The organism is Halomonas sp. LBP4 (assembly GCF_003202205.1).
GTDB classification, from domain to species: Bacteria; Pseudomonadota; Gammaproteobacteria; order Pseudomonadales; family Halomonadaceae; genus Halomonas; species Halomonas flagellata.
This window is the reverse complement of the sequence record NZ_PDOG01000002.1, coordinates 631,481-689,151: the sequence shown is the minus strand read 5'-3', so window position 1 is coordinate 689,151 and position 57,671 is coordinate 631,481. Positions and strand designations below refer to the sequence as shown.

Annotated in this window: 50 protein-coding genes (2 of these 50 running past the window's edge); 29 read left to right on the top strand and 21 right to left on the bottom strand. The window is 64.5% G+C overall.

Annotated features, from left to right (window positions below):
- Positions 1-178, top strand: partial view of a peptidoglycan DD-metalloendopeptidase family protein gene (locus CR157_RS10210; RefSeq protein WP_110283406.1) — the end only. Its footprint begins 1,550 nt before the window's first position; 178 of the gene's 1,728 nt are visible here — the last part of the coding sequence; the start codon falls outside the window, past its left edge; it ends in the stop codon at positions 176-178.
- A gap of 138 nt (positions 179-316) precedes the next feature.
- The gene (locus CR157_RS10205) at positions 317-2,161 is read left to right on the top strand and encodes an ABC transporter ATP-binding protein (RefSeq protein WP_110283405.1); all 1,845 of its coding nucleotides are present in this window, start codon (positions 317-319) and stop codon (positions 2,159-2,161) included.
- Between the two features lie 3 nt (positions 2,162-2,164).
- Here CR157_RS10205 and CR157_RS10200 read toward each other — a convergent pair whose 3' ends face one another.
- Complete coding sequence (locus CR157_RS10200; RefSeq protein WP_258364130.1) at positions 2,165-3,793, bottom strand: L,D-transpeptidase family protein; 1,629 nt, start codon at positions 3,791-3,793, stop codon at positions 2,165-2,167.
- 129 nt (positions 3,794-3,922) lie between these two features.
- Here CR157_RS10200 and CR157_RS10195 point away from each other — a divergent pair, with 129 nt between their 5' ends.
- The 6 genes from CR157_RS10195 to CR157_RS10170 all read left to right on the top strand — a co-directional run bounded on the left by CR157_RS10195 (position 3,923) and on the right by CR157_RS10170 (position 11,540).
- Complete coding sequence (locus tag CR157_RS10195) at positions 3,923-4,630, top strand: murein L,D-transpeptidase catalytic domain family protein (protein WP_110283404.1); 708 nt, start codon at positions 3,923-3,925, stop codon at positions 4,628-4,630.
- A 281-nt stretch (positions 4,631-4,911) separates the two neighbouring features.
- Positions 4,912-6,264, top strand: coding sequence for an MFS transporter (locus CR157_RS10190; protein ID WP_110283403.1), 1,353 nt, complete (start codon positions 4,912-4,914; stop codon positions 6,262-6,264).
- Positions 6,265-6,369: 105 nt separating this feature from the next.
- On the top strand, positions 6,370-7,653 hold the full coding sequence (locus CR157_RS10185; RefSeq protein ID WP_110283402.1) for a nitrate regulatory protein: 1,284 nt from the start codon (positions 6,370-6,372) through the stop codon (positions 7,651-7,653).
- Positions 7,654-7,937: 284 nt separating this feature from the next.
- Positions 7,938-8,369 carry a GFA family protein gene (locus CR157_RS10180; protein ID WP_110283401.1) on the top strand — a complete coding sequence of 144 codons (432 nt, stop codon included), beginning with the start codon at positions 7,938-7,940 and terminating at the stop codon, positions 8,367-8,369.
- Positions 8,370-8,970: 601 nt separating this feature from the next.
- Positions 8,971-10,395 carry a sigma-54 dependent transcriptional regulator gene (locus CR157_RS10175; RefSeq protein WP_306766776.1) on the top strand — a complete coding sequence of 475 codons (1,425 nt, stop codon included), beginning with the start codon at positions 8,971-8,973 and terminating at the stop codon, positions 10,393-10,395.
- A gap of 56 nt (positions 10,396-10,451) precedes the next feature.
- Positions 10,452-11,540 (top strand): transporter, encoded by a 1,089-nt coding sequence (locus CR157_RS10170; protein ID WP_110283400.1) that lies wholly within the window; start codon positions 10,452-10,454, stop codon positions 11,538-11,540.
- A 124-nt stretch (positions 11,541-11,664) separates the two neighbouring features.
- Here the strand turns inward: CR157_RS10170 and CR157_RS10165 are convergent, their stop codons facing one another.
- The 6 genes from CR157_RS10165 to CR157_RS10140 all read right to left on the bottom strand — a co-directional run bounded on the left by CR157_RS10165 (position 11,665) and on the right by CR157_RS10140 (position 18,919).
- Positions 11,665-12,357 (bottom strand): hypothetical protein, encoded by a 693-nt coding sequence (locus CR157_RS10165; protein WP_110283399.1) that lies wholly within the window; start codon positions 12,355-12,357, stop codon positions 11,665-11,667.
- A 22-nt stretch (positions 12,358-12,379) separates the two neighbouring features.
- Complete coding sequence (locus CR157_RS10160) at positions 12,380-13,093, bottom strand: C39 family peptidase (protein ID WP_110283398.1); 714 nt, start codon at positions 13,091-13,093, stop codon at positions 12,380-12,382.
- Between the two features lie 46 nt (positions 13,094-13,139).
- Positions 13,140-13,577: a hypothetical protein gene (locus CR157_RS10155; RefSeq protein WP_110283397.1), complete on the bottom strand. Its 438-nt coding sequence runs from the start codon at positions 13,575-13,577 to the stop codon at positions 13,140-13,142.
- Between the two features lie 119 nt (positions 13,578-13,696).
- Positions 13,697-14,854, bottom strand: coding sequence for a hypothetical protein (locus CR157_RS10150; RefSeq protein ID WP_110283396.1), 1,158 nt, complete (start codon positions 14,852-14,854; stop codon positions 13,697-13,699).
- Positions 14,855-15,288: 434 nt separating this feature from the next.
- Entirely contained in the window at positions 15,289-16,212 is a 924-nt protein-coding gene (gene cobA / locus CR157_RS10145; RefSeq protein WP_110283488.1) for a uroporphyrinogen-III C-methyltransferase, read from the bottom strand.
- On the bottom strand, positions 16,169-18,919 hold the full coding sequence (locus CR157_RS10140) for a nitrate reductase (protein ID WP_110283395.1): 2,751 nt from the start codon (positions 18,917-18,919) through the stop codon (positions 16,169-16,171). Before CR157_RS10140 ends, cobA begins: the two co-directional genes overlap by 44 nt.
- Before the next feature lie 412 nt (positions 18,920-19,331).
- Between CR157_RS10140 and CR157_RS10135 the strand changes: the two genes are divergently transcribed.
- The 7 genes from CR157_RS10135 (at position 19,332) to CR157_RS10105 (ending at position 28,415) form a co-directional block, all read left to right on the top strand.
- On the top strand, positions 19,332-19,931 hold the full coding sequence (locus CR157_RS10135; protein ID WP_110283394.1) for an ANTAR domain-containing response regulator: 600 nt from the start codon (positions 19,332-19,334) through the stop codon (positions 19,929-19,931).
- Positions 19,932-19,956: 25 nt separating this feature from the next.
- Complete coding sequence (locus CR157_RS10130; protein ID WP_110283393.1) at positions 19,957-21,033, top strand: CmpA/NrtA family ABC transporter substrate-binding protein; 1,077 nt, start codon at positions 19,957-19,959, stop codon at positions 21,031-21,033.
- 205 nt (positions 21,034-21,238) lie between these two features.
- Entirely contained in the window at positions 21,239-22,543 is a 1,305-nt protein-coding gene (locus CR157_RS10125) for an NAD(P)/FAD-dependent oxidoreductase (protein WP_110283392.1), read from the top strand.
- On the top strand, positions 22,540-25,059 hold the full coding sequence (gene nirB / locus CR157_RS10120) for a nitrite reductase large subunit NirB (RefSeq protein WP_110283391.1): 2,520 nt from the start codon (positions 22,540-22,542) through the stop codon (positions 25,057-25,059). The genes CR157_RS10125 and nirB overlap by 4 nt, the downstream gene beginning before the upstream one ends.
- A 222-nt stretch (positions 25,060-25,281) precedes the next feature.
- Positions 25,282-25,683 (top strand): nitrite reductase small subunit NirD, encoded by a 402-nt coding sequence (nirD, locus tag CR157_RS10115; protein WP_110283390.1) that lies wholly within the window; start codon positions 25,282-25,284, stop codon positions 25,681-25,683.
- A 62-nt stretch (positions 25,684-25,745) separates the two neighbouring features.
- The gene (locus CR157_RS10110) at positions 25,746-26,765 is read left to right on the top strand and encodes a patatin-like phospholipase family protein (protein ID WP_110283389.1); all 1,020 of its coding nucleotides are present in this window, start codon (positions 25,746-25,748) and stop codon (positions 26,763-26,765) included.
- Between the two features lie 231 nt (positions 26,766-26,996).
- The gene (locus CR157_RS10105; protein WP_110283388.1) at positions 26,997-28,415 is read left to right on the top strand and encodes a PhoH family protein; all 1,419 of its coding nucleotides are present in this window, start codon (positions 26,997-26,999) and stop codon (positions 28,413-28,415) included.
- 112 nt (positions 28,416-28,527) lie between these two features.
- Here the strand turns inward: CR157_RS10105 and CR157_RS10100 are convergent, their stop codons facing one another.
- The 6 genes from CR157_RS10100 to CR157_RS10075 all read right to left on the bottom strand — a co-directional run bounded on the left by CR157_RS10100 (position 28,528) and on the right by CR157_RS10075 (position 34,403).
- Positions 28,528-28,752, bottom strand: a complete 225-nt coding sequence (locus CR157_RS10100) for a hypothetical protein (RefSeq protein WP_110283387.1) — start codon at positions 28,750-28,752, stop codon at positions 28,528-28,530.
- Between the two features lie 98 nt (positions 28,753-28,850).
- Positions 28,851-30,338 carry a sensor domain-containing diguanylate cyclase gene (locus CR157_RS10095; RefSeq protein ID WP_181422025.1) on the bottom strand — a complete coding sequence of 496 codons (1,488 nt, stop codon included), beginning with the start codon at positions 30,336-30,338 and terminating at the stop codon, positions 28,851-28,853.
- A gap of 163 nt (positions 30,339-30,501) precedes the next feature.
- Positions 30,502-31,416 carry a prenyltransferase gene (locus CR157_RS10090; RefSeq protein WP_110283385.1) on the bottom strand — a complete coding sequence of 305 codons (915 nt, stop codon included), beginning with the start codon at positions 31,414-31,416 and terminating at the stop codon, positions 30,502-30,504.
- 61 nt (positions 31,417-31,477) lie between these two features.
- On the bottom strand, positions 31,478-32,146 hold the full coding sequence (locus CR157_RS10085; protein WP_110283384.1) for an alpha/beta hydrolase: 669 nt from the start codon (positions 32,144-32,146) through the stop codon (positions 31,478-31,480).
- Between the two features lie 88 nt (positions 32,147-32,234).
- A complete protein-coding gene (locus CR157_RS10080; RefSeq protein ID WP_110283383.1) occupies positions 32,235-34,004 on the bottom strand; it encodes an SLC13 family permease in 1,770 nt (589 codons plus the stop codon).
- Positions 34,005-34,196: 192 nt separating this feature from the next.
- Positions 34,197-34,403 (bottom strand): cold-shock protein, encoded by a 207-nt coding sequence (locus tag CR157_RS10075; protein WP_040185674.1) that lies wholly within the window; start codon positions 34,401-34,403, stop codon positions 34,197-34,199.
- Between the two features lie 677 nt (positions 34,404-35,080).
- Here CR157_RS10075 and CR157_RS10070 point away from each other — a divergent pair.
- A complete protein-coding gene (locus CR157_RS10070) occupies positions 35,081-36,775 on the top strand; it encodes a sodium:solute symporter family protein (protein ID WP_110283382.1) in 1,695 nt (564 codons plus the stop codon).
- 65 nt (positions 36,776-36,840) lie between these two features.
- Positions 36,841-36,972, top strand: a complete 132-nt coding sequence (locus CR157_RS22825) for a putative transporter small subunit (protein ID WP_219999922.1) — start codon at positions 36,841-36,843, stop codon at positions 36,970-36,972.
- A gap of 242 nt (positions 36,973-37,214) precedes the next feature.
- On the opposite strand, the gene CR157_RS10065 is transcribed toward CR157_RS22825, so the two are convergent.
- Positions 37,215-38,876 carry a GMC family oxidoreductase gene (locus tag CR157_RS10065; protein ID WP_110283381.1) on the bottom strand — a complete coding sequence of 554 codons (1,662 nt, stop codon included), beginning with the start codon at positions 38,874-38,876 and terminating at the stop codon, positions 37,215-37,217.
- A gap of 462 nt (positions 38,877-39,338) precedes the next feature.
- Here CR157_RS10065 and CR157_RS10060 point away from each other — a divergent pair, with 462 nt between their 5' ends.
- On the top strand, positions 39,339-39,782 hold the full coding sequence (locus CR157_RS10060; RefSeq protein WP_110283380.1) for a YybH family protein: 444 nt from the start codon (positions 39,339-39,341) through the stop codon (positions 39,780-39,782).
- Between the two features lie 57 nt (positions 39,783-39,839).
- On the opposite strand, the gene CR157_RS10055 is transcribed toward CR157_RS10060, so the two are convergent.
- Both CR157_RS10055 and CR157_RS10050 read right to left on the bottom strand, forming a co-directional pair.
- Entirely contained in the window at positions 39,840-40,289 is a 450-nt protein-coding gene (locus tag CR157_RS10055; RefSeq protein WP_258364129.1) for a hypothetical protein, read from the bottom strand.
- Between the two features lie 146 nt (positions 40,290-40,435).
- Positions 40,436-41,002, bottom strand: a complete 567-nt coding sequence (locus CR157_RS10050) for an NnrU family protein (protein ID WP_110283379.1) — start codon at positions 41,000-41,002, stop codon at positions 40,436-40,438.
- 366 nt (positions 41,003-41,368) lie between these two features.
- Here CR157_RS10050 and CR157_RS10045 point away from each other — a divergent pair, with 366 nt between their 5' ends.
- The 10 genes from CR157_RS10045 (at position 41,369) to CR157_RS22220 (ending at position 52,578) form a co-directional block, all read left to right on the top strand.
- Positions 41,369-41,959, top strand: coding sequence for a gamma-glutamylcyclotransferase (locus CR157_RS10045; RefSeq protein WP_110283378.1), 591 nt, complete (start codon positions 41,369-41,371; stop codon positions 41,957-41,959).
- A 111-nt stretch (positions 41,960-42,070) separates the two neighbouring features.
- On the top strand, positions 42,071-42,853 hold the full coding sequence (locus CR157_RS10040) for a TSUP family transporter (RefSeq protein ID WP_110283377.1): 783 nt from the start codon (positions 42,071-42,073) through the stop codon (positions 42,851-42,853).
- 79 nt (positions 42,854-42,932) lie between these two features.
- Positions 42,933-43,181: a hypothetical protein gene (locus CR157_RS10035; RefSeq protein WP_146218667.1), complete on the top strand. Its 249-nt coding sequence runs from the start codon at positions 42,933-42,935 to the stop codon at positions 43,179-43,181.
- 116 nt (positions 43,182-43,297) lie between these two features.
- Positions 43,298-45,049: an isocitrate/isopropylmalate family dehydrogenase gene (locus tag CR157_RS10030; RefSeq protein ID WP_110283376.1), complete on the top strand. Its 1,752-nt coding sequence runs from the start codon at positions 43,298-43,300 to the stop codon at positions 45,047-45,049.
- Positions 45,050-45,512: 463 nt separating this feature from the next.
- Positions 45,513-46,736, top strand: coding sequence for a serine/threonine transporter SstT (gene sstT, locus CR157_RS10025; RefSeq protein WP_110283375.1), 1,224 nt, complete (start codon positions 45,513-45,515; stop codon positions 46,734-46,736).
- Between the two features lie 236 nt (positions 46,737-46,972).
- Positions 46,973-47,503: a helix-turn-helix domain-containing protein gene (locus CR157_RS10020; RefSeq protein WP_110283374.1), complete on the top strand. Its 531-nt coding sequence runs from the start codon at positions 46,973-46,975 to the stop codon at positions 47,501-47,503.
- Positions 47,500-48,231 (top strand): AzlC family ABC transporter permease, encoded by a 732-nt coding sequence (locus CR157_RS10015; protein ID WP_110283373.1) that lies wholly within the window; start codon positions 47,500-47,502, stop codon positions 48,229-48,231. Before CR157_RS10020 ends, CR157_RS10015 begins: the two co-directional genes overlap by 4 nt.
- Entirely contained in the window at positions 48,224-48,562 is a 339-nt protein-coding gene (locus CR157_RS10010) for an AzlD domain-containing protein (protein ID WP_110283372.1), read from the top strand. Before CR157_RS10015 ends, CR157_RS10010 begins: the two co-directional genes overlap by 8 nt.
- Positions 48,563-48,695: 133 nt before the next feature.
- The gene (locus CR157_RS10005) at positions 48,696-50,582 is read left to right on the top strand and encodes a methyl-accepting chemotaxis protein (protein WP_146218666.1); all 1,887 of its coding nucleotides are present in this window, start codon (positions 48,696-48,698) and stop codon (positions 50,580-50,582) included.
- Positions 50,583-51,450: 868 nt separating this feature from the next.
- On the top strand, positions 51,451-52,578 hold the full coding sequence (locus CR157_RS22220; protein WP_146218665.1) for a hypothetical protein: 1,128 nt from the start codon (positions 51,451-51,453) through the stop codon (positions 52,576-52,578).
- A gap of 55 nt (positions 52,579-52,633) precedes the next feature.
- On the opposite strand, the gene CR157_RS10000 is transcribed toward CR157_RS22220, so the two are convergent.
- The 3 genes from CR157_RS10000 to CR157_RS09990 all read right to left on the bottom strand — a co-directional run bounded on the left by CR157_RS10000 (position 52,634) and on the right by CR157_RS09990 (position 55,351).
- Entirely contained in the window at positions 52,634-53,542 is a 909-nt protein-coding gene (locus CR157_RS10000; protein WP_110283370.1) for a DUF4435 domain-containing protein, read from the bottom strand.
- Complete coding sequence (locus tag CR157_RS09995; RefSeq protein ID WP_110283369.1) at positions 53,535-54,890, bottom strand: AAA family ATPase; 1,356 nt, start codon at positions 54,888-54,890, stop codon at positions 53,535-53,537. Before CR157_RS09995 ends, CR157_RS10000 begins: the two co-directional genes overlap by 8 nt.
- A gap of 176 nt (positions 54,891-55,066) precedes the next feature.
- Positions 55,067-55,351, bottom strand: coding sequence for a transcriptional regulator (locus tag CR157_RS09990; RefSeq protein ID WP_110283368.1), 285 nt, complete (start codon positions 55,349-55,351; stop codon positions 55,067-55,069).
- 113 nt (positions 55,352-55,464) lie between these two features.
- Here CR157_RS09990 and CR157_RS09985 point away from each other — a divergent pair, with 113 nt between their 5' ends.
- Positions 55,465-55,671, top strand: coding sequence for a DNA-binding protein (locus tag CR157_RS09985; protein ID WP_258364128.1), 207 nt, complete (start codon positions 55,465-55,467; stop codon positions 55,669-55,671).
- 141 nt (positions 55,672-55,812) lie between these two features.
- Here CR157_RS09985 and CR157_RS09980 read toward each other — a convergent pair whose 3' ends face one another.
- Together CR157_RS09980 and CR157_RS09975 are read right to left on the bottom strand one after the other, a co-directional pair.
- Positions 55,813-56,178 carry a nucleotide pyrophosphohydrolase gene (locus CR157_RS09980; protein WP_110283367.1) on the bottom strand — a complete coding sequence of 122 codons (366 nt, stop codon included), beginning with the start codon at positions 56,176-56,178 and terminating at the stop codon, positions 55,813-55,815.
- Between the two features lie 111 nt (positions 56,179-56,289).
- Positions 56,290-57,671, bottom strand: the 3' portion of a protein-coding gene (locus tag CR157_RS09975; protein WP_110283366.1) for a DNA/RNA helicase domain-containing protein. It continues 1,009 nt past the right edge of the window; only the last 1,382 of its 2,391 coding nucleotides appear in the window; the start codon falls outside the window, past its right edge; its stop codon occupies positions 56,290-56,292.

Sequence of the window (57,671 nt, the reverse complement as noted above, 5' to 3'; positions counted from 1 at the left end):
CCAGGTCGATGCCATGAAGGTCGACCTGCCGGAGAACCAGAGCCTGTCCGGCGATGCCCTGCTGGCCTTCCAGCGCGATGCCGAGCCCCTGCTGGCCGCCCTGCAGAGCGGCGAGACCGGCACCGTGGTCGCCCGCGCGCAACAGCCCGAAGCGAGCGACGACGACGACGAGGGCTGAGCTCTCGCCATCCGAGCCCCACCCAGCGCCCCGCCCACGAGCGGGGTGCTGGCCTTCCGGGGGATGACACATCCCCTCGCCGGCCAGGTAGACTGAACGGGTTGCACGGACCGGAGTCCCCGCTTGTCCTCGCCCCATATGCGCCGCGCCGTCCCCGCCCCACCCACCAATGGCAACCGCCTGAGCGCCTTCTTCGGTGTCTTCCGCTACAGCCACCGGGCGCTCGCGCTGGTATGGCAGACCTCCCGCTCACTGACCCTGGGGCTCGCGCTCTGCACCCTGGTCGCCGGGGTGCTGCCGGCGGTGGCGGCCTGGCTCGGCCAGCTGATCGTCGATGCCGTGGTGGCCGCCATGGCCCAGCATGGTGAGACGGGCAGCGTCGCGTGGTGGCCAGTGCTGCGCTACGTGCTGGCCGAGGCAGGGGTGATTGCCGCCATCGCCCTGGCCCAGCGCGGGCTCTCGGCCCAGCAGTCGCTGCTGCGAGCCCTGCTCGGCCAGAAGGTCAACGTGATGATCCTGGAGAAGGCCGGCACCCTCACGCTCGCCCAGTTCGAGGACTCGGAGTTCTACGACAAGCTGACCCGGGCCCGCCGCGAGGCCTCGATCCGTCCGCTGGGGCTGGTCAACAAGACCTTCTCGCTCGCGCAGAACGCCATCTCCCTGGTCAGCTTCGGCGTGCTGCTGGTGCAGTTCTCGCCCTGGGCGATCCTGATCCTGGTGATCGGGGCCCTGCCGGTGTTCGTCTCCGAGGCCAAGTTCTCCGGCGATGCCTTCCGGCTGTTCCGCTGGCGCTCGCCCCAGACCCGCATGCAGATGTACCTGGAGACGGTGCTGGCCCGGGAAGACAGCATCAAGGAGGTCAAGCTGTTCGGCCTCGAGCCGCTGCTGCTCGACCGTTACCGCAGGATCTTCGACACCCTCTACGGCGAGGATCGCCGCCTGACGCTGCGCCGCGAGACCTGGGGCTTCCTGCTCGGCCTGCTGGGTACCCTGGCCTTCTACGGCGCCTACGCCTGGGTGGTGGTGGAGACCGTGACCGGCCAGCTGACACTCGGCGAGATGACCATGTACCTGATGGTCTTCAAGCAGGGCCAGGCAGCGCTCTCGGCGAGCCTCACCTCGATCAGCGGCATGTACGAGGACAACCTCTATCTCTCCAATCTCTACGAGTACCTGGAGCAACCGGTGGACGCCGAGACCGGCACCCGCACCGCCGGCGCCCGACCCGGAGACGGCATCCGCTTCGAGAACGTGAGCTTCACCTACCCCGGCGCCGAGACACCGGCGCTGTCGGGCATCTCGCTGCACCTCAGGCCCGGCGACAGCCTGGCCCTGGTCGGCGCCAACGGCTCCGGCAAGACCACCCTGATCAAGCTGCTCACCCGGCTCTACGCGCCGAGCGAGGGGCGCATCCTGCTCGACGGCAGCGACCTGCGCGACTGGGACGTGCAGGCACTGCGCCGGCGCACCGGGGTGATCTTCCAGGACTTCGTCCGCTACCAGCTCAAGGTCGGTGAGAACCTCGGCGCCGGCGACGTGACCGCCTTCGCCGACGAGGCGCGCTGGCAGGAGGCTGCCCGGCGCGGCCTGGCCGACGACTTCATTGCCGACATGCCCGGGGGCTACCACACCCAGCTCGGGCGCTGGTTCAAGGGCGGCCAGGAGCTCTCCGGTGGCCAGTGGCAGAAGATCGCCCTGTCGCGGGCCTACATGCGCGAGAGCGCCGACATCCTGGTACTCGACGAGCCCACCGCGGCCATGGACGCCGCCGCCGAGGCCGCGGTGTTCACCGACTTCCGCGAACACCGGCACGACAAGATGACCATCCTGATCTCCCATCGCTTCTCCACTGTGCGCGCCGCCGACCAGATCCTGGTGGTCGAGGGCGGCAGGATCCTCGAGCAGGGCGACCACGACAGCCTGATGGCGGCCGATGGTCGCTATGCACGGCTGTTCCGGCTGCAGGCCAAGGGCTATCGGTGACGCCTATAGCACCAGCGGCCGATCCAGCGCCTGCAGCAGGGCCTCGTCGCGCTGGTAGATATCGGGGCGGAAGGCCAGCTCGCCGTCCTCGTTGGCATGCACCGTCCAGTAGTGCAGGATCAGCGGGACAGGCTCCGCCAGTGGCACGTTGCGGGTCTGGCCGGCGTCGATCAGCGCCTCGATGTCACGGCCGCTGTCGGTGTCGTCGAACAGCAGCTGGGCGAACTCCAGCACCCCCTGCACCCGGATGCAGCCGGAGCTGAAGGCGCGCTGCTCGCGGGCGAACAGCCCCTGGGCGGGGGTGTCGTGGAGATAGACCAGGTGGTCGTTGGGGAAGCGGATCGCCACCCGCCCCAGGGCATTCTGCGGCCCTGCCGCCTGGCGCAGCATGATATTGCCGGGCCGCTCCCAGTCGACCTCCCAGGGGTCGAGGGGCTCACCCGAGGGGCTCAGCACCTGGATCCTTTCCCGCCACAGGTAGCCGAGGTCCTGGCGTATCGCCGGCAGCACGTCCTCGCGCAGGATGGTGGGCGGAATCGTCCAGGTCGGGTTGACGGTCAGGTGGGTGATCTCGGAGCGCAGCGAGGGAGTGCGCCGGTAGGGCCGTCCCACCACGATGCGCGAGCGCCAGATCTCGCCGTCGGGGCGGAAGTAGCTGATCTGGTAGCCGGCGATGTCCACCAGCACGAAGGCGTCGGGCAAGCCGTGCAGCAACCAGCGGGCCCGCTCGAGATTGAGGCGAATCTGGTCGATGCGCTCGTCCACCGGCACGTTGAGGGCCGCCCGGGTCCGCGCCCCGACGATGCCGTCCGCCTCCAGCAGGTGGCGCCGCTGGAAGCGCCGCACCGCCGCTGCCAGCCCCTCGTCATAGCGGCGCGGGTCCGGGGCAGCCCGCTCGGCACCGGGGAAAGCGGCCGTGTCCGCGGCCATCACCTCCAGTTCGCCGATCACCGCCAGACGCTCGCGCAGCATCACCACGTCGTCGTCGAGGTCACCCGGGCGCAGCGCCCGATCCCGGGCCGGCAACCTCGGCCAGCCACCGAGCCGCTCGATGTTGCGATAGCGGGCCAGGCCGGTTCGTAACCGCTCATAGGGCGCATAGGCGGGGCGCACCTCGGCGAAGGCCTGCTCGAAGCGCTGGGCATCCACCGCCCGGGAGAGCGCTGCCAGGTCCAGCGCCGGGGCGACGATCGGGATTTCCCAGTCGGGATCGATGTCACGAGGATCCAGCTTGCCGCGCTGCAGATGCCGCAGGGCGGTCAGCAGTACCCGGCTGGCATGCAGGTCGAAGCGCGCCTGCCGCTCCAGACCGCCCGCCTCCCCATGGGCCTGGCGATACCCCGCCACCAGGGCATCCGGCCGGTAATCCCCGGGTGTCAGTCCATCGCCGCCCAGGGTATGCAACGCTGCGGCGAAGGCGGCCACCGTCCGGGAGTCCTCCCAGGCCGGGCGCTGTCCGCGCACCGCATAGAAGGCCTGCAGCTCATCGCCCGCTTCGGCCAGCCGCGCGGTAATGGCAGCGGCGAGCGGTGACGTCGCCGCTTCCTCCCCCTGCCCCACGGCCGGGCCCGCCAGCATGAGCAGCGTCAGCAGCACGGAAACGAGGAAGGTCCTGCATGTACGAGCGTTCATCGTCCCTACCTCCTGCGTTGATGGAGGCGCCTGGTCATCCCGATCCTCATGATCATAATAGTGCCAGACCGGGGGGCTCAGGGAAGCAGCCCCCCTTCCTTGTGCCAGAACGACCGCCACGGGTATCCCATGACGCGACTCCTGCTTCCCCTGATGACCGGCTCGCTGCTGGTCAGCCTGCCCGCCGCCGCCGACTTCCTCGCCCAGGCGCTGCACCCCGACCAGTTCCGTGCCCCGCCCCTGGAGCACACCCTGGCCCGGCTGGCACCCAAGGCCGACCCCCGAGTATTGCAACTGGCCGCCAGCGCCCTGGACTGCGCCGCCCCGGACGCCGGTCGCCTGGCGGTGATCGACTACTCCCTGCCCTCCACCGAGCCGCGTCTCTGGGTATTCGACCTCGACCGGGGCGAACTGATGTTCGAGGAACGGGTCGCCCATGGCCAGGGCTCCGGCGATGCCGAGGCCACGCTGTTCTCCAACACCCCGGAGAGCCACCAGTCGAGCCTGGGACTGTTCCGCACCATGAACAGCTACTACGGTCGCAACGGCTACTCGTTGCGGCTGGAAGGCTTGGAACCGGGCATCAATGACCTGGCCTACCAGCGCGCCATCGTGATTCACGGTGCCGACTACGTCAGCGAGGCCTTCATCCAGCAGACGGGCCGGCTGGGGCGTAGCCACGGCTGCCCGGCGGTGCGCCAGGACGTGACCTACCCGCTGATCGACAGCCTCAAGGAGGATCACTACCTGTTCGCCTACTACCCCGACCCGGAGTGGCTGGCGAGCTCCGCCTTCTTCAGTTGCGAGACTGACGAAAGCCGACTGACCATGCGCTGAACCACCTGGCCGGCAGGCACCAAGGCGGGGCATCACGGCGCCGCATGCTCCCTATTGCAGCGCAACAGAGCTTGCCCGCCTCCCCAGATCGATCGCCGCTTCTAGCATAACCAACTGAAAAACCAGCAATACGAGGAAACTGGCAAATACCTTGCTTTGGACATGCCAGATAATGGTTGGCGTGGACCAGGCTCCCTCGGGAGTACGAGTGCGTCGGACCCGACCTTCAACGGCGAAGGCCCAGGATCGTGTGTTCGAATTTCACTCGACGAGGTATTCCAATGGAAATCCGCAACAAGGCCAACAGGATACGCCTGTTCAACCTTAAAACTCCGCAGATGCGCGCCTTCCACTTCTCATGGTTCGCCTTCCACATCTGCTTCTTCGGCTGGTTCGGCATCGCCCCGCTCATGGCGGTGGTCCGCGAGGACCTCGGCCTGACCAAGACCCAGATCGGCAACACCATCATCGCCTCGGTGGCCATCACCGTAATCGTGCGCCTGGCCATCGGCGTGCTATGTGACAAGATCGGCCCGCGCAAGGCCTATACCTGGCTACTCTGCCTGGGCTCGCTGCCGGTGATGTGCATCGGCTTCGCCGACAGCTTCGAGTCCTTCTTCCTGGCCCGCCTGGCCATCGGCGCCATCGGCGCCTCCTTCGTGATCACCCAGTATCACACCTCGGTGATGTTCGGCCCCAACGTGGTCGGCACCGCCAACGCGACCTCGGCCGGCTGGGGCAACCTGGGCGGTGGCACCACCCAGATCCTGATGCCGCTGGTGTTCTCCGGCCTGCTGATGCTCGGCGTCAACGAGGCCTTCGGCTGGCGCCTGGCCATGGTAGTACCCGGCGTGGTGCTGTTCCTCACCGGTATCGCCTACTACCGGTTCACCCAGGACGCCCCGGACGGCAACTTCGACGAGCTGCGCGCCCGCGGTGAACTGCCGCCGGCCAGCGGCGAGCACGGCATGGGCCAGAGCTTCGCCACCGCCGCCAAGGACATCCGCGTCTGGGCCCTGTTCGTAGTCTATGCCGCCTGCTTCGGCGTCGAGCTGACCATCAACAACATCGCCGCCATCTACTTCTTCGACAACTTCGACCTGACCCTGGCCACCGCCGGGATGATCGCCGGCCTGTTCGGCCTGATGAACCTCTTCGCCCGTACCCTTGGCGGCATCTTCTCCGACCTGTTCGCCAAGAACAGCGGTCTCAAGGGCCGGGTACGCTGGCTGTTCATCGCCATGCTCTGTGAAGGCGTCGCGCTGATGTTCTTCTCGCAGATGCATGTGCTGGCCCTGGCGATCGGCATCATGCTGGTATTCAGCCTCTTCGTGCAGATGGCCGAGGGTGCCACCTTCGGCGTCGTTCCCTTCATCAACAAGAAGGCGCTGGGCGCGGTGGCCGGCATCGTCGGTGCCGGCGGCAACGCCGGGGCAGTCGCCGCCGGTTTCCTGTTCCGCTCGGAGTCGCTCAGCTACCAGGAAGGGCTCTTCTATCTCGGCATCGCCGTCGTGATTGCCTCCCTGTGTGCCCTGGTGGTGCGCTTCTCGCCGGAGGTCGAGGCCGAGGAAGCCAAGGCCTACAGCGATGCCGTGGGCGAGGATACCGGCGCCGGTGCCCTGACGCTGCGCTGAACTGCCCTGCCCCTTCGGTCCACTGCCTATGCCGCCGCCCTCCGGGGCGGCGGCAGTCGTCGGCCAAGAACTAGGACGGATCTTGCTTATACAGGTCAACAACCCATGAAACCAGCCGAACGCCTGCTACTCGCCGCCAAGCGCTGCGAGATGGACAACCTGGAACACCTCGCCACCACCTGCGAGATCGTCGGAGACATCAGTCGTTTCATTCACGCGCTGCAGAAAGAGCGCGGTGCCTCCAACGTCTACCTGGCTTCCCGGGGTGAACGCTTCGCCGACCATCGCCAGGAGCGCATCGAGGAGTGCCTGCAAACCGAACGGATCATGCGCCAGCGCCTGGATGCCCTGGCCAGCGACGGCAGCAGGCCAGCGGCCGGTTCACGGCTACTCGAGCGCATCGCCCGGGTCTGGCATGCCCTGGACAGCCTCGGCGCTCTGCGCCGCCACATCGAGACCCAGGCAATCACCGCCGACGAGGCGACCCTGACCTTCAACCGGCTGATCAGCGGCCTGCTCTCGGTGGTCTTCGACGCCGCAGACACCGCCGGCGACCCGGAGATCACCCATGCCCTGGTGGCCATCTTCCACTTCATGCAGGGCAAGGAGCTGGCCGGCCAGGAACGCGCCTGCGGCGCCATCGGCTTCACCGCCGGTGGCTTCGACACGCCCCACCGCCGACTGCTGCTCCATCTCGTCGACGCCCAGCAGCGCTGCTTCGACACCTTCACCGAGTTCGCCACACCGGAGGCGCGTCGCCACTGGCATGAGGGCCTGCCACCCCGCACCCAGGCCGGCATCCAGCAGTTGCGGGAAATGGCCTGCCACGAGATCCCCCTTGCCACGACCAGCCGCAGTCTCGGCGAGACCTGGTACGAGCTGACCACGCGACGCATCGACGCCATGAAACGGGTGGAGGATGCCCTGGCCGCCGAGCTCTCGGAGATGTGCCGCGGCAAGATCGCCGCTTCACGCCAGCAGATGGCCGATCTCGAGGCCCTGCGTGCCACCCTGGCGTCGAACGATTCACCGCCCCCCGTGTGCCAGCAACTGGTCGACCTGTTCGGCGACGAACCCTGCCGCGAGTTGGGCACCCTGACCGCCAATGCCGTCGACTCCCGGCTCAATCGCTCGCTGATCGACCTGATGCAGGCCCAGGCCTCGCGGCTTCAGGCCCTCGGCGATGAGCTGGAGAACACCCGCAAGGCACTGCGTGAGCGCAAGCTCGTCGAGCGTGCCAAGGGACTGATCATGGCCCACCAGGAGATGACCGAAGAGGAGGCCTACCGCTTCCTGCGCAAGGCCTCCATGGACCAGTGCAAGAGCATGGCCACCATGGCGCGATCCATTGTCGACCTCTCCGATATCCTGCAGAAACGCCGCGATTGACGCACAGCCCTTGGGCGATCGATGCGGAGAATCCCGCCGGCAACGCCAGGCAGCCTGTCGGTCTTAACGCTGATCTACTGCGAAACCCGGTCTTTCGGCCAACTTCATTCGATCTGATTCGTTAAATAACCCGTAATTCGCCTCATCAGATCGATAAGCTTGACTCGAAATCCGTGTCTCTCGCGACGATCGGTCAAATCCGACCGGCTGCTAGACTGCAGAGGATCACCGGTGGCGGAGCATCCGCCACCATTTCCTTCCCATGGACCGAGCAGGAGGAGAACATGAAGGATGGAATGACGGCCCGTGGCAGCTGCCTGTGCGGCGCGGTGCAACTGGCCGTGCAGGCCGGCCGACAGAACATCGGGGCCTGTCACTGCCAGATGTGCCGCACCTGGGGCGGTGGCCCCCTGCTGGCCCTGGAGACGGTCACGCGGGTCGAGATGGAGGGCGAGGAGAATATCACCGTCTACGCCTCGTCGGATTGGGCCGAGCGCGGCTTCTGCCGCCACTGCGGCACGCACCTGTTCTACCGGCTGAAGAGCGGTGACCACTACGCGATCCCCGTGGGCCTGGTCGATGGCGGTGAAGCCTGGACCTTCGATACCCAGATCTTCATCGACGAGAAACCGGCCTTCTACACCTTCGCCAACACGACGAAGAACCTGACCGGCCAGGAGGTGTTCGAGGCCTTCCAGGGCGGCAAGGGCGACTGAGCGGGGCGATGCGGGGACCTGGCGGGCGCCATCCTCCCGACTCGGACACCTCGATGTCCGCCGGGTCCGGCCAGGCGATGTCGGTCCCACCGTCCGCCAGGCCGGGCTTCGCCCTACGCTCGCGTCCTCGATATCGACGACCCGGGCATGATGCTCTTACCTCCTCTCACCGACCTTCCTCCATACTATCGCACTATTTTTCTCATCCAACTTCAGGAGAATATGGGCCGAACCCGCGGGCCATGTCTTTGTTAATTCCTGTTGATACAGAAAGATATCGTCCCCCTATTACCTGTCATCTCTGTTTCCAAAATAGTCGGGGATGTAACCAGACTTTACACCGGCAGGTGGAACGACAATACTTCCCATGGCTCCCGTTGCCGTAATGGCACTACGAAGCGGATACCAGGATGAATGTCCCTCGTAGACTGTCGCTTTTATCCGACGCAGCATCGTCAGCATTATGCGACACCACTTGCCCTTCCATGTTCGACCAGAGGATGTCGCATCAGACCAGGCTGCCCGGATATGAAGAACGTGAAACTATCCATATCACCCTTTTCGCGGTGGCCGACCTGGCGGTTTCAGGATACAGGAAGCAATGATGATTCCGGATACATCACGACGACTGTTGCTGGTGGGAAACAAGTGGCTGTCTCGCGACATCATGCAGGCGATGACGCCCTATGGCTGGTCCATCACCCATTCGGAAACGCCCGAAGAGGCGACGAGTTGCTTGTCCGAGAATGACCATCGTGTCGGCGTCATGCTGATAGAATCCAACAGCGCTCGTTACCAGAGATCGATGGAAGAGCTCATCTGTCGGGAAAGAGTGTGCTGGCTTGCCATCCTCGACAGCAGTCTCCTCTCCCATCCCGATACTCGCCTGTTCATCCACCAGGCCCTCTACGCCTATCAAACCCTCCCCTTCGACCCACAAAAGACCCATACCCTGCTCGAATCCGCCCTGGACATGGCCAATATCTCCCCGACGGTCACCATCGGGAGATCCTGGTCGTCCCATCGAGCCAACGAATACGGCATGGTCGGTAATTCCGCCATGACGACACGGCTCTACCAGGCAATCGACAAGATCGCCGCCGTCGAGGCCCCTGTCCTGATCACCGGGGAGTCAGGTACCGGAAAGGAACTGACGGCCCGTGCCATCCATGAGCACTCGACGCGTCGCAGCGGGCCCTTCAACACCATCAACTGCGGCGCCCTGCCGGCGGGCCTGATCCAGTCGGAACTCTTCGGTCATGAGAAGGGGGCCTTCACCGGCGCCAGCCAGAGCAAGGCCGGCATCATCGAATCGACGAGCGGTGGTACCCTCTTCTTCGATGAGATCGGCGATCTTCCGTTGGACATGCAGGTCAATCTGCTACGCTTCCTGGAAAACCATCGGGTGATGCGAGTGGGCGGCTTGAAGGAACACCCGGTCGACGTTCGCGTACTCGCCGCGACGCACGTCGACCTGGAAAAGGCTGTCAGGGAAGGCCATTTCCGGGAAGACCTCTACCACCGGCTCAATGTCCTGCAGGTCTGCACGCCGGCGCTGAGGGAGCGCCCGGAGGACATCGACCCCCTGGCGAGGTTCTTCTTCCGGAAGTTCTCCCGCGAAAGATCGGCCGGTGTCCGCGGTTTCAGCCGAGAAAGCATGATCGTGATGCGACAGTATGGTTGGCCCGGCAACATCCGCGAGCTCGTCAACCGAGTGCGGCGCGCCATGGTCATGTGTGACCAGCGCCTTATTACCCCCGCGGATCTGGGCCTCGAGCGACGGCAGTGTGCCTTCCGGCATGCCGTGATGCTCGAGCAGGCACGCGACATCGCCGAACGGGAAGCGATCAGGGCAGCACTGGCACGCAACAAGCACAAGATCCTGCATGCGGCGCGTGAGCTGGGCGTCTCCCGAGTCACTCTCTATCGTCTTATCGAGAAGCACGGCATTGATCGACACAGCGTATCTGTCGATGATGAGGAGGCAGACCAGCCGCCCAGGGTCACACCACTGCCGTCACTCTGACCCCAATGCCGTCTGTCCCAGGTCATGACAACACCAAGCAACAAGGGAACCACCGCATGGCATGCACAGCAAAGCAAGTCGTCTCCGCCACCGGTCTCGTATCGCTACTGGGATGTAGCCTGGCATGGGCCCAGCCAGCACCCCAGGATCAGGGTGGCACACCGGTACAGCCCGTCGGCCAGCGCCCGCCCCCCCAGGAAGCGGCCGCCCCCGAGGTCCAATCCATTCCGGACATCGGCGGCGTGCTGACGCCCCGGGGGCAACTGGTGCTGGAGCCGGAGTTCCAATACTCCCATTCCAGCGTCAATCGCCTGACGTTCCGCGGTGTGGAGATTCTCAGCACCCTGCAGATCGGTGTGCTGACCGCCGAGGATATCGACCGGGATACCCTCGGCGCCGCCCTGACCGGTCGCCTGGGGGTCACCGATCGCCTCGAGCTGGAGCTGCGTCTCCCCTACCTCTACCGCGAGGACAGGGCGAACATCAGCATCGAGGAACCCGAATCTTTCGAGCTCGACAACAAGCAGACCGGCAATGATCTGGGCGATATCGAGGTCGCGGCCCACTACCAGCTCAACCGCGGGCTGGACGGCGCGCCCTTCTTCGTGGGCAACCTGCGCTACAAGTCCACCACCGGGCAGGGGCCCTTCGATGTCGACCGCGACGCCAACGGCCTCGAGGAGGAGCTGGCCACGGGCTCCGGCTTCCATGCCATCGAGCCGAGCCTGACGGTGCTCTTCCCCTCGGCGCCGGCGGTCTACTTCGCCAACCTGGGCTATCAGTTCCACCTCGAGGACGACGTCAACGAGCCGGTCGGCGAGAACGAGATCCAGAAGGTCGACCCAGGCGACGCCGTGCGGCTGAGCTTCGGCATGGCCTACTCCATCAACCCCAAGACCTCCTTCACCCTGGGCTACAAGAACGACTTCATCGGTGAGACCGAGACGACCTTCGTCGATCCCAATACCGGTGCCTCCGTCGACCAGAATACCCGGACCCTGAACGTGGGCTCGCTGCTGCTGGGCTGGTCCTACCAGTTCAACCAGGACGCCGCGCTCAACTTGAACCTGGAGCTCGGCGTCACCGACGATGCGCCGGATGCCATGCTGACGTTGAGGGCGCCCTTCGGCATGAATGTCTTCTAAGGCAAGGCCCATTCGGGACTGCCCGCCTCGAAGACAGAGGCTGCCTGCCGGCAGCCTCTCCACCTTCCCGCTCGACGACGTTCCAACTTGCCCACTCGGCTCCGCTGGATCGATGCCCACGCCGTTAGCGAACGATTCCCTGCAGGGCATTGAGGATCCTGGCCTTCTGCTGCGCCGACCTCAGCTCACCGATATTGTTGAGCTGAACGCTGATATCGATGTCGTTGTGGATGGTCTGGCCGGAGGCGGTGGTGGCCAGGGTGCTGACGATGGCCTGCCGGGTGATGCGGTGCAGGGCCGCGGTGCTGCCGATGCCGCCCGGGCCCTCGACCACGATGCCGGAGAAGTCGGTGAGACCGGACAGATCCAGCCCGCCCCCTCCGTCGGTCCCGGCGATGGTAGCCGCACCGGTCGAGCCCGGCCCCACCAGGGTCACGGGGCTACCGCCAGCATTGCTCAGGGTCTGGGAGAGCACCTCGATCCCGCCGCTGTTGCGGAAGGCCACCTCGGTCTCGTAGCGGATGGTGTTGTTGATCAGGGTGGTCAACTTGGCTCCGAAGTTCAGTTCCATTCCCGCCAGGTTGAAGCCGCCGCGCAGGGTATCGAGCTCGGCAGCGGCTATCACCTCGCCCCGATGGTAGACCCCGGCATCATCCGGCCGGGGCTGGACGCCGGGCTCCACATAGGGGAAGGCCGTCGCCGCCGAGACGGGCGATGCCGCCGTCGGCACCAGGGACATGGCCGCGGCCAACAGCACGGCAGGCAGGAGCCTGTGCCCGAGAGGCCCGGTTCCCTGGTGCACCGCGTGTACGTTCATGGTCGGTAACTCCTGTGAGTGATTACCTACCCAGTTCGGTAATGCCCGGCAGCGACAGCAGATTGGCTCCGACGTTGTAACGCTGCACGCCCTCCGCGATGGGCGGGGAGGGACGGACGCGCCAGTCACGCTCGCTGTTGAAGTTGCGCTGGGCCACTTCCAGTTCCGCCCGGGCACCGAGCACCGTACCGGTCCAGAGCGTCTCGAACATCTCCTTCGGGACCACGACGGTCCCCGCCGCCGGGTCTCCCACCAGGACGTTCTCCCGGTCGACGCCCTTGACGACGACGAAATGCTTGTACCCCCCGGTATTGACCAGGGTGATGGCGGGCACACCGATGCGCATGAAGTCGTCCAGGGAGATCTTGAAGCCATCGGAGTCGAGACCCTGGGTGTCCAGGTAGCGCTTCATGTCCAGCATGGAGAAGCCATAGGTCTGGATCTGCTCCGCATCACCGTGGCGGATCATCGACTCGAAGACCTCGGCCTCGGTGGTCTCCCGGTCGTAATGGAAGGTCAGCAGGGTCGCCACCGCCGCCGAGCCGCAGCTGAAGTCGTACTGCTGCGGCACCACCCTCTCCCAACTGAACTCCGAGAGGCTCTTGGCCTGAACCTGGAAGGAGCCGAAGCGGTTCGAGATGTTGACCGGACCGGCCTCCACGCTCGCGGCGATGCCGCCTCCCAACAGTGCCAGCAGCGCCGCCAGCAGCAGGGAGCGTTTCGCTGAATCTCTCATGGGCCTGTGCCTCTAGCGTTCCTCGTTCAAGGACCGTGCCGCTGGATCAAGGATTCTGGATATAAACGCTGATGCCGATGGCGTTGTTGACGGCATTGGCATTGCCGGTGATGCCGTTGAAGATCCCGGTACCGCTGAAGTGGCCCATGCTCCCCTGTTCGAAGGTGATGGAGCCGGTCATCATGTTGCCGTTGATGACATTGAAATCGGAGCCGACGGAGATGGCATTCAGGTCCTGGATGCTCTGCACATTGACGCTGTCGAGGTGGACGTTGACACCCTCCCGCCCCCGCGCCTGCGCCATCGCCTCGAGATCCATGCTCGGCAGGGCCGCGAAGCCGGAACCGGAAGAGGGAATACTCCCACCGACTTCGCCCGCATCGGCGTAGCCCATTCCCGCCCCGCCCGCCGACAGCACGACCAGGGTTGCCAGGAGTCGCCGGCGGAATCGCTCTCGCCGCGGGACAGTCATTATCGCCTTCATCGCCTAGCCTCCTTCCGGACTTTCCCGGGTCTCCCCGAGCGGTGGAGGAACTGGCGGAGCGTGCTCCGCCAGTTCCCGGACGCGACAACTCATGCCCGTCCCTGGGCCAGGTGATTCGATTAGTTGCCGCCAATGCTTACATTGCTGTGAGCGGCAACGCTGGTGCCGGCCAGCTGCGAGTTGTAGAGGCCGGTGGAGACGTTCATGTTGCTGATGCCGCCGAACACACCCCCGCCGACGGACACGCTGGCCGCACCGGTCGAGAAGACCGCCGCTCCACCGTTGCCGCCATTGCCGCCGGCCCCGCCGTTGCCGGCCGTGGCCATGGCATCGCCGGTGGTACCGTTGCCATTGCCGCCGTTGCCGCCGTTGCCATTGCCGCCGTTGCCGGCCAGGGCATTGGCATTGCCACCATTGCCGCCGTTGCCGGCCGTGGCGGCACCCTCGCCGGTGCCGGTGCCGGTACCGGTGCCGGTGCCGGCACCGCCATCACCTGAGGAAGCACTGGCGGTGGCAGCGGAGTCGGCTGCAGCGCTCTGAGAGCCGCCAGCGGTATTATCATCGTCGACATCTTCACCGGCGCTGAGGCCTGCAAGGTTGGCGCCCAGGGAACCGGAGGCCGCACCGGCGCCGGCGCCGGTATCGCCACCGTCTCCGGCACCGAGTCCACCGCCGAGGCCCACCCCGACGCCAGTCGCCTCACCGCCTCCGGCACCGTCACCGGCCCCGGCGAGTGCTGTGCCACCGTCACCGCCATTGCCATCGCCACCATCGCCGCCGGCACCGATGCCCACGTTCACCGCGGCTGCCGCACCGCCGGCGCCGCCCTGAGCCCCTGCGGCGCCAGTGCCACCGATGATGGCAATACCGGCACCATTGACGGTGGAGTGCATCTCCTGCAGCGAGATCACGCTGGTGGAGGTGTTGTAGGACTCGCTCATGGCCCAGGCATCGCCGCCACGGCCGGTGGAGCCGCCGTTGCCACCCATCCCGGTACCTTCACCATAGCCGCCGGCACCACCAGTGCCGCCGTTGGCCCCGCCGGAGTCATCATCGTTTATGCCACCGTTGGCGTTGCCGCCGCCGCCGCCAACACCCACGCCGAAGCCGCCACCACCATCTGCATTGCCACTGCTACCGCCAATGGCAACTGCCGTGGAATCCACCTCCTGATCGACCTGATCTGCAAAGCCGGCACTCGGGTTCGCATGGGCCGTGGAGATCGCCATCACCAGCGCCAGCAAGGGAGTACCCGCGACTACCAGATACTTTTTCATGATCGTTGCTCCATTCAGTTCGACTGGGCCTTCGTTGCATTACTGCGTTTCACTGCGAACCGGTGTCATTGCATCGAAGGCCGTCAGCCCCTTGAACGTCGATACCCGCTCGCAGTCATGGACTCTAGAGCACGACCCATGCCAGCACGGCCCCAAGTCGCGAATAAAATACTTTAAAAACAATATGTTAAAAATAAACGGACAACACCGGAGCACGCGGCACCGGCCAGGGAGAGGAGGGATAGTGTTAAGGGCGTGAAGCAGTAAGGGCGGCGAAGGGTTCTTCAACCCTCCGCTGCAAGCAAAAGTTCAGGTAAATCAGCCCAGTCGTCGGAGTGCCAAAAAATGGAAAGGCGGCGTTACAGTACGCCGCCTGGAAGGCGGGGAAACCGCCCGGGGATGGCCGGGCGACCGGGGTTCGTGTCAGCGATCCCTCAAGGGTCCGTAGCCCCGCTCGATTCCGAACGGGACGGTGAAGCCGGACTGGCCTCGACCATGCGTACCACGCTGCCCACCACGATCAGGCAGGGCGAGGGCAGCGGCTCCGCCTCGAGCCTGGCGGGCATGTCGGCCAGGGTGCCGGTGAGCGATTGCTGTTCGGGCAGGCTGGCGTTGGCCACCAGCATGATCGGCCAGTCGTCGGGGAGCCCGGCGCGGCGCAGGCCGGCACAGATCGCCGCCACCTTGGAGAGTCCCATGTAGAACACCAGGGTCTCGTCCCGGCGAGCCAGCGATGCCCAGTCGGGCTCGCCATCCTCGCGGCAGAGCTGGGCGGTGACGAAACGCAACTGCTGGGCGTGGGCACGGTCGGTGAGCGGGATGCCCATGCCCGCACAGGCCGCGGACGCCGCGGTAATGCCGGGCACGATCTCGGCGGGAATGCCGGCCTCGGCCAGCGCGGCGAGCTCCTCGCCCATTCGCCCGAACACCCCCGGATCGCCCCCCTTGAGGCGCACCACCGACTTGCCCTGCCCCGCCAGTTCGACCATCAGGGCCCCGATCTCGGCCTGGGGCACGCTGTGATGGCCGCTGGCCTTGCCCACGTAGTAGCGCTCGCGCCCAGCGGGAATCAGCGCCAGCACCTCATCGCCGACCAGGCGGTCATAGACCACCGCGTCGGCCTGCATGAGCAACCGCGCGGCCTTGAGGGTCAGCAACTCCACATCACCGCTGCCGGCGCCCACCAGGTAGACGCGCCCGGGGCGGCACTCCCCCCGCAGCGGCAGCGTCACGCCGGCCTCGCCGGTCGTACCCTTCAGCCCCTCCAGGTACCGGCCGGCCGCGGCTCCGAGGCGTGCCAGGGCGCCGGGGACGTCAGGCGACGTCAACGATTTCAGGCTTCGGCTCAGTGCGCGCATGGGCCCTCTCCTCTTCGGCACTTTCTTCGATAAGGGACTTCAGTTCGGGGATGCAGCTGCCGCACTGGGTGCCGCAGGCCAGCCGTGCACCGAGCGCCTCGACGCTGGTGTCGCCCCCCTGGATGGCCGAGACGATGGAGGAGCGGCCCACCTGGTGGCAGCTGCACACCACCGGGCCGCTATCGGCGGCGCCGTCGTCGCAACCGGCCAGCAGTCGTCGGCGACGGGTCGCATCCAGCGATTCGCCGCGGGCGCTCTCCTGGAAGCGCTCGTCGAGCCAGGCCAGGCCGGGGAGCTCCCGGGGAGGCGCCACCATCAGCCACCAACGCAGGCGACCCGCCTCGATCCCCGCGGCCCGCAGGCGTCCACTGGCCGGGTCCTCACACCACAGCGCCGGGGCCACCGGCAGGTGCCGGGCCAGCCAGGCCAGCCAGTCGGGGCGCTCGCCCGGCCGACCGCCGGCCAGCTGCCAGCGCTGGCACCCGCCCAGGGGAATGCGCGCCCAGTAGTCGGCGGTGTCACACCAGTCGGCTTCGGCATCCAGGTCGTCGGCCACCAGCAGGGTCGCTTCCCAGCCGTCCGTCAGCGGTTCGAGCGCCACCGCACCGTGCTTGGACTCGGGCTGACCGGAGACCGGGTCGAGGTGCGCCTCGAGCAGCCCCCCCATGCTCGCGCAGCCGCTGAATTGACCGGTCCAGTGCATGGGCACGAAGACCTCGCCACGGCGCTGCCCCTTGGAGAGCCGCACCCGGCCGAGGTAGTCGCCGCCGGCGCCGGTCAAGCGCGCCAGCTGCTGATCCTCGATGCCCAGGGCCTGGGCATCTTCCGGGGTGAGCTCGATAAAGGGCTCGGCGCGGTGGTTCATCAGCCGCGGCGCCCGGCCGGTGCGGGTCATGGTGTGCCACTGGTCGCGCACCCGTCCGGTGTTGAGGCGCAGCGGGCGTGCCTCGCTCAGCGCCTGCTCGGGCTCGCGCGGTCGCACCGGGATCAGCCTGGCCAGGCCGTCCGGGGTGGCGAAACGGCCATCCTCGAACAGCCGCGCCGTCCCCTGCGGTGCCCGGGCCGTCACCGGCCACTGGATCGGGGCCAGGGCGTCATAGGCCGCCCGGTCGAGCCCGGCCAGGCCGGAGATATCGAACAGCCGGGCGGACTCGGAGCCGGCCAGGTTCTCGAACCCCGACAGCCGGGCATGCTCGTCGAAGATCTCGCTCGGATGCCCGAAGGCGAAGGCCTCGCCGAACCCGAGCCGGTGGGCCACCTGGGTGATGATCCACCAGTCGTGACGCGCCTCCCCCGGCGGCGGCAGGATGCCGCGCTGGCGGGAGATGCGTCGCTCGGAATTGGTCACGGTGCCGTCCTTCTCCGACCAGCCCGAGGCCGGCAGCACGATGTCGGCGTAGGGCAACAGGTCGGTGTCGGCCACGCACTCGGAGACGATCACCAGCGGACACTTCGCCAGGGCCCGGCGCACCCGGTGAACGTCGGGCAGACTGACCGCCGGGTTGGTGGCCATGATCCATACCGCCCGCACCTCGCCCCGCTCGATCGCCTCGAAGAGCTCCACCGCCTTATGGCCCGGCCCCTCGGGCAGGGTCGGGACAAGCGATTCCGTCGTCCAGAAGCGGGTGACGCGGTCGATGGCGCCGGGGCTGTGGTAGTCCATGTGGGCGGCCAACTGGTTGGCCAGGCCCCCCACCTCGCGCCCGCCCATGGCGTTGGGCTGGCCGGTGATCGAGAAGGGGCCGGCACCGGGCAGCCCGATCTTGCCGCCGGCCAGGTGGCAGTTGATGATGGCGTTGCACTTGTCGGTACCACTGGAGGACTGGTTGATGCCCTGGGAGTAGAGGGTCACCACGTGCAACTGGCTGGCGAACCAGTAGAAGAAGGTCTCCAGGCGCTCCGGGTCGACATCGCAGTCGGCGGCGATGGCCTCCACCGAGTCGTCCTCCTCCCGGGCCGCCGCCAGGGCGGCATCGAAACCGGTGGTGTGTTTCTCGAGATAGACGCGATCCAGCTTGCCCTTGTCGGCCATCCAGGTCAGCAGGCCGTTGAACAGCCGGGCGTCGCTGCCGGGCTTGAGGCCCAGGTAGAGGTCGGCGATCTCGCAGGTGTCGGTCACCCGGGGGTCGATCACCACCACCCGCAGCAGCGGATTGCGACTCTTGGCGGTGCGCAGGCGCTGGTAGAGCACCGGGTGGTTCCAGGCCAGGTTCGAGCCCACCAGCACCACCAGCTCGGCGTCTTCGATATCCTCGTAGTTGCAGGGCACCGCATCGGCCCCCAGGGCGCGCTTGTAGGCCGCCACCGCCGAGGCCATGCAGAGTCGCGAGTTGGTATCCAGGTGCGGGGTGCCGAGAAAGCCCTTGAACAGCTTGTTGGCGACGTAGTAGTCCTCGGTGAGCAACTGCCCCGAGAGGTAGGCCGCCACCGCGTCCTTGCCGTGGTCGCGGCGAGTCGCCTGCAGCCGGTCGGCCACGGCATCCAGCGCCGTGTCCCACTCCACCTCGACGCCGTCGACGCGGGGGCGGGTCAGCCGGCCGTGGTCCCCCAGGGTCTCGTGCAATGCCGAGCCCTTGACGCACAGCCGCCCGAAGTTGGCCGGGTGATCGGCATCGCCTTCCACCCCGGTGATCCGGTCGTTCTCCACGCAGGCCAGTACGCCACAGCCGACGCCGCAGTAGGGGCAGGTGGTTCGGGCCTGATGCATGACGATCTCCTGTCGCAGTCGGTCGGGAAACGACGACGCCCACCAGCGGCCTCCCTGTTAGTGGACCGCTGGCGGGCGTCGTTGCCTGGTCTCGGAGGGCCGGCATGGCTCTCCTCACCGTTTGACCTGACATAAGCAAGACACATGCCATGACAGGCTTTTCACCAAATATCCAGCGACCTGTAACGTCCCGGCCGAACTCATGGGGAACCCTCACCCCCGCTTGCCGCACCAACGACTATCACCGGCGCGCGTTACTTGCACCACCCTGGTGCCCACGGCTCCTCGACACGACGGCTAGGCTCCCCTCCCATCCGCCCGGGAGGGGCGTCCCGCCTCGCGGTAGCGGTACCTGGAATGCATCTTGCACAACAGAGTAGTAAACGCACGCAACACGACGAGCGACACTGCCATGCCACCACCCCTGAATATCCTGCTGGTCGACGACGAGGTCGTGCGCGCCGCCATGGTCGAGGAGGCCCTCACCCGCGAGGGCCATACGGTCATCTGCCGCCTGCAGAGCCCGGCGAGCCTCAACGCGATGGTCGCCCGCCACCAGCCCGACGTGGTGATCATCGACATGGAATCCCCCGACCGGGACACCCTGGAGAGCATGGCCCTGCTCAATCGCGAGAATCCGCGTCCGGTGGTGTTCTTCGCCGACCAGCACGACCCCGACACCATGCAGGCGGCGCTGCAGTCGGGTGTCAGCGCCTATGTGGTCGACGGCCTGGTGCCCGGCCGGGTCAAGGCCATCATCGAGGTCGCCATCGCCCGTTTCGACGCCTTCCAGTCCATGCGCCAGGAACTCGACAAGGCGCGTAACCAGCTGGCCGACCGCAAACGCATCGAGCGCGCCAAGGGCCTGCTGATGAAGCATCAGGACTGCGACGAGGAGCAGGCCTACCGCATGCTGCGCAAGCTGGCCATGGATCGCGGCCAGCGTCTGGCCGAGGTCGCCGACAGCGTCATCGACATTCTCGAACGCCTGAACTCTCGATCTTCCGAGTAGGGCCCCTGTCATGAAAGAGGCAACCATGAGCACGACGGCCACACCCCCCGAACTGGAACGCCTGTCGCTGGGCTTCATGCCCCTGCTGGACGCCGCCCTGCTGATCATCGCCCGGGAGCGGGGCTTCTTCGCCGAGCAGGGCCTGGACGTCTCGCTGTCGAGGGAGAACGCCTGGTCGACCCTGCGTGACAAGGTCGCCGCCGGCCTGCTCGACGGCGCCCAGATGCTGGCGCCCCTGCCACTGGCCATGAGCCTGGGGCTGGGCCGGGCGCCCTGCGATGTCCGGGCACCGATCATCCTGGGCCGCAACGGCAATACCCTCACGCTCTCCGAGACGCTATGCCGCGAGAGCGGCGCGACACTCGGCGAGGACCCCGCGGCGAGCGCCCGGGCGCTTGCCGACTGGCTGCGTCGGCAAGCGGGCGAATGCCGCCCCCGCCTGGCCATGGTCTACCCCTTCTCCTGCCAGCACTACCTGCTGCGCGAATGGCTCTCGCTGGCGGGCATCGATGCCGAACGCGACGTGGAGCTGATCGCCCTGCCGCCGCCCCGCATGGTGGAGGCGCTGCAGGAGGGGCGCATCGACGGCTTCTGCGCCGGCGAGCCCTGGGGGACCCTGGCCCGCCACCGCGGCGCGGGGCGGCCGATCGCCACCGGCGCCCAGCTGTGGCCCGATCACCCGGAGAAGGTGCTCGGCGTGACCGGCGCCTGGGCCCGGCGCTACCCGGCTACCCAGGCGGCACTGATCCGCGCCCTGGAGCGGGCCAGCAGCTGGCTCGCCGAGTCCCCCGAGCAGCGCCGCCAGGCCCATGACTGGCTCGCCCTGCCACCCTACCTCGACCACTCGATCTGCCACCTCGACGGCCTGGCGCTGGACGGCGCGCCGATCCACCAGCGCCTGTACGGCGAGGGGGTGCTACGGCCCACGGCCGCGGCAGCGGGCCGCTTCGCCGAGCACATCGGCCGGCACATGCGCGACCACGGCCGGACGCTGGATCTGCGCACCCTGGAAGAGTGCTACAGCCCTGTGCATTTCGATGCGGCCACGCACCACGGATGTGCACCACCCGCCGGACGGGATTCCCGGCCACCCCTTCCGTAACCTACCAAGCCTCTGATAAAGCGCAAGAAAACTGATAATTACGGCATCCTGGCCGGATTCTTGATGGGGTATGGCACACGGCGATCAATGGCGATCGCACGACATATCACGACGAAGACGTCTCTGTGCACTCCCCGAGAGGGGAGGCGGCGCCGAGGCGTCTTCTTTCGTTTCGTCATTTCCGCATCAAGAGAGGTGTCAGGACATGCGCCATCGACATCCCGATTCGCCGGCAACCGAACACCTGGTAATCGTCGGCAACGGCATGGCCGGCCACCGGCTGGTCGAGGCCCTGGTCAAGCAGCCGGGTCGCCCGCCGCGCATCACCGTGATCGGCGACGAGCGGGTACCGGCCTACAACCGCATCCTGCTCTCGCCACTGCTCGCCGGCGAAATGACCCGCGACGCCCTGACCCTGAACGGGGCGGACTGGTACGCCGAACACGACATCGCCCTGGTGCTCGGCGAGCGTGTCACCGACATCGACCGCCAGGCACGGCGCCTGACCACCGACGCCGGCCGCACCCTCGACTACGATCGCCTGGTGCTGGCCACCGGCTCGCGCCCGGCCATGCCGCCGATTCCCGGCCTCGACCTCGACGGCGTACACGCCTTCCGCGATCTCGACGATGCCGCCGAGCTGATCCGGTTCAGCCGAACCCGTGCCACCGGGCACGGCGGACGGGCGGTGGTGATCGGGGGCGGCCTGCTCGGCCTCGAGGCCGCCGAGGGGCTGCGCAAGCGTGGCCTCGCGGTGAGCCTGATCCAGCGTGACGATCGCCTGATGAACCGACAGCTCGATGTCACCGCCGCCACGCTGCTGCAGCGTGAACTCGAGTCCCGGGGTCTCGAGGTGATCACCGAGGGTCATATCGCCGGCTTCGAGGACGACGGCAGCGGCCACGTGGCGGCCGTGTGCCTGGAGGGGGGCCGCCGACTGGCCGCCGACTGCGTGGTGGTGGCGATCGGCATCGCGCCCAACGCCGAGCTGGGACGCACCGCCGGGCTCGAGGTCAATCGCGCGGTGATCGTCGACGAGACCCTCACCAGCTCCGATCCGGCGATCCACGCCCTCGGCGAGTGCTGCGAGTTCCAGGGCACCACCTACGGGCTGGTGGAGCCGATCTGGCGCCAGGTGGAGGTGCTCGCCGCCCACCTGGCCGGCGAGGCGGTCGACGGCTATGTGGAAAAGCCCTGCGCCACCAAGCTCAAGGTCAGCGGCGTCTCGCTCTACGCCTTCGGCCCCACCGAACCCGACGCCGACCATGAGGTGCTCACCTATCACGACCCCCAGCAGGGCGACTACCGCCGCCTGCTGCTACGCGACGGACGCATCGAGGGTGCCGTGCTCTATGGCGACACCGCCATGGGCCCCTGGTACTTCGAACGCTCCCTGGCCGGCACCGATCTCGGCCCCTGCCGTCAGGCCCTGCTGCTCGGCGCCGCCGATGCCCAGTTGCTTCTCGACTCCCCCGAACCCCAGGACAGCCCCCTGAAGGAGGCCGCATGAACACGCCCCATTCCGACAAACAGCAACTGATCATCATCGGTAACGGCATGGTCGGCCACCACCTGGTCGAACAACTGGTCGAACGCGGGGCCACCGAGCGCTACCACGTCATCGTCTTTGGCGAGGAGCGCCACCTTGCCTACGATCGGGTGCACCTCTCCGAGTACTTCAGCGGCCGCGACGCCGACTCGCTGGCCCTGTCCACCGCCGACTACTACGCCGAGCACGGCATCGAGCTGCGCCTGCACGAGGCGGTGACCGCCATCGACCGCGACGGCGGCGAAGTGGTCACCCCCCAGGGCCGCTACCGGTACGACCGACTGGTGCTGGCCACCGGCTCCTACCCCTTCGTGCCGCCGATTCCCGGCAACGATCGCGACGGCTGCCTGGTCTACCGCACCCTGGAGGACCTGGACGCCATCCGCGCAGCGGCCGAGACGGCCACCACCGGCGTGGTGGTGGGCGGCGGCCTGCTTGGCCTCGAGGCGGCCAATGCCCTGCGCGGGTTGAACCTCGACACCGCCGTGGTGGAGTTCGCCCCGCGGCTGATGCCGATGCAGGTCGACAGCGAGGGCGGCGAACTGCTGCGCGAGAAGATCGAGTCGCTGGGCGTCCAGGTACTCACCGAGCGCGCCACCCAGCGCATCGAGGATGGCGAGGCCGGCCGGCACCGCATGGTGTTCCAGGACGACAAGGTGCTGGAAACCGACCTGATCGTCTTTTCCGCCGGCATCCGTCCGCGCGACGAGCTGGCTCGCGACTGCAGCCTGGAGATGGGCGAGCGTGGCGGCGTGGTGATCGATGATCGCTGCCTGACCAGCGACCCGGCGATCCTGGCCATCGGCGAGGTGGCGCTGTGGAACAACAGCATCTTCGGCCTGGTGGCCCCCGGCTACCAGATGGCCAAGGCCGCCGCCGCCACCCTGCTCGCCTCTTCCGGAGAAAGCCACGACGAGACCTTCCGCGGTGCCGACATGAGCACCAAGCTCAAGCTGCTCGGCGTCGACGTGGGCTCCATCGGCGATGCCCATGGCGACCGCACCCCCGGCGCGCGGATGTTCCGCTACCTCGACCCGCTCAAGCAGCAGTACCGCAAGCTGGTGGTCTCCAGCGACGGCAAGCGCCTGGTCGGCGCCATGCTGGTGGGCGACAACAGCGTCTACGACACCCTGCTGCAGTACTACGCCAACCGCATGGAGCTACCCGAGGACCCGGCCTCGTTGATCCTGCCGAGCAGCGAAGGAGCGCCGGCGCTGGGCCCCGACGCCCTGCCCGACACCGCGACCCTCTGCTCGTGCCACAACGTCACCAAGGGCGACGTCTGCGCCACCATCGATGCCGGCGCCGTGGACCTCGCCGCGGTCAAGGGCGAAACGAAGGCCAGCACCGGCTGCGGCGGCTGTGCGGCACTGCTCAAGAGCGTGGTCGATCACGAGCTGGAGAGCCGCGGCGTGGAGGTCGACCGCTCGATCTGCGAGCACTTCGCCCATACTCGCCAGGAGCTCTACGACATCGTCCGCGTCGAGGGCATCAAGACCTTCGGCGAGCTGGTGGCAAAACATGGCACGGGCCTCGGCTGCGACATCTGCAAGCCGGCGGTGGCCTCGATCCTGGCGTCCTGCTTCAACGAGCCGATCACCGATGCGGCGCACATCCCGTTGCAGGACACCAACGACACCTTCATGGCCAACATGCAGAAGAACGGCACCTACTCGGTGGTGCCGCGCATTCCCGGCGGCGAGATCACCCCGGACAAGCTGGTGGTGCTCGGCCAGGTGGCCCAGAAGTACGGCCTCTACACCAAGATCACCGGCGGCCAGCGCGTCGACCTGTTCGGTGCCCGCCTCGAGGATCTGCCGGACATCTGGGGCGAGCTGATCGAGGCCGGCTTCGAGACCGGTCACGCCTACGGCAAGTCGCTGCGTACGGTGAAGTCCTGCGTCGGCAGCACCTGGTGTCGCTACGGCGTGCAGGACAGCGTGGGCATGGCGATCCACCTCGAGAACCGCTACAAGGGCCTGCGCTCGCCACACAAGATCAAGTTCGCCGTCTCCGGCTGCACCCGGGAGTGCGCCGAGGCCCAGAGCAAGGACGTGGGGGTGATCGCCACCGAGAACGGCTGGAACCTCTATGTCTGCGGCAACGGCGGCATGCGTCCGCGCCACGCCGAGCTGCTGGCCACCGACCTAGACGACGAGACCCTGATCAGGACCATCGACCGCTTCCTGATGTTCTACGTGCGCACCGCCGACCGCCTGCAACGCACCTCGGTATGGCGCGAGAGCCTGGAGGGCGGCCTGGACTACCTCAAGGAGGTGATCCTCGACGACAGCCTCGGCCTTGGCGAGGAACTGGAAAGCCAGATGCAAGCCGTCATCGACACCTACGAGTGCGAATGGGCCAACGCCATCAAGGACCCGGAGAAGCTCAAGCGCTTCCGCAGCTTCGTCAACGACACGCGCCCCGACCCGGACATCATCGTGACCGAAGAGCGCGGCCAGCTGCGCCCGGCGTGATGAGCCAGGCCCGACACGCGCCCATGGCCTCCGGGGCCTGACCAAGAATGGTGACGGCTCGCCGATGAAGGCGCCGAGACCGCCCCTGTGGGTCAGACCCCAACCAAGCGACCGAGGTCAGCGTCGTGCAGTTCACAGGCGGCATCTCCGCCGCCGGAGTCTGACCCCAGAGGGCCTCCCAGCTACGGCAACTCGCCTCGCCGACCGAACAAGGAGTTTTCCATGACCAACGCAACCGCAGCAGCCACCACCATGACCCAGACCTGGCAAACCCTCTGCACCCGAGCCGACCTGGTGCCCTTCTCCGGCGTCGCCGCCTGGGTGGAAACCGCCGACGGCCCCGCCCAGGTGGCCCTTTTCTACATTCCATGCGGCCCGAACACGCCGGCGCTCCCCGGCCACGAGCAGGAACTCTACGCCCTGGAACACCGCGACCCCTTCTCGGGCGCCAACGTCATTGCCCGCGGCATCGTCGGCGACGTGAAGGGCCAGCTCGTCGTCGCCTCGCCGATCTACAAGCAGCACTTCCGCCTCGCCGACGGCCAGTGCCTGGAAGATGACAGCGTGTGCCTGCGCACCTGGCCGGTGAGCTTCAAGAATGATCAGGTGATGATCAAGGCCTGAGGTTGGCCGCTCCCTGCCGCGAGGGATATGCTGGGTATCTGGCATGCGGGCAGGGAGCCACGATGAGCGAGCGAAAGCGTATCGATCTCGCGCTACAGGGCGGCGGCGCCCACGGCGCCTTCACCTGGGGCGTCCTCGACCACCTGCTCGAGGATCCGCGCATCGAGATCGAGGGCATCAGCGGCACCAGCGCCGGCGCCATGAACGGCGTGGTGATCGCCGATGCCCTGACCCATGGCGACGAGACCACGGCCCGCGAGGCCCTGCACGACTTCTGGTCCGCGGTGAGCCGGGCCGGCATGGCCAGCCCCGTCCGGCGCACGCCGCTGGACATGCTGACGGGCAACTGGAGCCTGGACCACTCCCCGGGCTACGTCGCCCTGGACCTGATGAGCCGGCTGGTCTCGCCCTACCAGTTCAACCCGCTGAACTTCAATCCGCTCCGCGACATCCTCGCCGAACGGGTCGACTTCGACCGTGTGCGCCGCTGCCCCGACCTCAAGCTGTTCGTCGCCGCCACCAACGTGCGCAGCGGCAAGCAGCGGATCTTCACCCGCGAGGAGATGAGCGCCGACGCCGTCATGGCCTCGGCCTGCCTGCCGTTCCTGTTCCAGGCCGTGGAGATCGACGGCGAGGCCTACTGGGACGGCGGCTACATGGGCAACCCGGCCCTCTTGCCGCTGATGGAGCGGTGCCAGTCGAACGATATCCTCATCGTCCAGATCAACCCCATCGAACGCCAGGAAGTGCCCACCACGGCCGCGGCGATCATGAACCGCCTCAACGAGATCACCTTCAACGCCTCGCTGATCAAGGAGGTGCGCATGGTGGCCATGTTGCAGGGCCTGCTGGCCGACGGCGACGTGGACATCGGCTGCTATCGCGACACCCTCTTCCACCGCCTCAGCGCCGACGAGGCCCTGGAGGGGCTATCGGTGTCCAGCAAGTTCAACGCCGAGTGGGCCTTCCTCTGCCGGCTGCGCGATCTCGGCCGGGAGGCCGCCGCGGGCTGGCTCGGCGCCCACTTCGACGATCTGGGCAACCGCTCCACCCTGGATGTGGAGAGCGTCTACCTGCACTGAGGCGGGCTCCCGTATCGGCGTAGCGTTGAAGGCCTCGACGGTAGGCCGGGAGCGGAGTCGGCATGCTAAGGTCAAAGATTCATAACATTGCCACAGAGGAGGCCCCAGCCCACGCAGGTGACACTGGCCACAGGGAAGCCATGCTGCCATAAGATGGCCAGTCTGCTGTCATATGACGGTCAGGTGTCAGTGCCAGTGTCGAAAGTGCCGTCTACTCAGGAGCGCTGCCCGATGGTACGACTCGACAAGAAAGCCAAGCGGCTCTACGTGCTGGACACCAATGTCCTGCTCCACGACCCCGCTGCCATCTACCAGTTCGAGGAGCACGAGGTGGTCATCCCCATGATCGTCCTCGAGGAACTCGACAAGCACAAGAACGGCCTGCGCGAGATCGCCCGCACCGCCCGCCAGGTCAGCCGCACCCTCTCCGACCTGACCAACCAGGTCTCCTTCGACGAGATTCAGCGTGGCATCCCCATTCCCCGCGCCGGCGGCGAGTCACTGGGGCGGCTGCGCTTCCTGTGCTATCCCGAGCCGGAAACCCTCACCCTCGACCACCTGGAGGACAGCCCCGACAACCGTCTGCTGGCCGAGACCTGCCGGCTGCGCGACGAGCGCCCCGACGCCTCGGTGATCCTGGTCACCAAGGACATCAACCTGCGCGTCAAGGCCGCAGCCCTGCGGGTGCCGGTGGAGGACTACCTGACCGACCGCGCCTTCAGCGACAGCGACACCATGATCGAGGGTGTGCAGATCTACCCCGATGCGGACAGCGGCGGCAACGGCCCCTGGGAGGCGCTCGAGGTGGATGTCGAGGTGGAACGTATCGATCATCACACCTTCTACCATCTGACCGGCCGGATGCCGAGCGACTGGCATGCGGGCATGCTGGTCTCCGACGACGACAACGGCGCCGCCTTCGAGGCCATCGTACGCGAGCTCGCCCCTCAACACGCACGGCTCCAGCTGCTTACCAACTACCGGCACAAGGCCAGCGTGTGGGGCGTGCACGCCCACGACAGCCGCCAGAACTTCACCCTCAACCTGCTGATGGACGATGACATCGACCTGGTGACCATCGCCGGCAGCGCCGGTACCGGCAAGACCTTCATGACCCTGGCCGCCGCCTTCCAGCAGACCCTGGACAGCAAGCGCTTCGAGCGCATCGTCTTTACCCGGGCACCGATCTCCATGAGCGAGGACATCGGTTACCTGCCCGGCACCGAGGAGGAGAAGATGTCGCCCTGGATGGGCGCCTTCCACGACAACATGGACAACCTGCTGCGCGACGAGGATGGCGGGAGCAGCTGGGAGAACGGCGCCACCCGTCAGCTGCTCGGCTCTCGGGTGCAGATCCGCGCCCCCGGGTTCATGCGCGGCCGCACCCTCAACGACACCTTCCTGATCATCGACGAGGCACAGAACTTCACGCCCAAGCAGCTCAAGTCGCTGGTTACCCGGGCCGGGCGGAACACCAAGATCGTCTGCCTGGGCAATGTCGGCCAGATCGACACCCCCTACCTGACCGCCAACACCTGCGGCATGGCGGCGGTGGTCCAGCGCTTCCGCGACTGGCCCCACGCCGGTCACGTCACCCTCAAGAGCGTCGAGCGCTCGCGGCTGGCGCTGGCCGGAGAGGAGATGCTGTAGTCGAGAGAGCCCCGGGGCCGGCCTGACATCGCGACGCCTGCGATCCGGTTGTCAGGCCAGCCCCCACAGGGCCACCGCCGCCAGGCGCGACACGAGCCGACATCCCGTCGGGTCAGCCGGAGGGGGTGTTGGCGGCCTTCTCGATCAACGCTTCACTATCGCTGCCCGGCCCCTGCTGCAGCACGGTCTCGGCCTCGTGATAGAGGCAGACGTAGCGCTTGCAGGAGGCACAGAACACCTTGTCGTCGGGATTCTTCACCTGGGAGACCCGCATGCGGTGGCTGCCACAGTTGGGACAGGCCACCGGCAATCGGAAATCGGTGGAAAGATCGGGCATGCTCGGCTCCTCCATGCAACGGCGGGAAACGAAGACCTCTTGTCCAGTCTCGGGGGTTATCCCGGGCCCTGCAAGGCATGCACACCGATCCGGCCGCGTCACCCTGCACCGTGGGACGCAATGGCAGGCCCCGGGCCGCAGATGCGGTTGCGACCCTCGCGCTTGGCATGGTAGAGCGCCTGATCGGCCCGGGAGAGTGCCCCGTCCAGGCTGCCGCCCGGCTCGAGGACGGTGATCCCGAGGCTCACGGTGAAGCGGAGCGTCACCCCATCCACCTCCAGTTCGATGGCCTCCACCGCCTGGCGCAACCGCTCGAGAATCTCCCGTGCCTGGTCGGGCTCGCTGTCGATCAGCATCACCGCAAACTCTTCGCCACCGATGCGGGCGAAGAGGTCGTAGGGTCGCAGGCTGTCGCGGCAACTCATGGCGAAGGACTGCAGCGCCAGATCGCCGGCCGCGTGGCCATGGGTGTCATTGAGCTCCTTGAAGTGATCCAGGTCGAGCATCGCCAGCGGCATCCGACGCCCATGACGCTCGGCAAGCGCGAGCACGGCTTCCCCCTGCTCGAAGAAGGCGCGCCGATTGAGCGCCCCGGTGAGCATGTCGGTACTAATCAGGCGCTGGACCTGCTGCTCGGCCTTCTTGCGTTCGCTGATGTCGATCAGCAGGCCATCCCAGAGGGTCTGGCCGTCCCGCTGCCGCCGAGGCAATGCCCTGCCCTCCAGCCAGCACACGCCGTCCGGCACGATCAGCCGGTATTCCATCCGCCAGGGTTCCAGGCTCACCGCCGACTGGGCAATCGACGCCGTGAGTTGATCGCGATCCTCGGGATGGACCCGCATGAGCAGCCGATCGGCATCGGCCATCACCGCTTCCGGGCTCAAGCCACAGAGCCGCTGCAGCCCCTCGCTGAGGTAGAGAAACTCGATGCGGCCGCTGACATCCTGGCGGGTCTGGAAGACCACCGCGGGCAGCCGCGACACCGTGCCCTGCAGCCGCTCGAGCAGCGCCTGGTCCTGCAGGTAGCGCTCGCGCGTCCGGGTGACGTCATGCAGGATGAGCAGTAGCCGTCGGCGGCCGTCGGGCTCCTCGAGCAGCGGCAACACGACGGTGTCCTGATAGCATCGCTCGCCATCGGCGCGGCGGCAGGCCAGCACCCCTTGCCATGGCTGGCCGCGGGTGGTGGCGAAGGACAACGCCTGCTGCAGGTCACCACGCAGCGGCTTGACGTCCAGGATGGTGACACGCCGCCCGAGCAGTTGGTCGGGCGGGTAGCCCGCATGGCGCTCGAAATCGGGGTTGAGCTGCTCCACCACTCCCGCCGCGTCGACCAGTATCACCGCCCCGGGGAAGCCGGCCAGCAGTCGGGCGGCGAGGCCCTCCTCGGCACTTCGCCGCCGATGGCGGGAGCGAGCCTCGAGGCGCAGCACCACCACCAGGGTGACGGCCAGCGCCAGCCCCGCGAGCCCCAGTGCCGCCCAGAAGCCGAACAAGGCACCGGAGGCGCCGACCATCAACGTCAGGGCGAGCACCGCCGTGGCGCCACGCGTCCACCGACGCCGCACCCGCTGACGATCCTTACCCATTTCCCTACGCCCTGCCCTGGCTCTATCCATGCGCCGTCTCTACCCCGGGGCTTTCCTGCAGACGAAAACGACCGGCCTCTGATGGGCCTTCTCGACCTACAGTACCCCAACTTCGGTGGCGAGGCATCCCGGTGCGACTGTCGACACGACCCTGGCCGCAGCGTCAGGCCGCGAGCCACAGCCCCAGGTTGAGCAGCCCCAGGCTGCCCAGCAGCAGCGCGACGTTCAGTCCCAGCAGCGGCACCAGCGACGAGAACTCGCCTGCCTCCACCTCGGCCGGCAGGCGCCACAGCCCCCTGACCAGCCACAGCATGGCGGGAGCCGCCAGCCACATCAGCCAGGCCTGCACAGGCAGCCAGCCCCCCAGCCAGCCCAGGGGGATCACCGCAAAGCCCGCGAGCAGCAGGGCCGCCACCAGGCGGGCCGCAGGGCGTGCGCCCAGCACGATGGCCAGGTGATGACGTCCGGCACGTCGATCGGGCTCGATGTCCGGCAACTGGTTGACCAGCAACAGGGCGCTGACCAGCAGCATCGGCACCAGCGAGGCGGCCAGCGCCGTGACCGAGAAGCCTCCGGTGAGCGCCTGGTGTCCCCCCACCACCATCAGGGTGCCGAACCCCACGCCGGGGGCCAGCAGGCAGAGCCAGGGGCGTCGGGTCAGCCAGCCGGTGTAGGCGACCACCAGCCCCAGGCCGATCAGGCCATGGAGGAGCATCACCGGCCCGGCACGCCACAGGAACCAGGCGCCGATCGCCACCACCCCGGCCAGGCAGGACAGCGCCGAGCGCCTCACCGCGCCGGCGGCCGCGGGATTTTCCGGCAGTGCGCCGCTGCCACCGGAGAAGGGGGTACGCGTCGTGGTGATGTCCAGGCCGCTGACGAAGTCGTGATGCTCGTTGAACAGGTTCACCGCGGCGTGGGCCAGCACGGCGGCGAGCATCACCAGCAGGATATCGAGCCCGGCGGGCGTCGCGCCGTCGAACCAGGCGCTGGTGACCGCCAGTCCGGCGCAGAGCGGTGCCAGCACCAGGAAGTTGGGACGGGTGCTGCGCCAGCAGGCGTGCAGGGTCGTGGCCATCGAGGGGGTCCCCGTCATGCTGGAGGCTCTGGCGTCGAGCGGGCGGGCCGAGTCCGAGGATTCAGTGGGCGAGCCGCTCGGAGAGCCACTGACCGATGTCCGCGACCTGCTGTGGGCAGACCGCATGGGCCATGGGATAGCAGCGGTAGTTCGCCGGGTAGCCCAGCGACTGGACCCGTTCGAAGCCGGCCTTGCCCAGTGCCTCGGGCACCACCGGGTCGAAACTGCCGTGGTGTACCTCGATGGGCAGGCCGCGGTTGGCCTCGGCCAGCTCGATGGAGTCAGCGGTGGCGAAGTAGGTCGACATGGCCAGCAGGCCGCCCAGCGGTTGCGCGAAGGAGAGCGCCGCCTGGTAGGCCACCGCTCCGCCCTGGGAGAAGCCAGCGAGGATGATCCGGCGGCTGTCGATACCTTGTGCGATCTGCTCGCCGATCAGCCCCTGGATGCGCTCCGCCGAGGCCATCAGCTGGGGCTCGTCGATCTGGCGGTCGAGGCTCATCTCCTTGATGTCGTACCAGGCCGGCATCACCATGCCGCCGTTGATGGTCACCGGCAGGCGCGGGGCATGGGGCAGGATGAAGCGCACGGCATCGTCGGTGGGCAAGGGGAGCGCCGGCACCAGCGGCTCGAAGTCGCTGCCGTCGGCACCCAAGCCGTGCAGGATGAAGACACAGGCGTCGGCGGGTCTGCCGCTGCGCGGCTCGATGATCAGTTCACCAGGGTTGCTCATGGCATCGATTCCAGGGCCAGTGAAAGGAGGCGGTTAAAAACCGATACCCTACCGCAATCGACGGACGGCGGCGAGGTGACGATCCGACTCAAAAGGGCCAGATCAGCGGGATCAGCATCAGCGCCACCGCCCCGGTGAGCAGGTTGAGCGGCCCGCCGAGGCGCAGGAAGTCGCTGAAATGGTAGCCTCCCGGGCCATGGACCATCAGGTTGGTCTGGTAGCCGATCGGCGTCAGGAAGCTAGCCGAGGCGGCGAACATCACCGCCACCACGAAGGGCATGGGATGGACCCCCAGGCTGTCGGCGCTGGCCATGACGATGGGGAAGGTGATCACGGCGGCCGCATTGTTGGTGACCAGGGCGGTGAGCAGGGCCACCAGCACATAGACCGCCACCAGCAGCGTCCAGGGGTTGCCATCGGCCAGGTCGAGGACGGCACCGGCCAGGACGGCCGCCGCCCCCGAGGCCTCGAGTGCGGCGCCTAGCCCGAAGGAAGCGGCGATTGTCAGCAGCACCTGGGCGTCGAGGCCGCGCTTGGCCGCCCCCACCGAGCAGCAGCCGGTCAGCAGCGCCAGGGCCGCCCCCAGCATGGCGGCATTCATCAGGCTCATCACCCCCAGGGTGGCCAGCAGCACCACGCTGCCGAGGATGCTCCAGGCCAGCCAGGCCTTCTCGTGCACCGGGCGCGCCGCCCCGTTGACCTGGCTGATCAGCAGGAAGTCCCGCGACTGGCGATGCCGTTCGATGAAGGGCGGCCGGGCCTCCAGCAGCAGCACGTCGGCGGGTTGCAGGCGCACCTGCCCCAGGTTGCCGACGACCCGCTCGCCACCGCGGCACACCGCCAGCACGGCGGCGCCGTAGAGGGTACGGAAATGGCCGTCGCGAATGCGCTGGCCGACGAACTGGCACTGGTTGGAGACCACCGCCTCGACCAGGCGGCGCTCCTTGAAGTCCTTCTCCAGGCTCGATTCGCCCTGGCGTGACGGCATCAGGCCGCGCACCTGCTGCAGTTCCACCGCGCCCTCGCTGGTCCCGGCGAAGACCAGCCGGTCGCCGCCCTTGAGTCGCTCTCCGGGGCCCACCACGCTGACCACGTTGCCATCGCGCTCGATCTCCACCAGGAACAGCTCCTGAAGGTGGCGCAGGCCGGCTTCCTCCACCGTGCGGTCGACCAGCGGACCGGAGGGATCGACTTCCATCTCGATGGTGAACTCGCGGGGGTTCTCGAAGACCGCCTCGGCCCCCCGCCGCGCCGGGAGCAGTCGTGGTCCCAGCAGCATCAGGTATAGCAGGCCGACCACGGCCACCGGCAGGCCCACCCAGGCGATGTCGAACAGCCCCATGGCAAGCTGAGGGTCACGGTCGATCAGCAGGCCATGCACCACCAGGTTGGTACTGGTGCCGAACAGGGTGATGGTGCCGCCGAGGATCGAGGCGAAACTGAGCGGCATCAGCAGGCGGTGGGCCGGCACGGCCACGCGCCGGCTCCAGCTCAGCACCGCCGGGATATAGGTGGCGACCACCGGGGTGTTGTTGAGAAAGCCGCTGAGAGAGGCCACCGGCAGCAGCAGGCGGGCCAGCGCCCGGCCCTCGCCACGGGGCCGCCCCAGTACATGGCGGATGATCAGGTCGATGCCGCCGGTCTCGCGAATGCTGGTCACCAGCACGTACATGAAGGCCACGGTGAACAGGCCGCTGCTGGAGAAGCCGGACAGCGCCTGATCGGCATCGATCACGCCCAGGGTCAGCAGCAGGATCACCGCCCCGAGCAGGATGATGTCGGGGCCGAGGCGGGAGAAGGCCATCAGCGGGAAGACAGCGATGACGACGACGAGGGAAATCCAGGCATCCAGCGGCATGGGGCATCCGATCACTCAGGAGGACAACCGGCCTATTGTGAACGCCATCGCATATTCTAAAAAGTTATTTTTAGAAATTCATCCATTCGATAATCGAATAACGCTGACTGTCCTCGCCACATACGAAAAAGGCCCGCTTTCGCGGGCCCTTCTCTACTGCCGGGAGGCAGTCACATCAAGATCGGATGGCGATTAGCCGATGACCTGGATGTTGGAAGCCTGGAGGCCTTTCTTGCCCTGGGTGACGTCGAAGGAGACCTTCTGACCGTCTTGCAGGGACTTGAAGCCTTCGGCCTTGATCTCGGAGAAGTGAGCGAACAGGTCGTCACCGTTGTCGTCCGGAGAGATGAAGCCGAAGCCCTTGGTGTCGTTGAACCACTTGACAGTACCGGTAGCCATTATCGAATTCCTCGAATAGCGTTTGATTTTGCCGGGAAATACCCGAGTTGCAGTGGGTAAAACAAGAAACTTTCACCGGGAGATCGACGCTATGAGCATTTCGATGACCGCTTGCGATGTTCCACTTGCTAACCAACTGCACGCAGCATGCCCCCTTGGCGGGCGCACGTCAAACACTATTTGCTCTGGATGACAGAATCGTTGCCGCCCTCGGACGGGGGCCTGGACATGCCGGAAGGGAAATCGTAAGGTGGCTAACAATCAAGACCGCCTTGTATACAAAAATTTCACCTAATCCCCCTGGCCACGCCCGATCAAGGTGGCCGGATCACCGATACGTTCGACTGCTCATGTCCATGACGCCATCGACAGCAAGGGAATCCTTGTCGGCAACACCTGCCCTCGAGGGCACTGCCTCCCGCCCGTTTCCCCGGCCCGACATAGAGGCTGCCCTGCGCGACAAGGGCGATCCCTGAGGCCACTCCCCGGCCGCCCTGCGGCCGGACTGCCAGCCCGTCACCCCGGCTGAGTGCCTGACAGCATCGGCACGGGGTCGGTGTGCGTTCCGCACCCCCGCCGGGCAGCGCTCCCCCTGCCGGCCATCGCCCGCGATGGTCAGACTCCACTCTGTGCCGACCGCATCACCGTCGGCGCACTGAATCACTGCGAGGACATCCGTGAACGATCCCGACTTCTATCAATTCTCCACCCTGACGGTATTGCTGCTGCTCGCCGCCTTCTACGGCGGGACCTACCTGCTGACCCTGACGATCCGCAAGCCTCAGGAAGATACCGACGCCTACATGGTCTCCAACCATCGCATCGGCTTCGGCATGGGTGCGGCCAGCATGACCGCCACCTGGATCTGGGCGGCCTCCTTTTACGCTGCCGCCACCTCCGGCTACACCTATGGCGTCTCCGGCCCGCTGCACTACGGCCTGTGGGGCGCCCTGATGATCCTGTTCATCTATCCCTTCGGCCGGCGGTTCCGCAAGCTGGCGCCCAACGCGCACACCCTGGGCGAGCTGATCCATGCGCGCCATGGCGCCTCGAGCCAGCTGATCCTGGCACTCTCCAACATACTGGGCAGCGTGATCAGCCTGATGGTCAACTTCACGGCCGCCGGCGCCCTGGTGGCCGTGCTCTCGCCGCTCTCCTTCCAGGCCGGGGTGATCATCGCCGGGGTCGGGGTGCTCGGTTACACCCTGTGGTCGGGCTTTCGTGCCTCGGTGCTCACCGACTTCGCCCAATTGGTGGCGCTGATGGCCATCGCCATCGTGATCATCCCGGCGGTACTGTTCGCCATGGGCGGGCCCGGCGCCATGGTGGCCGGTCTCGACAACCTCACGGCAGAACAATCCAACCTCTTCTCGATGACCGCCATCCTGGAACAGGGTGCCCCCTTCTTCGTGGCCGTACTGGCCTATGCCATCGGCAACCAGACCATCTCCCAGCGCCTGTTCGCGGTGAACGAGAATCACATCAAGCCCACCTTCATCACCGCCACCGTGGGCTACGGCGCCATCGTCATCGGCCTGGGCATGATCGGCCTGATGGCGCTGACACTCGGCATGGAGCCGATGAACGGTGACATGAACAACCTGATCCCGCAGATGGTATCGAGCTATCTGCCCCCGGTGTTCATCGGGCTCTTCTTCATCCTGGTGATCGGCTCGCTCTCCTCCACCGCCGACTCGGACCTCTCGGCGCTCTCCGCGATCATGATGGCCGACGTCTACGGCAAGAACATCGCCCGCGGCAAGGCGGACCCCAAACGCATGCTGCTGATCGGCCGGCTGACCATGGTGGTCGCCACCATGGTGGGAATCGTCTTCGCCAGCTTCTCCCTGGACATCCTGGTGATGCTGGTCTTCGTCGGCGCGCTGTGGGGCGCCATCGTCTTCCCGGTGATCGCCAGTTGCTTCTGGGATCGCGTGACCAATGCCGCCTTCACCACTTCGGTGCTGGTCGCCATGGGGCTGTTCTGTGTCGCACGCTTCGAGCTGGTACCGCTCGCTGGCACAGCGGGCCTGTTCTTCGAGGTGCTCGCCAGCATCGGTGGCGGGATCATCATCGCCCTGATGGTATTCGGCTTCTGCGGCAGGCGCCTGGGCGCCATCGCCGGCGTGCTGGCCGGCCTGGCCATGCTGGTCTTCGCCACCGGCTTCCTGCGCGACTACACCGTACTGCTGGCCTCCCTGACCGCCTACGGCGCCAGCACCCTGGTCTGCACCCTGATGAGCCTCGCCAGCCCGCAGCGCTTCGACTTCGACTCCATCCGCCAGCGGGTCGGTGACTACGACGACCACCAGGCCACGGACGAGCGCCCGGCCCCAGGTGGCGCCGCCCCGGCCTTCGCCGAGCAATACTAATTCCGTACCTGACCGGGCCGGCGGCTTTTGCCGGCCCCGACAACGACATTAAGGAGCATGCCTTCATGCAGACCCTGATCTACGGCAGTTACGTCCTCATCTGGCCCGCCCTGACCCTTGGGGTGCTGGCCCTGATCTGCCGGGCCGTGTGGCGCGACATGCGTGCCGCCGACGCGGATGAACGCGACCTGGTCTAGGAGCCTGTCGGACTTAACGCTGATCTACTACGAGAGCCGGTCTTGCGGCCAATTTCATTCGATCTGATTCGTTAAATGGCGGGCTATTCGCCTCATCAGATCGATAAACTTGGCTCGAAATCCGACTCTCTCGCGACGATCGGTCAAATCCGACAGGCTCCTAGGACCGGACAACCGCCCAGCGACACGACAACGGCAGGCCAAGGCCTGCCGTTGTAGTGTCTCGGCAGGAGAAGAGATCGCTACTCCCCGCCCAGGATCCAGCCCGCGGCCTTCTCGGCGATCATCAGCGTCGGCGAGTTGGTGTTGCCGCTGGTGATGGTGGGCATGACGCCCGCATCCACCACGCGCAGCCCTGCCACCCCGCGTACCCGCAGGCGAGCGTCCACCACCGCCATGGGGTCGTCGTCGCGCCCCATCCTGGTGGTGCCCACCGGGTGGAAGATGGTGGTGCCGATATCGCCCGCCAGGCGGGCCAGGTCCTCATCGCTCTGGTACTCCAGGCCCGGCTTGACCTCCTCGGGCGAATACTTCGCGAAGGCCGGCTGCTCGGCGATGCGCCGCGTGACCCGCAGCGAGTCCGCCGCCACCTTGCGATCCTCGGGGGTGCTCAGGTAGTGGGTGGCAATGGCCGGCGCCTGGCGCGGGTCGGCGCTCTTGATGCGCACCGTGCCGCGACTGGTCGGGTTGAGGTTGCACACGCTCGCCGTGATCGCCGGGAAGTCGTCCAGCGGCTGGCCGAAGGCTGGAAGACTGAGCGGCTGGACGTGGTACTCGATGTTGGGATGTTCGTACTCGTCGGAGCTGCGCGTGAAGGCACACAGCTGCGACGGCGCCATGCTCATGGGGCCGGAGCGCTTGAGCAGGTACTCGAGCCCGATGCCCGCCTTGCCGACCAGCGAGTTGGCCATGGTGTTGAGGGTCTTGGCGCCCGTCACCCGATACACCGAGCGGATCTGCAGGTGATCCTGCAGGTTCTCGCCGACCCCCGGCAGGTCATGGATCACCGGAATCTCGTGCTCACGCAGCAGGTCGGCCGGGCCGATTCCGGAGAGCTGCAGCAACTGCGGCGAGCCGATGGCGCCGGCGGAGAGGATCACCTCGCGGGCGGCCTGCACCGAGGTCGGCTTCCCGCCGCGTTCGACACGCACGCCGGTGCAGCGCGGCACACCGCCCTGGCCGGTCTCGCCCCCCTGTTCCAGCTCGAGCCCCAGCACCTGGGTGGAGTGCCACAGGGTGAGGTTGTCGCGCTTCTCGGCCCCGCGCAGGAAGGCCTTGGCGGTGCTCCAGCGCCAGCCCGACCGCTGGTTGACCTCGAAGTAGTCGACGCCCTCGTTGTCACCGCGGTTGAAATCGCGGGTACGCGGGATGCCGGCCTCCACGGCCGCGGTGGCGAAGTCGTCGAGCACCTGCCACTTGAGGCGCTGCTTCTCCACCCGCCACTCGCCGCCATGGCCATGGTAGTCGCGGTGGGCGGCATCGGCATCGCCGCCGGCATCCAGGCGATGATGATCCTCGTGCTTCATGAAGTCGGGCAGGCAGTTCTCCCAGCGCCAGGCGTCGTCGCCGGTGGCCTCGGCCCAACTGTCATAGTCGCGGGCCTGGCCGCGGATATAGAGCATGCCGTTGATGCTCGAGCAACCGCCCAGGGTCTTGCCACGCGGGTAGATCAGCGAGCGCCCGTTGAGGCCGGGGTCGGGCTCGGTGCGGAAACGCCAGTCCGTGCGCGGGTTGTCGATGCAGTAGAGGTAGCCCACCGGGATGTGGATCCAGTGGTAGTTGTCGCGACCGCCCGCCTCGATCAGCAGCACCCGGTTGGCCGGGTCGGCACTCAGTCGGTTGGCCAGCAGGCAGCCGGCGGTGCCGGCGCCCACGATGATGTAGTCGAATTCCTGCTCGGCCATGGCGTGCTCTCTCCCGATGGCCCGGGCTCGGCGAGCCGGGCCATTGCGTCGTTGCTGTGGCCGTGCCACGGAATCCAGACTACCGCGGCTCAGGCCAGGATCAACTGAGAAATTCCAACGCCAGATATAAGGTTAGCGAATAACAACCGTTCCCCGGCACTCACCTCACGCACGACCTTCGGCCCCTGTGCGCTGAGCTGCGTGGGGCGGCGCAACCGCGGCGAGGGGGCGGTGATCGCCACCGCCCTGGAGGTGCGGGAGACGGGTCTGGGGCAGCCGCTGACGACGGCTATACGCCCTTCACGCTGCTCAGCTTGCGGAAATGGCCACCTTCAGCACGCCGTCGCGCTGGGGCGAATTGCCGCCGTCTGACACCCAAAGGTCGAATTCATCGCCACCCGGCCGACAGGAAGGTGCCAGACTGACGACAGACCCCAGACGAATCGAACAAGGAGATACCCCATGACGACCCATACCGGCCTGCCAGCCGAGGCCGCGGTGCTGGAACAGCTGGAGAGCTGGACGGCCGCGGTACGCGACCGGGACATCGACGCCATCGTTGCCCACTATGCGCCGCACATCGTCGCCTTCGATGCAGTGGCACAGCTGCAGTTCAAGGGCGTGGAGGCCTACCGCCAGCACTGGCAGGCGTGCCTAGAGCTGTGCCCGGGGCTGATGGACTTCGAGCTCCACGAGGTCGTGCTCCACGCCGATGGCGAGGTGGCCTTCTGCCATGCCCTGCACCACTGTGGCGACACCAACGACAAGGGCGAGCCCCAGGTGGGCTGGCTGCGCATGACCAGTGGCTACCGGCGCATCGAGGGCCAGTGGAAGGTGGTGCATGAGCACTTCTCCGCTCCCTTCGAGATGGAGAGCGGCAAGGCGTTGTTCGATCTCGAACCCTGAGATTCGCTCCGGAACGGCTGAACGCGGCCCGGGGAACGGCTCCGGGCCGCGACGCACCTACTCCTCGAAGGTGGTGCACACCTCCGCCATGCGCGCGGGGGCGTGCTCCTCCGTATGGGTGACGGCTTCGCTCGCCTCGCCCAGTTCCACCCGCCACTGGTGGTCCTGGGACTTGGGATCACAGGCGCCGGCACTGCCGTCATTGAAGTTGGAGTCGATCCAGTAGTGCACCTCGTAACGCTGCCCGGCCTGCAAGGCACCGGGGAAATCGAAGGCGAAGGCCGGGTCTTCGTCGGCCGAGACGCTGCCGGCCTCCCGAGCCACCACCTCGCCGGAGTCGGCATCGACCAGGGCAACCTGGACGGCCTGGTCGGCATGGGGTCCCTGGAAGCTGGCATCGCCCTGGAAGCTCAAGTCGTGGCCATCACCGGCCAGGGCGGTGGCAACGGGCAACACGAGCAGCGCCAGGCCAAGGCGCCAGGCACAAGGAACGGATGGAGTCGTCATGGTATGTCTCCCGGAGAGGGTGCTGGTGAACAGGCAGGCCCTGTGGCCTCCTCCCAGCATAGTGTCCCCCACCACACCGTGCCTCCGTGTAGGGGCTTCATGTCGAAGCCGCTGCCCCGGCGACCTCGACCGTTCGGCAACCGGCCTCATATCACCGGCACACCGGTGACCCAGGCATGCAGATGGAAGGCGAAGAGATAGTAGGCCACCAGGCCGATCACCACCGTGATGGCGGTGCCGATCATGCCCGGTGCCGACGAGCTCGGCCGCGGACGACGGCGGGCGGCGCGGAAGTCGAACACCGCCCAGAGCAGGAAGGCGCCGAAGAAGACGATATCGCCCAACCGGCCGTTGGCCAGCAGGTGGGCGAAGGCCCAGAGCTTCACCGCCAGGATCATCGGATGACCGAGCTTCGCCTTGATGTGGTTGCCCGGCACATAGGTGGCCACCAGCAGGATGAAGGCGGGAATCATCAACAGCGCGACGGCGTGGCGTAGCCCGGTGGGTGGGAACCACACCCAGGTCGGGGCGAGGCGCATCTGCCCGTAGCCCCAGATCGCCAGGGCCAGGCCGACGACCGCGATCACCGAGTAGGCTCCCTTCCAGGGCACCTCTCCCCGACGCTGGATCTGGGTAGTACGCCAGTCGTCGGCGACGATGCGCACCGAGTGCACTCCCAGGAAGATCAACAGGCCGAGAATCATCACGGTCATGGGTGGGGCCTCCATCAGCAAAGGTTGAACGATACGCCAGCCTAGCCGCTCGCCCGGCGTCGCACCAGCGATGCCTCAGCCCGTCAGGGTCGTTCTCCCCGCCCGATGGTCGCGAGCCACGCCGTCACCTATCACTGGGGGAGCGCCCTCACGCTCACCCGGCCGCCTGCTTGCCGCCGGCCTGCTGCATCAGTTGCTCGAGAATCCTGCTGGCGTTCATCCTGCTCTCCTTGGCGTCATGATCGAGTAAAGGTCGAGGGAGCCTCGACAAGCATCACGTTGACCCGCCGCAGCCCGGCGAGTTTCGACATCCGTCGCCGTCCATCGCATCATGGCGGATAACGCCGACACCTGCCGATGCTATCCATGACCCTCGACACCACCCTGCTCAACCGACGCATGACCCATTTCGACGGCCACGAGAGCATCTGGCTGTTCGGCTACGGCTCGCTGATCTGGAAGGCGGACTTCCCCTTCCTGGAGCGCCGCCCGGCGCATATCCACGGCTGGGTGCGGCGCTTCTGGCAGGGCTCCCACGACCACCGCGGCACCCCGGAGGCACCGGGCCGGGTCGCCACCCTGGTCCGTGAGCCCGGTGCCATCTGCCACGGCATGGCCTATCGCATCGCCCCCGAGGTGCTGCGCCCCCTGGACGTGCGCGAGAAGAACGGCTACCTGCGCGAGGTCATCCGGCTCCATTTCGATGACGGCCAGGGCGAGGGGGAGAACGCCGAGGGGCTGGTCTATCTCGCCACCGAGGACAACGCCGCCTTTCTCGGCGAGGCACCGCTCGACGCCATCGCCGAGCAGATCGCCATGGCCCACGGCCCCAGTGGGCCGAATCGTGACTACCTGCTGAACCTGGCCCAGGCACTCCGCGACCTCGGCGTGGACGACCCTCACGTGTTCGCGCTGGCACGGCGGCTGCCCCACCCGGCACACGCCCCCGGCCCCTGAACCACGACCACGGAGAGGCCCCAGGCAAGCGCAGGGAACGCACATGGACAGGACACCAAAGCAGCACCCATCGACACGCCATCGTCAACGGCACACGGGGAGCGTGCGCTGATGGCGGGCCTGGAATGGTACCAGCTCGCCCTCATCGGCCTGATCTTCGTCTGGAGCGGCTTCGTCAGGACGAGCCTGGGCTTCGGCGGGGCGGTACTCTCCCTGCCGTTCCTGCTGCTGGTGCTGAACGAACCGCTGGTGTTCCTGCCGATCATCGCCGTGCACCTGATGATCTTCTCGAGCTGGATCGCCTGGCGCGGCCACCGGCAGCTGGTGGCCGAGAGCGAGGACGGCCGACCGGCCACCAGCAACATCGACTGGGCCTACCTGCTCAAGGCGATGAAGATCATGATCGTCCCCAAGCTGGTGGGGGTCGTGGGGCTGCTGACGCTGCCCGGCAACGTCATGACCAGCATCATCTTCGTGATCGTGCTGGTCTATGCGGTCGGCTATGTGCTGGACAGGCCGTTCCGCAGCAACCACCGCTACCTGGACTACGCCCTGCTGGCGATGGGCGGCTACGTCAGCGGCACCTCGCTGATCGGCGCCCCGCTGATCGTCGCGGTGTTCGCCTCGCATGTGGCCGCGCACCAACTGCGCGACACCCTGTTCGTGCTCTGGTTCATCCTGGTGGTGATCAAGATGGTGTCGTTCGTGATCGCCGGCGTGGACCTGCAGCTCGTCCACCATCTCTGGCTGCTGCCCTGCGCCCTGGTCGGGCATCTGCTCGGCGAGCACGCCCACCGGCACATGCTGGCCGGCAAGACGAACCGCTACTTCCGGGTACTGGGCGTGGTGCTGATCATCGTCAGCGTGATGGGGCTGCTCAGCCCCGCGGGGTGAGGCGCGCGGCCCGGCACTCGCCAAACCGCCGCCCTGCTGCTAATGATGAGGGTGTCATCCCCAGCGGAGGGTGAACCCAGTGCCCCAGCACGAAAAGACCATCATGGCCTTCGACGACCAGGGCCGCGAGTACATCATCGATGTCTTCGTCAGCGTCCGGGACATCAGCGACCTTCAACACACCGGCGCCACCCAGCGCGGGCTGCCCTCCTTCCGGACCCGGGAGGGCCACGAGGTCACCTACCTGGGCGGCGGCGAGTTCTCGGTCATGGTGCCGGGCGACGAGGTCGGCGTAACGGTCAGGACGGACGACCCAGAGTTCGTGTGAAGAGTTCGTGTGAACACCCGGCCGGCAGTGAGAGGGTCGTTTGCCGGGGGTACATCGAGGGCTTACGCTGAACGGCATGAGCGGCAGTCCCGATACCCCTTGTGAAGAGGCATGCCATGAGCAACAGGATCAAGGTGACCGCGCCACTGGTCATCCTGCACGGTGACGAGATGGCCCAGGTGGCCTTCGAGAAGATCCTCGAGAAGTTCGTGAGCTCACCCCTGGATATCAGGCTCGTGGAGATCGACCTCTCCGCGGAGCACCGGCTGCTCACCAACGGGCGGGCGGTGATCGACGCCATCGAGGCCCTCAAGCGGTACCGTGTGGGCGTGAAGAATGCCGGCATGACGGTCAATCGCGCGCAGTTGGGCGAGCTGCTCGCCAAGCACCCGGAGCTGGACGGCACCAAGTTGCATCCGCTCGCCACCAAGTCGCCCAACGGCGCTATCCGCAAGGGCATCGGCGGCAACATCACCCGCGAGGACATCCAGTTCCGCAACCTCCAGGTCAGGAGGCCCGACTGGGTCGGTCGCGACATCGAGGTCGACACCATGGAGCATGGCGGCATCAAGGAGAGCTTCAACGCGCTCTCCACTGCCACCGGCGTGATCAAGCTGATGTTCGTGGGCGCCAGTGGCGACCCGGTGGAGCTTCACCGCCGCGAGGTGAACAAGGGCGACCCCTGGCTGCTCGCCACCAACAACCTGGATGACGTCAAGGCCTGGGCCCACCACTTCTTCCAGCGCGCCATCGACGAGAAGCGCGATGCCTACCTGGGCCTGAAGGACACCGTGATCGCCGGCTACGACGGGGTGATGCGGGCCGCCATCGAGCGTATCTTCGAAGCCGACTACCGCCGGCAGTTCGAGACCCTGGGTCTCGAGTACCACTACGAACTGATCGACGCCCAGGCCGCGCGCCTCGTCGCCAACCCGCCGGAGCGGGTGCTGTGGGGCGTGCCGGACAACAACACCGGCCGCAAGCTCTACAAGCTCGTCAACCAGCTCAAGCAGCACGGCATCCCCAGCCGCAAGGCCCATGTCTCGCTGTCACGGATGAGTGCCGGCGGTGGCGACCAGTACGGCAGCTACAACATGCCCGCCGAAGAGGACGGCATCCTCAAGGTCGTCGTCGATGGCGACGAGAAGCACGCCCGGCGCGTCAAGAAGGGCGATCCCATCCTGCTGATGTCCAACGACCGCCAGGCGATCAAGGACTGGGTCGGCCAGGTGTTCCGCGACGCCTCGCGCAAGGAGAAGGAGGTCTACTTCGGCCTCAAGCGCGAGTACATGGAGTACGACGAGGTCTTCAGCACGGTGATCACCGAGGTGCGCCTCGAACTGGCCCAGGCCGATACCCCACCGCCCTCTTTCATGATCATGCGGCCCTCCAGCCAGCTCATCAAGATGATCACCGACCCGCCGCGCAATGCCCTCTACCCGGCGCAGAACCTCGACGGCGACATCTTCTCGGACATCTCCGCGGCGCTCGGCGGCAGCCTGGCCACCGCCAGTTCGATCATCGAAAGCCAGAGCGGCACCATGCTCTTCGAAGCCCCCCACGGCACCGCCCACGACCTCTACCTGAAGTACCTCGAGAGCGATGGCAAGGAGGCGCACTTCAACTCCTCGGCCCTGATCTACGCCGTGGCCAACGCCCTGGAGACGCTGGCCGAGCGCGAAGGCAACGACGCCCTGCTCGACTACGCCACCCGCCTCAAGGCGGCGCTGATCGACACCGTCGCCGCCGGCATCATCACCGGCGACCTCAAGGGCAAGACCACCGACCCGGACGCGGAGCAGGTCGTGGACATGCAGGGCTTCCTCGACGCCGTGGAAGCGCGCCTCATGGTTAGCCCGGGCAGCTAGGTGTACCAGACAGGCCTGGCAACTCGGCCGGAGCCTTACCCCGGCCGAGGCCTTATCCCCGCAGGAGAGGATTCGGCGCCTTTTTCGGCGACCGTGCTGCCATCGTCAGGATATTCGCGGGAATCCGCCAGGCACTGCCTCCACGACAACACCACCTACCCCGTCATTGGCGGGCAGCCGCCGGATCGCCTCCCCACCCATCTCGCCCAATCGATCACATCTTGAAAACGCGATCAATACAAAATGTTCCTCTATCTTTCGTCTAACAACTAGAACTATCACCCACTCGTCTCGAGAATCTTGCTAGAATCCCGCGCGTCTTGCAGGCGCCCCTGCCCTGGGCCACCCGCCTGGAGCGGCTCGGTCGGATCGTCCATGCACTTACCCGTGCCGGCTGCTCGACCGCCCGAGCTCCCGGCAGCGTGGCGCCTGCCCGCTCATTACAACTCCAGAGAGACGCTTCATGATCGCCACCGTCCAGAATCTCAGCCGCCCGTTGCTACGCCTGGGGCTGATCCCCCAGATCGCCATCGGCATCGTCTGCGGCATCCTGCTCGCCTCCGTCTCGCCCGAGGCGGCCCTGTCGGTATCGCTACTCGGCCAACTGTTCATCTCCGCGCTGAAGGCCGTCGCCCCGATCCTGGTGTTCGTCCTCGTGGCGGCGGCCATCGCCGGCCACCGGCAGGGCCAGCCCACCCATATCCGCTCGGTCCTGATCCTCTACCTGATCGGCACCCTGACCGCCGCCCTGGTGGCCGTCGTCGCAAGCTTCGTGTTTCCCACCACCCTGGCCCTGGACGTGCCCGAGGTCAGCGGCAACCCGCCGGGGGGCATCGTCGAGATCCTCAGGAACCTGCTGTTGAACGCCGTCACCAACCCGGTCAGCGCCCTGATGGAGGGCAACTTCATCGCGATCCTGGTGTGGGCCATTGGCCTTGGCATCATGCTGCGCCAGGCCAAGGAGAGCACCCGGGCGATGCTGAGCGACCTCTCCGACGCCGTGTCGAACATCGTCCGGATCGTGATCCGCTTCGCCCCGCTGGGCATCTTCGGCCTGGTCGCCGCCACCCTGGCGGAATCCGGCATGGGCGCCCTGCTCGACTATGGCCACCTGTTGATGGTGATCGTCGGCTGCATGCTGTTCGTGGCGCTGGTCACCAACCCGCTGATCGTCTACTGGCAGACCCGCCGCAACCCCTACCCGCTGGTCTTCACCTGCCTGCGCGGTAGTGCCATCACCGCCTTCTTCACGCGCAGCTCGGCGGCCAACATCCCGGTCAACCTGGAGCTGTGCAAGCGGCTGAAGCTGCACGCCGACACCTACGCGATCTCGATCCCGCTCGGCGCGACCATCAACATGTGCGGGGCCGCCATCACCATCAGCGTGATCACCCTCGCCGCCGCCCACACCCTGGGCATCGGCGTCGACTTCCCCACCGCCCTGCTGCTGTGCATCGTCTCCGCCCTGGCCGCCTGCGGCGTCTCCGGGGTGGCCGGCGGCTCGCTGCTGCTGATCCCCATGGCCGCCAGCCTCTTCGGCATCTCCACCGACGTGGCCATGCAGGTGGTGGCGATCGGCTTCGTGATCAGCGTGGTGCAGGACGCCACCGAAACGGCGCTGAACTCCTCCACCGACGTGCTGTTCACCGCGGCCGCCTGCCAGAACGATGAGCGCCGCCAGGCGTGAGCCGACGACGCCGGCCCCGCAGCCAACGGGGCCGGTGTACTTGCCCCCGTCAGCCGTACCGCTCCCCCCGGAGCGGCACGGCCGACGCGGAATCCCCCAAGCCCCGAGCCGGATCGTTCCCGGTGACTGGTCATGGCTCACCATGTCGAAACGCACCGCATTGACAGCAACACGGTTCGCCACTATGTTCCTTTTAAAGAACGTTCTCTAAAAGGAACACTCCGGGAGCCCCCGCCATGGACAAGCTTTCGCTCGGCACCCTCGGCCAGCACCTGCAGACCCTGCGACTCGCCCAGGGGTGGTCGCTGTCGCAGCTGGCCGCCGCCGCCGGCATCGCCAAGTCGAACCTGTCGCGGCTCGAACAGGGCAACGGCAACCCCACCTTGGACACCATCTGGCGACTGGCGGTGCAACTCAACGTGCCCTTCGGCACCCTGGTGGCGCCGATCCGCGTGCCGCTGGGCGAGGACGGCGTGGAGGTTCGGCTGCTCGACCAGGGCAAGGACACGCCCCAGGTCGACGCCTACTGGATGCGCTGCGCGCCCCACACCGTACGCCATGCCGAGGCGCATACGCCGGGGGCCCGCGAGTCGCTCACCCTCATCAGCGGGCGGCTGGAGGCCGGCCCGGAAGGCGCCGTCGAGACGCTCTCGGCCGGCGACACCCTCACCTTCGCCGCCGACCGGCCACACCTCTATCGCACCCAGGACGCCTGGGCCACGCTGCTGCTCACCATCGTCTACACCGGCCAAGGAGACACCCCATGAGCCAGCAAGCCACCCACGCCCTACCCCGCCCCTGGCTTGCGGGCCTGCGCGAGGCCATCCCGCTGCTCGGCGGCTATGTGCCGGTCGCCATCTCCTTCGGGCTGATCGCCATCCAGGCCGGCTTCAGCACCTGGGAGGCGGTGATCATCTCGACGCTCGTCTACGCCGGGGCCTCGCAGTTCCTGTTCGTCGGTATGGTCGCCGCCGGCGCACCGCTGTGGCTGGTGGTCGTCATGACGCTGCTGATCAACGCGCGCCACGTGGTCTATGCCCCCAACCTGGCGCCCTGGCTGACCACCAGCCGCTGGTGGCCCTGGCTGATGCACGGCCTGACCGACCAGGTCTTCGCCCTGGCCCACAGCCGCCTGCCGCAGCTGCCGGCCTCGCAACGCCTCGGCTGGTTCACCGGCGCCGCGCTGCTGGCCTGGGCCAGCTGGATCGGCGGCACCGCACTGGGTGCCGTGGCCGGCGAGGAGCTGATCACGCGCTGGCCGCTGCTCGGCGAGGTCATGCCCTTCGCCCTACCGGCCCTGTTCCTGGTGCTGGTGGCGCCGCGCTTCACCTCCCGGCGCTGGTCGCTGGCGCTGGGCAGTGCCATCGCCATCGCGGCGCTGCTCACCGTGAACGGGCTGACCAACGCCGCGATCCCCCTCGCCGCCGCCTGCGGGGCCCTGTGCTTCTACCTGGTGAAGTTCGACGTGACAACGCGAGGAGAACGAGATGAGTAGCGCACTCTGGCTGGCCGTGCTGGCCTCGGCGGCAGGCACCCTGCTGATGCGCCTGCTGCCGCTGCTGTGGATGCAGCGCCGTCTCCAGAAGTCCGCCAGTGAAGACGGCCTCGAGGCCATGCCCCAATGGCTCGGCATCCTCGGCCCCTTGATGATCGCCGCGGTACTCGGCGTCTCGCTGGTCCCGGCGACCACCGACGCCAGCTCCTGGCTCGCCACGGCGATCGGCGTGCTCGTGACCCTGCTCGTCTGGTGGCGACTGCGCTCGCTGGGCTGGCCGGTGGCGGCCGGCGTGGCGGCCTATGGGGTGGTGGTGACGCTACTCGGGTGAACCATCAACCGGCAATTGGACGGTACCAGGCAGCTCATCGCTACAGTTTCCCCCCACCCCGCCGATACCGCATTGACCAAATGGTCAACAAGAGCGCATCCGCCCTGTCGATGCGCGAGCCTGGGGGGAAACAGTGAAGCATCTAACCATTGCCCAAAAGCTGATGATCGGTATCAGCATGTGCATGATCTTGATCGTCGGCGGTGCGACGGCCATTCAGTATCGCCTGTTCAGCGACCTGATCACCGACCGGGTCACCCGCGCCGAGTTGCCGGCGACCCTCGAAAGCATTCGCAATGACATCGAAGCCACATTGACCGGGCCGATCACCACGGCCCAGAGCCTAGCGAATAACGGCTATCTGCACGAGTGGCTGGCAGAGGGTGAGTCGCGGGCGGATGGCGAGCGCGCCGTGAACCACTTCGAACGTCTGCAGCAACGCACCGGGGCCAACACCGTCTTCTACGTGTCGGCGCTCAGCGGCAACTACTACACGGCGGATGGGATCGAACGCACGCTGAACCGGGAACGAGACCCATGGTTCTACCACCTGGTCGACGATGCCGGCAGCCCCGACTACACGCTGGATGTCGATTCCGACGAGGGCGAACTGAAGGTCTTCATCAACCACGTGGTCGAGCTGGACGGCGAACGCGTGGGGGTCGCCGGGGTCGGCTATACCCTCGACGCCATGGCCGAGACGATCAGCAACTACCAGCTCGGCGAGACGGGATCGGTATTCCTGGCAAGCCAGGACGGCATCATCAGCGTTCACCCTGAGGGGGCCTCCATGGCCGGCCAGCCGGTAGCGAACCTGCCCGGGTGGGAGACCCAGGCCGACGAGCTGCTGTCCGGGGACGGCTATCGCTACGCCACGATCACCGACGAACACGGCGCCGAACAACTGGTCGCGGCGATCGAGGTGCCCGGCACCAACTGGATCGCCTTCGCCCGGATACTCCGCAGCGAACTGTTCGCCGACCTCAATCGCGCGGTGCTGCTGGTCATCCTGATAGTGGCGGTGATCGTGCTGGCGAGCCTGGTGGTCTTCGCGCTGCTGCTGCGCGCCCTGTTCCACCCCATTCGGCGCACCGCGGAAGCCATGCGCGAGATCGCCGAGGGGGATGGCGACCTGACCCTGCGACTGCCCATGCAGGGCAAGGATGAAGCGAGCGAACTCGCCATACAGTTCAACGCCTTCGCCGACAAGATGCATGACGTGCTCGCCCAGGTCAGGAGCAGTAGTGACGCCGTTCGGCATGCCGCCCAAGAGATCGCCAGCGGCGGGCAGGACATGTCGCGACGCACCGACCAGGCGGCGTCCAGCCTGCAGCAGACCTCGACCTCGATGGAGCAGATCACCGGCACGGTGGAAAACACCTCAGCCTCCTCACGCGAAGCGAGCCACCTCTCGCAATCCGCTGCCCAGCTCGCCCAGGGCACCGGCGACACGGTATCGCACGTGGTAACCACGATGGGCGATATCCAGCACGCCTCCGAGCGTATCGGCGGCATCATCAAGGTCATGGATGACATCGCCTTCCAGACCAACCTGCTGGCGCTCAACGCCTCGGTGGAAGCAGCCCGCGCCGGCGAGAGTGGCAAAGGTTTCGCCGTGGTGGCGGGCGAGGTTCGTCAACTGGCCACGCGCAGTGCCCAGGCCTCACGGGATATCCGCGGCCTGATCGAGGCCTCCGGCGAGAAAGTACAGGACGGCACACGGCTGGTGCGCGACGCCGGCAGTGCCATGCACGAACTCGTCGAGGTGGTGAACCGCATGGCGGGCATGCTGGGAGAGATCAGCCACGCCACCACCGAACAGAGTGATGGCATCGGCCAGGTCAACATCGCCGTGGCCGAACTCGACCGCATGACTCAGCAGAACGCCTCGCTGGCGGAGGAATCCACCTCCGCCGCCGAACAACTGCGCGAACAAGCCGACCGCCTCGCGGAACTGGTCGGCAGCTTCAAGCTCAACGGTACGGAGCAGGAAAGCCAGCGATACCTGGCATTGACGTAGATCCGCGAACCGGACGAAAGATCGTGGGCGACCGACATGGAGGTCGCTCGCCCTATCATCCCATCCGGAGCAGTCCGGTAGGCAGCATGCCGCAGCGACAGGTAAGTGAGTTCTGGTGGGCCCAGCTGGACTCGAACCAGCGACCAAGGGATTATGAGATTCAACCCAGCAGACCCAACACAGCTAGAAACCCAAGAAATCAGGGCCTTAGTGAGGCCTCGGCAGTCATCATGACTCGTTATAGCATGCCCCTGTAGTCAGGATGTAGACCTACCTCCCTACCAATTGCTAAGGATGTTTCGGCATCGAGGTGATGAGGTTGTGCTAATTTTAGTTACCTAATGTAATTTTATGGTGATCAAGGATGATCAAGCGCATTCTGCTTGTGACGTTGGCCCTCCTACCCTCCATCGCCCTTGGCCAGGTCTACAAATGCGAGGTCGGTGGCCAGATTCAGTATCAAGACTATCCCTGCCCTGGTACGCGAGCCCCCATTACCCGTGGTGCGATCACTACCTATCAGTCACCGGATCTCAGATATTTTCCATCTGTGCGCCGCCCTGAATCTCACAATATCCGTCGTCGCCCAGGAAGCACGGACTCTTACCTCTCAAGACTCAATGAACGAAATGAGCCAGTGCAAGCTCAAGCAAGAGGTGAACTTGCAGTAGGAATGACCAAGGGCCAAGTCTATGCGATGCTAAGGGAACCTAACTCCAAGAGTAATTACATCAATTCAAATGGAGAGCGATGTGAAAGGCTCACATGGTATAATCCACCCTTTGTAGACAAGAGCTTCTATAGAGCCAACATCTGCAACGGGAAGATTGTCAGATAGTCGTTTATACAACACCTCAGGACTTGCATAATGGATTTTCTTTTTTACTCAATTTGCGCAATACCAATTTCTTTGATAATCCACCTGACATCCATTAGAAAAACAATACCTAACTTTAAGCTTAATCCTGACAAACCATTTTACCAAAACTTTTGGTTTGTTTTCTTTTCCACTCTCCCTCTTATTGTGGGGATATGGTACGCAAGGCAACATATTAAACTCACAGGCGAACAAATAAACTCCGCATACTCTCTTTTTAACTTTATGCTTGAAGAAAACGTCAAGGGAGGTCTGGGATTTGCGTCTCTATCCTTGTTACTTGGTATAGTGATCGCTAGATTTCACACCAGCAAACAAAACGCAGAAAGAATTTTAATGTCTCTTCAAACCACGAGATACTCAAACGCATTTAGTCATAGGAAAGAGTTTTGTGAAAGCATTCCGGACACTATCAAAGACCCTTTTCATGACGAGAACACTCTTGAAATAGACTCTAGGAAGCTCCATAGCCATGTATTTTCGGGAGCTTTTGAAGGAGTTTTTAGAAATACACAGATAGCTGACGAAATTGAAACACTCGTCATGCAACACTCAAAACTCTGGGATGCCATTAACACCTCAAAAAAACCTCCCGAAGAGATAAAGCTAGAAATTGAACAATTTGTATCGAATTTAATTCTCGACAGAACGATCAACTCTAACCATATGGGCGTTCAACTTGGCAATACAGGCTTCTTTTATGGCGACGGAAAAATAAAATATTATATCAATGAATCGGAGACCATATTGTCGGAGGTGTGCTCCATGCTGGCCAACCTTCTCAAAATGCAAAGCAAATTGATAGCACAGTCAGCTAATTTCCTACCGCACCTAGACGAGACTTATTCCTCAATTCTTGTGGAATATTCGTCCTACCTATATCAACTATCAATCATCCTCGAGCGTTTATTTAGCATCACTTTAGTACCACCTGCTGCGACTAGAGACACACCACCTGAGTGTAGAGAAAAAAAAGAAGAGGAGATAATACTAGAGAACATCTCTTTGGCTTTTTGTACTGAAGAAGCTACTACATATTCTCAAGCCTACAGGGAGATTTCATCATCAATTAGAATAAAAGACTCGATAGAGAAAAAGCTAAGAGACCTCAAACAATGAAGTAAAGCATAAATAATGAGGCAGCATGCGAGCTGCCTCCCCCAATACATAAAAATTATGCAATCTTGCCTAAAAACTCTTTCAAACAATTTGGTGTTACAGCATATTGAGACAACTCTGAAAGAACATTGTATCTTGTAAGATTAAATTTTATCTTCCTTGTCCTTGGAAAAAACTGTGGCTCTTTCCTTACAAGGTCAGACTTCATCTCCATCATATACAATCGCAAGAACTCTAAAAGGAACTTCCCTCTTGACGAGTTCATCAAACCAAACCTCTCCAACTCCCTTTCTTTTTCCTTAACTTCTTCCAGAGAAACTTCTTTGGCTTCTGGAAAGGTAACAAGCAAAGATTCTAAACTATACTTTCTTTCCACACCATGCAAACCAACATCAACAAACTCTGTTAGCTTGACATTATTGACATTTAGCTTACTCCCTCTCTCTACTTGTAAAGCCAGCCAAGCGTTTAACTGCTTCACTTCACTGACCAGCTCTCGAACACACCGCGAATAGTTGTCAACCAAAATATCTGCTTCTTGATCTTCCTGGAACTCAGAAACACCAAACTCATCCACGATGATGTTTCTGAAGGCCTCTTCAGTAACATAAAAATTCTCTATAGAGTAACAGGGCGTTACATACAAATTTTCATTTTTATGTCTTTCAGAAACACCATCATAGTCATGATCCACAAAAAACGCAGTATATGCTTTGTTTAATGTCTCATCTTTGGCCACTCTTTCAAAAAGCCGCAGAACATCATCTTTGCCTTTGCATGGAACCTGAATGCGCTTTTCAAAACGGCAGTAAACATCTATCCTCACCCCATAATACTTTGCATCCTCTCCCTCATAGATGCAAAAAAGTGCCTCGGGATTGTTTCTATGCTTTATCAATAACTGCCTTAACTTTTCAGAGTATGCATCCCTGCTATCTCTTAAGACTCCGATCAGGTTACTCACTCTCCACCTCCCTGTACTCTACAGGAAGAGCCTCAGCATATTGATCTAACTCATTTTCAAAAATGAATGGCGAGTGTGTGGCTGCAATAAGAAACCCACACTGACCTGAGGCTATGATATCTGGAAGAAGAGTTTTTTGCCATTCAATTGACAAAGATAGCTCGGGCTCATCAAAAATAATGAAGTTCTGAGCGCTTGACTCCAAGTAAAGCTTAGAAAAAATCGAAATTAACTGCTTTTCGCCTGAGGAAAGCTTCTCAAGAAGAACATCTTTTCCTGTTCTTATGTTAACTACATCGATCGTCACATTGCTTTCATCATACTGTATCTCTTTCCCCACCAAATACTTATTAGCAACATCCACGAATGCTTGTATTTTGTTATCTTTCTCTCTTTGCTGGTCATAAACCTCCACCAAATTTGAGAGAAAATATGCAAGTGAGTTATATCTTTCACTATATATTTTCTCCGACTGGACAAGCTCAATTATATCAGCCTTTCTATCTTTTGAAATATTCTTTCCAAGTCTATCAAGTACAATCTCTAATGCATCAGGGTTTTTGATTTTATCGATCTTCTCTCGATCAATATTCACGCCCGTCATCAATTCATCCAGCATCCTGCCGCTCATCTTTGAATACCAAGTTACGGCTGACTCCTTGATTTCAGCTGTAATATTTTTCAATCTACGGGAGACATCTCTCATTCCAAACTGGATCAGCTGCTCTTGATTGCTTTCAAAGTCTCCGTCATACCCTAAACTTTGTAGGTCTTCTTCTACGCGCCGATAGGTTGGAAGATAAAAAACCTCTAAAGGTATCATCGACTTTATCTTCTCTTTCTTCTCAGCCAATTTTCCCGTAAACAGATCCCCCTTAGATATAAAATAGTTTGCCTTGGAGAGTGACCTCATGATATCAGAAGATGGACCAGGATACCTTGACATGGCCACCCTGAACTCTTTAGTAGTTCTTAATTCTCTTACAGGCAATCCGTTAGCGACTTTCTCGACAAGCTTTCCAACCAGCTCTTCGCCTAGATATTTTGTCAACCGCGAAATAGCTGGCATTTCAGACAAGCTTTCAGGAATATAAAAGCTAAGCTCTTCACGTTTAATCTTAACACTATCAGATTCAGTCACTAACTCAAGCTCTATGAAATCAACTTGAGAAAGCTTGTTAAACTGACCTGAAAGAGCAAAAAAGAGAGAATTCAGAGCAGTAGTTTTTCCCGTGCCGTTTTCTGAGACAATTATCTTATATGGACCATCAAAGCTAAAGCTTATATCTTTATCGCCATGAAGCCCTTTTATCGAGAACCTCTTCAAAGAATTTTGTGCGAAACCCATATAAACCTCAGCTCCCTTTTAATTTAATAAAACCCTGCTTGACTCTTCTTTCCACTTTGAACTCAGTGCTATTAAAAACGTTGGAACAACTTGTCTTTATTATTTTCTAAGCTCAAGGCCGACCTCCTATCCTTGGAGCCTGCCGCCCTGGTACCACCTTGCCGCTGCCTTCCTGGCTAGTCGGTATCCGTCCCTGTCTGCTTGAGCGTCTTCCGCGCCTTCTCGATCTCCGGGCTGATCTGCCCGGCTTCCTCGTTCACCTGGTCGGTCATGAGCCACATGGTGTATTTCGGCCACTGCCGACATACGGCTTCCAACAGCTCGCCCTTAGGCGCACGGCCTGTAAGCTCGATGTTTTCGAGTGTTTTCTTCGGTATTCCAATAAGTTGCGAGAACTCGCCTCGGCCGCTCGTTTCCACTTCACGGATCTGACGGATTTTCTCGGTCAGCCTGCTTGACATATCCCGACTTCTCGGTAATCCTGACTTTAGGTGATACCCGAAATGTCGGGATACCACGCAACTATTTAATTTCCTGAAAAGTAACACAACCAGCCACAGCGAGCAGGTGTGAAATGGAAACGAGCAACGCGCCCCAGGTCCCGGCCTCCGTGCCAGTCATGACCATCGAGCGGTTCGCCGAGCTGACCGGCCTGCCCCCCGACACCGTCCGTGGGCAGCTCCAGCAGGGCAACCTTCCCCTGATCAAGGTCGGGCGTCGTCGCCTCGTTAACGTCGCCATGCTGACCGCTGAGTGCATGAACGCGGAGGACTGGGCATGAGCTTCGACCTCCGCTTCGACCATGATCGCACTCTCGACGGCTGCACCTTCGTCGACTTCCACTTCGACGCCCCCAGCTACGTCGAGCCCGTCACCCTGCACGGCAAGACCTACAGCATGACCTGCAGCGGCAACGATTACCTCACACATCACCGTTTTCATAGTGCGTGTACTTTCTCGCACTGCCCTTTACCCGCTCTGCGGGGTATTTCTCCGCATTCTCCTCCATCTTCGCCCAGCACGCAGCTTCGATGTCAACGTTCAGCTTGCCTGCCAGGCGGATCAGGTAGAGCTGAACGTCAGCAATCTCGTCGCGCACGGCGGCTAATTGCTTCTCGTCCAGTTCCTTCGACTGCGCCTCGGTGAGCCACTGAAAGCACTCTTGCAGCTCTGCCGCCTCCACTGTCAACGCCATGGCCAGATTCTTGGGCGAATGGAACTGGTCCCAGTCTCGCTCGCTGGCGAACTGGTCCATGGTGTCGTGTAGCTGCTTGAACGGGTCGGACATGAGGGATTCACCTAGTTCTGCTGTCTTGGATTGCTGTGAGCATGCCTGCTCTGCTGACCGGTATCCAGCCTGAATCCAAATGGATCACGCAGTGGGGAGGCCCAGCGGGCCTCACAACACGGATAGAAACTCGCCGATGACTTTCAGGTGCTCAAGTTCATCTTCGAGCACGATGTCCTTGTAGCCAAAGGCGTTGGACTGTGGCTTCAGCACGATACGCTGGTTCACAAACTCGCCGTATTCCTCGACCTTCTCGCTCTGGTACAGCTTTACCGTGAAGCTGCCCCCATGGTCCGGGTCCTCAATGGCTCGATGCTGCACCACAACGACTTTTCCTTGCCGTGTGCCGCCTGGGTTCGCACGGAATAGACACCAGGCACCGTTGGGAATACGCCGGTTCATCGACTCACCGACCACCCGGCTGACGAACAGGTCGGGGCTCGCCCGCATGAAGCCCGGCAGCTCGACCCAGTGCTCAGCTTCAGCGATCTGCATCTCGCTGAACTCGCCGGCGGCAATGCTCAGGTCGTACACGGGCACATGGCGCTCGAACGGCTCTGCCTGCTCTCGTGACACGATTGGAAGGTGTAAGCCATCCAAAATCTCAACGTTCTCAGCCGCGTCTGGATGCTCCGCCAGTGATCGGGAGCGGACGAAAGCCGCAAAGTACTCACGGGTCTCGGGGTCGGTTGCATAGACATAACAGCCCTTCTGCCCCCGCGTCATCAGCGTGCGGTAGGTATTCTTGATGATCTGGTCTGCCAGGGCACGGGCATGCTCGGGCTGCTCCTTGAGCAATCTCTTGTAGCCATGCACGGAACGATCCTGCCCTGCCCGCTCACCCGCATCTGTCACTACGCGGCCGTCACGAATCACGAAGTCGTCCCCGATGATGACGCCGACGTAGTCGAACTCCAAACCCTGACAGGTGTGGATGCATCCTATCTGCTCGACTGACTCATCGGCGATGGCCCAGAGCATGCCGTCGTCATCGAGATTCCACTGAGCGGCAAAGCCATACTCGGGAAAGACAATGTCCATGGCCTGCTTGTCCTTCTTGCTCGCCCAAGGCCAGCAGTAACCTGCCGCCATACGTGCTTTATTGGCCTTGCGATTCTTTTCAAGAATGGCTCGACGCAGCGCGCTGGGGTCATCGAACACCTGGAAGTCGTAGTCGATGTCATCAAGGTTGGTGTTGGCCGTGGTGCGAACCTGGAGTGCGTGATCAAGCCATGCCAGATAGCCATCGGAGCCGTTGCAGCGAAACTGGGACGCCAGCTCAAGCTCCTGCACGTCAGCCCCACACTCCTCGGATCGACGCTTGATCTCTTCTACCGTACCCACATCCTTCAGCGTTACTCGCTGCGCTTCATCAATGAAGAATACCGATAGCCGGGAAGCCGTGATCACTTCCTTGATCTGGCTCTCTCCCATATTCTGATACATACCTGACTTTTCATTCAGGCGGTGGGCCTCATCCACGATAAGAGCAT

Coding starts and splice junctions, on each gene's coding strand:
- CR157_RS10045 (WP_110283378.1), top strand. CDS start 41,369: ATGACCCTCGACACCACCCTGCTCAACCGACGCATGACCCATTTCGAC.
- CR157_RS10075 (WP_040185674.1), bottom strand. CDS start 34,403: ATGGCTACCGGTACTGTCAAGTGGTTCAACGACACCAAGGGCTTCGGC.
- CR157_RS10135 (WP_110283394.1), top strand. CDS start 19,332: ATGCCACCACCCCTGAATATCCTGCTGGTCGACGACGAGGTCGTGCGC.
- CR157_RS09995 (WP_110283369.1), bottom strand. CDS start 54,890: ATGGGTTTCGCACAAAATTCTTTGAAGAGGTTCTCGATAAAAGGGCTT.
- CR157_RS10050 (WP_110283379.1), bottom strand. CDS start 41,002: ATGACCGTGATGATTCTCGGCCTGTTGATCTTCCTGGGAGTGCACTCG.
- CR157_RS10105 (WP_110283388.1), top strand. CDS start 26,997: ATGGTACGACTCGACAAGAAAGCCAAGCGGCTCTACGTGCTGGACACC.
- CR157_RS10175 (WP_306766776.1), top strand. CDS start 8,971: ATGATGATTCCGGATACATCACGACGACTGTTGCTGGTGGGAAACAAG.
- CR157_RS09980 (WP_110283367.1), bottom strand. CDS start 56,178: ATGTCCGACCCGTTCAAGCAGCTACACGACACCATGGACCAGTTCGCC.
- CR157_RS10100 (WP_110283387.1), bottom strand. CDS start 28,752: ATGCCCGATCTTTCCACCGATTTCCGATTGCCGGTGGCCTGTCCCAAC.
- CR157_RS10130 (WP_110283393.1), top strand. CDS start 19,957: ATGAGCACGACGGCCACACCCCCCGAACTGGAACGCCTGTCGCTGGGC.
- CR157_RS10020 (WP_110283374.1), top strand. CDS start 46,973: ATGGACAAGCTTTCGCTCGGCACCCTCGGCCAGCACCTGCAGACCCTG.
- CR157_RS10010 (WP_110283372.1), top strand. CDS start 48,224: ATGAGTAGCGCACTCTGGCTGGCCGTGCTGGCCTCGGCGGCAGGCACC.
- CR157_RS10160 (WP_110283398.1), bottom strand. CDS start 13,093: ATGAGAGATTCAGCGAAACGCTCCCTGCTGCTGGCGGCGCTGCTGGCA.
- CR157_RS10140 (WP_110283395.1), bottom strand. CDS start 18,919: ATGCATCAGGCCCGAACCACCTGCCCCTACTGCGGCGTCGGCTGTGGC.
- CR157_RS10180 (WP_110283401.1), top strand. CDS start 7,938: ATGAAGGATGGAATGACGGCCCGTGGCAGCTGCCTGTGCGGCGCGGTG.
- CR157_RS10170 (WP_110283400.1), top strand. CDS start 10,452: ATGGCATGCACAGCAAAGCAAGTCGTCTCCGCCACCGGTCTCGTATCG.
- CR157_RS10090 (WP_110283385.1), bottom strand. CDS start 31,416: ATGGCCACGACCCTGCACGCCTGCTGGCGCAGCACCCGTCCCAACTTC.
- CR157_RS10125 (WP_110283392.1), top strand. CDS start 21,239: ATGCGCCATCGACATCCCGATTCGCCGGCAACCGAACACCTGGTAATC.
- CR157_RS10080 (WP_110283383.1), bottom strand. CDS start 34,004: ATGCCGCTGGATGCCTGGATTTCCCTCGTCGTCGTCATCGCTGTCTTC.
- nirB (WP_110283391.1), top strand. CDS start 22,540: ATGAACACGCCCCATTCCGACAAACAGCAACTGATCATCATCGGTAAC.
- CR157_RS10150 (WP_110283396.1), bottom strand. CDS start 14,854: ATGAAAAAGTATCTGGTAGTCGCGGGTACTCCCTTGCTGGCGCTGGTG.
- CR157_RS10095 (WP_181422025.1), bottom strand. CDS start 30,338: ATGGGTAAGGATCGTCAGCGGGTGCGGCGTCGGTGGACGCGTGGCGCC.
- CR157_RS10060 (WP_110283380.1), top strand. CDS start 39,339: ATGACGACCCATACCGGCCTGCCAGCCGAGGCCGCGGTGCTGGAACAG.
- CR157_RS09985 (WP_258364128.1), top strand. CDS start 55,465: ATGGAAACGAGCAACGCGCCCCAGGTCCCGGCCTCCGTGCCAGTCATG.
- CR157_RS10195 (WP_110283404.1), top strand. CDS start 3,923: ATGACGCGACTCCTGCTTCCCCTGATGACCGGCTCGCTGCTGGTCAGC.
- CR157_RS10040 (WP_110283377.1), top strand. CDS start 42,071: ATGGCGGGCCTGGAATGGTACCAGCTCGCCCTCATCGGCCTGATCTTC.
- CR157_RS10015 (WP_110283373.1), top strand. CDS start 47,500: ATGAGCCAGCAAGCCACCCACGCCCTACCCCGCCCCTGGCTTGCGGGC.
- CR157_RS10065 (WP_110283381.1), bottom strand. CDS start 38,876: ATGGCCGAGCAGGAATTCGACTACATCATCGTGGGCGCCGGCACCGCC.
- CR157_RS10110 (WP_110283389.1), top strand. CDS start 25,746: ATGAGCGAGCGAAAGCGTATCGATCTCGCGCTACAGGGCGGCGGCGCC.
- CR157_RS10165 (WP_110283399.1), bottom strand. CDS start 12,357: ATGAACGTACACGCGGTGCACCAGGGAACCGGGCCTCTCGGGCACAGG.
- sstT (WP_110283375.1), top strand. CDS start 45,513: ATGATCGCCACCGTCCAGAATCTCAGCCGCCCGTTGCTACGCCTGGGG.
- CR157_RS10155 (WP_110283397.1), bottom strand. CDS start 13,577: ATGAAGGCGATAATGACTGTCCCGCGGCGAGAGCGATTCCGCCGGCGA.
- CR157_RS09990 (WP_110283368.1), bottom strand. CDS start 55,351: ATGTCAAGCAGGCTGACCGAGAAAATCCGTCAGATCCGTGAAGTGGAA.
- CR157_RS22825 (WP_219999922.1), top strand. CDS start 36,841: ATGCAGACCCTGATCTACGGCAGTTACGTCCTCATCTGGCCCGCCCTG.
- CR157_RS10200 (WP_258364130.1), bottom strand. CDS start 3,793: ATGAACGCTCGTACATGCAGGACCTTCCTCGTTTCCGTGCTGCTGACG.
- CR157_RS10185 (WP_110283402.1), top strand. CDS start 6,370: ATGAAACCAGCCGAACGCCTGCTACTCGCCGCCAAGCGCTGCGAGATG.
- CR157_RS10055 (WP_258364129.1), bottom strand. CDS start 40,289: ATGACGACTCCATCCGTTCCTTGTGCCTGGCGCCTTGGCCTGGCGCTG.
- CR157_RS10085 (WP_110283384.1), bottom strand. CDS start 32,146: ATGAGCAACCCTGGTGAACTGATCATCGAGCCGCGCAGCGGCAGACCC.
- nirD (WP_110283390.1), top strand. CDS start 25,282: ATGACCAACGCAACCGCAGCAGCCACCACCATGACCCAGACCTGGCAA.
- CR157_RS22220 (WP_146218665.1), top strand. CDS start 51,451: ATGGATTTTCTTTTTTACTCAATTTGCGCAATACCAATTTCTTTGATA.
- cobA (WP_110283488.1), bottom strand. CDS start 16,212: ATGCGCGCACTGAGCCGAAGCCTGAAATCGTTGACGTCGCCTGACGTC.
- CR157_RS10030 (WP_110283376.1), top strand. CDS start 43,298: ATGAGCAACAGGATCAAGGTGACCGCGCCACTGGTCATCCTGCACGGT.
- CR157_RS10190 (WP_110283403.1), top strand. CDS start 4,912: ATGGAAATCCGCAACAAGGCCAACAGGATACGCCTGTTCAACCTTAAA.
- CR157_RS10205 (WP_110283405.1), top strand. CDS start 317: ATGCGCCGCGCCGTCCCCGCCCCACCCACCAATGGCAACCGCCTGAGC.